The sequence below is a fragment of the Bradyrhizobium sp. STM 3843 genome, from assembly GCF_000239815.1.
In the GTDB taxonomy this organism is placed as follows: Bacteria; Pseudomonadota; Alphaproteobacteria; order Rhizobiales; family Xanthobacteraceae; genus Bradyrhizobium.
Genome location: NZ_CAFK01000283.1, coordinates 1 through 52,782, shown reverse-complemented (window position 1 = coordinate 52,782; position 52,782 = coordinate 1). Strand labels below are relative to the sequence as shown.

The window sequence follows — 52,782 nt, the reverse complement described above, 5'->3', positions numbered from 1 at the left end:
CCGACCCCGGGCGGCGCGAAATCATTCGGCGCGCTGCCACATGTCGCCAACAAGCTCGCCTCCGGCCTGCCGGTCGTGATCGTCGCGTTCGGATCGTCCTCGACGCAGGGTTACGGATCGAGCGGGCCGGAATACACCTATCCGAACCGCCTGGCGGCGCAGCTGCGCCGGCAATATCCGATGGCGGATATCACCGTCGTCAATGCGGGCATTGGCGGGGAGGATGCGCCTGAGATGATGAAGCGGCTGCAGACCGCTGTCATCGACCGGCATCCGGACCTCGTGATCTGGCAGGTCGGCACCAATGCCGTGCTGCGCAATCTCGACCCGACCGAGACCGCCAAGATGGTCGATGACGGCGTCGCGAAAATCCAGACCGCAGGCTCCGACGTCGTGCTGGTCGATCTGCAATATTCGCCACGCGTGATCGAGCGGCCCGAACGGGCGAACACGATGATCAAGCTGCTCAGCCACATCGCCGAGCTGCATCATGTCGGCATCTTCCCGCGCTTCGAGGTGATGCGCGACTGGCACGAGCGGCAGTCGATTCCGATCAACGACTTCGTCATCTCCGACGGGCTGCACATGAACGATTGGGGCTATGCCTGCTTTGCGCAGCTGCTCGGGGACGACATCATCCTCTCGGTGGGCCAGGTCAAGCTCGGCGTCAACCTGCCGACGAACGTGCTGACCTATCGGCCGATGTGACGCAGAAGGCGGCATCCCGGGGCGCGCCCCCGGGATCACGAGAGGCGAATAGGAAATAGCCAGCAGCGAATAGCGAATGAGAGACTCCATTCGCTACTGACTACGCGCGGCGAAAGCTCACGCTTTCGCCAGGGCCGCATCCAGGTCCGCGATCAGGTCGTCGGCATGTTCGAGGCCGGCGGAGAAGCGGATGAAGCCCTCGCTGATGCCGAGCTCGGCGCGCGCCTCCGGCGTCAGCCGCTGATGGGTGGTGGTGGCGGGATGGGTGACCAGCGTCTTGGCGTCGCCGAGATTGTTGGAGATCCTGGCGAGCTTGAGCGCGTTGAGCGCCCGGAACGCCGCCGCCTTGCCGCCCTTGACCTCGAAGCCGACCAGGGTCGAGCCTGCCCGCATCTGCTTCTTCACGGTCGCAGCCTGCGGATGGTCCTCGCGGCCCGGATAGATCAGCCGCGAGATCTTCGGATGGCCGGCCAGCCAGTCGGCGATCTTGCCTGCCGTCTCGGTCTGCGCGCGCACGCGCACCGCAAGCGTCTCGAGGCCCTTCAGCAGCACCCAGGCGTTGAAGGGCGACATCGACGGACCGGTCTGGCGCATGAAATTGTGGATGTGCTCGGCGATGAAGGCTTCCGACGACAGGATGACGCCGCCGAGACAGCGGCCCTGGCCGTCGATGTGCTTGGTCGCGGAGTAGACCACGACGTCGGCGCCGAGCGCGAGCGGGCTTTGCCAGAGCGGCGTGGCGAAGACGTTGTCGACGATCAGCCGCGCGCCATGGGCATGCGCGATCTCGGCGATGGCCGCGATGTCGAGCACGTCGAGCGTCGGGTTGGTCGGGCTCTCCAGGAAGAAGCTCTTGGTGTTCGGCCTGACCGCGCGCTGCCACTGGTCGAGATCGAGCCCGTCGACCAGGGTGGATTCGATGCCGTAGCGCGGCAGCAGGTCTTCCACCACATAACGGCAGGAGCCGAACATCGCCTTGGGGGCGACCATGTGGTCGCCGGCCCGCAAGGGCGCCAGGATCGCGGTGGTTACCGCGGCCATGCCGGTCGCGGCGGAGCGGGCGGCCTCGGCGCCCTCGAGCTCGATCATGCGGCGCTCGAACATCGCCATTGTCGGGTTGGAATAGCGCGAATAGATGAAGCCGGGTTCCTCGCCCTTGAACCGCGCCTCGCATTCCTCGGCGGTGGCGTAGACGAAACCCTGGGTGAGGAAGAGCGCTTCGGCGGTCTCGCCGAATTCGGAGCGCAGGGTGCCGGAATGCACCAGCCGGGTCTCGGGGCGATACTGGGTCAGCGAGGGGGTGGTAGTGGACTTCGGAGCGGACTTGGACATATGACCTCCATCGTGACCATCTCGGCGATGGCCACAATAAAAAACCGGCCTGGGAGAACTCTCCTCATGGCCGGGATCACATCTGTCCCCGGCCTGTTTAGCGACTTATTTAACGTGGCTGCAAGCCGGCCGGCTCAAATCACCACGGGATAAATGATGCTCTTAATCGTCGGCGGCCTTTCCGTCAAGGCGTCCATCGGATAACGGGGAAGAGGCACAGTATATGGACCTGAGGTCCGGCAGCGGACCGCAAGGAACAGTGAAGTGATCAGGTCAAGGGATCAGGTCTTGTCGTTCTCGCTCGCCCCCGACGCCCATGGCATCCTGCCCGATCGCATGATCGCGCAGATGGCGGACGCCGGCCTGATCCTCCCCGCATACGACTTCGTCGAGAGCCAGATCCAGCCGGCCAGCCTCGACCTGCGGCTCGGCGACATCGCCTATCGGGTCCGCGCCAGCTTTCTGCCGGGGCCTGACGCCACGGTCGCCGAGCGGATCGACGAGCTGAAGCTGCATGAGATCGCGCTTGCCGACGGCGCCGTGCTGGAGACCAACTGCGTCTACATCGTGCCTCTGCTGGAGAGCCTGGCGCTGCCGAAGGACATCGTCGCCGCTGCGAATCCGAAGAGCTCGACCGGGCGGCTCGACGTGTTCACGCGCGTGATCGCCGACGGCACAAGGCGGTTCGACATGATCGGCGCCGGCTATCACGGCCCGCTCTATGCCGAGATCAGTCCGAAGACGTTTCCGGTTCTGTTGCGCGAGGGCTCGCGGCTGTCCCAGGTCCGCTTCCGCCATGGCGAGGCGGCGCTCTCCTCCGATGAGCTCGACGCGCTGCACCGGGCCGAGCGGCTGGTCGATCGCGACGACGCCGATCTGGTCGGCGGCGTGGCCGTGTCGGTAGACCTGTCCGGCGAGAGCGCGGGTGGCTTTGTCGGCTACCGCGCCAAGCGCCACACCGGCGTCGTCGATATCGATCGCCGCGCCGGCTATCCGGTCGAAGAGTTCTGGGAGCCGATCAAGGCGCGGCCGGACCGCAGCCTCATTCTCGATCCCGGCGAGTTCTACATCCTGGCGTCCAAAGAAGCCGTCCAGGTCCCGCCGGACTACGCGGCGGAGATGGTGCCGTTCGATCCTCTGGTCGGCGAATTCCGCGTGCACTATGCCGGCTTCTTCGATCCCGGCTTTGGCTATGCCGGCGCCGGCGGGCTCGGCGCCCGCGCCGTGCTGGAGGTGCGCTCGCGCGAGGTGCCGTTCATCCTCGAGCATAGCCAGATCGTCGGCCGCCTGGTCTATGAGAAGATGCTGGCGCGGCCCGATGCGCTGTATGGGCAGCGCATCGGCTCCAACTATCAGGCGCAGGGCTTGAAGCTATCGAAGCACTTCCGGCTGTGAGCTGCGCCTGCGGCGGCGCACTCACAGCCGATGACGACGCGCCGTGAACTCCGTCACCAGCCGCCAATGTGCGCCCTGGTCGGCCGAGCTCTCACCGCGCCAGAGAAACGAGGCCTCCGTGATCTCGCGAAAGCTCCAGCGGATCAGCCGCCCATTCTCGTCCGTGCCAAGCTGCACGATGTCGGGCCCTTCGGCACGGCCGATCATCTGCAGGAAGATCTGGCTGACGGGATCGGACCATTGGATGCGCCAGGCATCGAGACTGGTGTCGTAAATGCGCAGCGTCGTGCCGTAAGGGCCCGGCAGAGCCGGATCTCGCTGCCCGCGGGACGGCACGATCCAGACGTCCTGGATCGCGCGCCCCTCGAGCACCCAGCCGAAATGCCACTCGCCATTGCGCCGCCGCGCGGGCGCGTTCTCCGGGAAATGCGTGACGTCGAGCTCCCAGGAACCAATAAAGCGGCCATAGAGGTCCATCTTGCCGGCACGATCGGCCGAGGGGCCGGCCGCGCCCAGCGCGTCGAGAAACGCGGATGACGTCATGAGCGTCGGCCTCCCAAAGCCTTCTGCATGGCCGCCGCGCCGAGCTCCATCTGCCCGTCGATATAGGGCGCGATCTCGTGCGGCAGCACGTCGGTGATCCAGACCATGCGACACCGCGTCTCGCCGTCAGGAAAGATCTGGACCGACGCGCTGTGCTGCGCGATGCGCTCATGTCCAACGGAATAAACGAGACGCCGTCGCGTCTCGTCGCAATCGACCAGCCTCTCGCGCGCCACGCTCCCATTGGCGAAGGTCAGGATGCGCACGTCGCCATCGAGCTTCGCGTCAAGCACGAAACCTGGCGCCAGCCGCGTATGCACAGCGGCGAAATCGCGCACCGCGTCCCAGGCGACGGCGGCCGGCGCATCGATCGGAATGTCCTTGTGAATGGATGCCATGATACGCTCTCCGATTCAGGCACAGACTGCTTCGACATTGTTGCCGTCGGGATCGATCAGAAACGCAGCGTAGTAGGTCGGGCTGTAGTCGAGGCGTGGCCCGGGCCCGCCGTTGTCGCTGCCGCCAGCCTTGAGGCCTTCAGTGTGGAATTTGCTCACGGCAGCATGATCCGGCGCGCGGAACGCAATATGCGCACCGGCCTGCCGCTCGCCCTTCTCCAGGTACAGCCACAGCGCCGGCGCACCTTTCGGGCCCAAGCCGGCAGAGGTCTCGTCCTTTGAACACAGGATATGGCCGAGCGGCGCCAGCGCGGCCGAATAAAACCGCACACTGGCATCGAGGTTGCTCACTCTCAGGCCGATATGATCGTACATTGGTGATCTCCATTCCTCGCCCGCGACAATCGCGCGGCGCTGGCGATCACCTAGTCAATGCCGGCTCAAGCCTTCTTGGAGAATCTTGCGCATGCCGCGCGAGGCCTTGCGGAACCGCAAGGGCGAGACACCCGCTGCACGCGTGAAGGTGCGGGTAAAGTTGGAGAGATCGGCGAAGCCGACGTCGTAAGCGATGTCGGTGACGGGTGCGTCGTCTTCGCTGAGCCGCCGTGCGGCATGGCGTAGCCGAGAACGAACCAGATATTGGTGCGGTGTGACACCGAGCGTGGCAGCAAATAATCTCAGGAAATGAAACGGGCTGAGGCCGGCCTGATGCGCGGCATCCTCGAGGTCGATGGCGCGATGCGAATTGGCATCAATCCATAGCGCGGTCTCGACCGCGCGGCGGCGGTCACGCCCGGCGGCGATCGAAGGATTAGGCGACTTGCCGGCGACGGCCGCCACGAACCGGCTGGCGAACAGATGGCCGACCTCGTCGAGGCCGAGATCGCTGCTACCGGCAGCCGCCGCCTGGGCCAGCTCGCCGATCACCATCAGTTCGGGCAGCGGCGGTACGGCGCCGGCTTGCCAAACGTCCCTGGTGCCGCCGATCTCCTCGACCAGCTCCGGCGCAAGAAAGAACGACAAGCACTCATCGCCGCAGACATGATCATGCGTACACGTGAACTCGTCGCCGGGATGCCCGATCAGGATAGAGCCGGTGACGAGCTCGAAAAAGCGACCGCGGTGATGGCAGCCGAAACTGCCCTTGCGCACATAGGAGACCGAATGGCTGCCAAACTGCTCCGCATAGGGCGGTTCACCCGACACTGCAGTGCAGCGGAACTCGGAGACGGTCACGGAGCGGCTGGTCAGCAGGATGGTTGTGGCCATCCGCTCGATCTAGTGCGTGGCGCGCGGCCGATCAACCGCCAGCAGCGCGTCGAACAAAGTCATCCCTGTCTGCGCCCCGGCACCTTCGAGCGACAGCAGCCGGCGCTGCGAGATCGCGCCTCGGTTCGGCGAGGCTTTTTCGATCCCGTTTGCGGCCAGCACACGATGGCAAGGTACGATCAGCGGAAGCGGATTTTTCGCCAGCGCCTGGGCCACCGAGTAGAACGCTCCCGTGGCATGCAGGCTGGCTGCAATCTCGCCCGGCTCGCGGGTTTCGCTACGCGGAATGCGGCGGATATAGTCATACACGCGCTGATTGAACGGGGTGATGCCGGCCATGTCGAGGCTGACATCGGTGAAATCCGCAGGCCGTCCGCGCAGCATCATCACGATCGTGTCGATGGCGGACTCGGCATTTGGAGGCGGGGCCAATTCGCGGGTTTCGGGAAATTGCCTGAACATCCGCCGACGCGTCTCGATCTCCCGCGCCTCCGGCAATTGAACGCCGATGATGCCAGCGTCGCTCCAGACAATGCCGCAGCGACCGACCGACGTATCGAAGATCGTGTACCCACGCCCCATGACGCCACCCCCAACCCGCGGGGATCATATCATCGTCACAATCGGGCGCACCAGGTTTGTGACAAGTTGTAAACACGATGCGCGCAAGAAGCGTTCGACCGACCAGTCGGCAACTCCCGGATCGGTCCGGGGTCGTTTCGAGGGGCGCGATCGCGCAGCCTATCAGTCGTCCGGCACGTAAGCCCGCCGATCGTTCGCCGACTCGCTCGAACAGATGCAACCCGCGGTCGCAAGAAAAAGGCGGAGCCAAAACGACTCCGCCTGATCTTTCTGATTCTGATGGCTGCGGTGGCGGACTGAGCGCTACGACTCCGCTTTGGCAAATCGATCGTCGAGCGCGTAGCCGGCACCGCGCACCGTGCGGATCGGATCCTGCTCGCGACCCGGATTGAGCAGCTTGCGCAAGCGGCCAATGTGAACATCCACCGTGCGCTCGTCGATATAGATGTCGCGTCCCCAGACGCTGTCGAGCAGCTGCTCGCGGCTGAACACACGACCCGGATGCTCGAGGAAGAATTCGAGCAGCCGATATTCGGTCGGGCCGAGATCGATCGGCCGCCCTGAACGCGCCACGCGGCGCTTCTCGCGGTCGAGTTCGATGTCGCCATAGGCGAGCACGGTGGCGAGCCGCTCGGGGCTCGCGCGACGCAGCAGGCCTTTGACGCGCGCCAGAAGCTCGGGCACCGAGAACGGCTTGACGATGTAGTCGTCCGCTCCGGTGGCGAGCCCGCGGACGCGCTCGCTCTCCTCGCCACGCGCCGTCAGCATGATGATCGGTAGCTGCTTGGTCTCCGGCCGCGCGCGGAGGCGGCGGCACAGTTCGATCCCGGACAGCCCCGGCAGCATCCAGTCGAGCACCACCAGATCGGGCACCCGCTCCTTGAGCCGGGTGTCGGCATCGTCGCCACGCGCGACCGTCTCGACCTCGTAGCCCTCGGTTTCCAGATTATAGCGCAGCAACGTGGTCAGCGCTTCCTCGTCTTCCACAACCAGAATGCGCGCACTCATCGGTCAGCTTCTCTCTCAGTTGCCGGGGGCGGTAACGGCGAAGGACGTCATGTCACCCTTCGGTCGCTTGTCGACCATCTGCTGGCCCTCGATCATGTAGAACACGGTTTCCGCAATGTTGGTGGCGTGATCGCCGATCCGTTCGATGTTCTTGGCGCAGAACATCAGGTGGATGCAGAACGAGATGTTGCGGGGATCTTCCATCATGTAGGTGAGCAGCTCGCGGAACAGCGAGGTGCAGATGGCATCGACCTCCTCATCGCTCTTCCAGACCGTCATCGCCGCCGGCAGGTCATGGGCGGCATAGGCATCCAGCACCGACTTGACCTGCGACTGCACGAGGTCGGTCATATGCTCCAGCCCACGGATCAGCTTCAGGGGATGGAAATCACTCTCCAGCGCCGCGACCCGCTTGCCGATATTCTTGGCGAGATCGCCGATCCGCTCAAGATCGGTGGCAACCCGCATCGCACCGACGATCTCGCGCAGGTCCACCGCCATCGGCTGCCGGCGCGCGATCGTCAGCACCGCGCGCTCCTCGATCAGCCGCTGCAGATTGTCGATCTCGCCATCGGCCGCGATCACGCGCTCACCGAGCGCGATGTCCCGCCGCACCAGCGCGTCGACGGAGTCGACGATCAGCCGCTCGGCCAGGCCGCCCATCTCTGCGACCAACCGGGTCAGTTCCTGAAGATCACTATCGAACGCCTTGACGGTATGTTCACTGGCCATGTCTCTCTCCTCGGCAATGCGTCGTGTTCCGGTGCGTCAATTCAGCCCTCATTGCCCTAGCCCACCGCTCAAGACAGTGGGGACGCATACCGTGCCGGACCGCATTGACTGCTTTTAAGCGGACTGCCCCCTGCCGATCCGATGCAAGGGTGCTACGCGAACGGACGAACGTTCCAATCCGGCCTCAGCCGAAGCGGCCCGTGATGTAATCCTGGGTTCGCCGATCGCTCGGCGAGGTGAAGATCTTGCTGGTGTCGTCGAACTCGATCAACTCGCCGAGATACATGAAGGCGGTCTTGTCGGAGACGCGCGCCGCCTGCTGCATGTTATGGGTGACGATCGCGATCGTGTAGTTCTCGCTCAATTCCTGGATCAGCTCCTCGACTTTGGCGGTCGAGATCGGGTCCAATGCCGAGCACGGCTCGTCGAACAGGATCACCTCGGGCCGAACCGCGACAGTACGGGCGATGCAAAGACGTTGCTGCTGGCCGCCAGACAGGCTGAGGCCCGACGCGTTCAGCTTGTCCTTCACCTCGTTCCAGAGCGCGCCGCCGCGCAGCGCCTTCTCGACCCGGTCATCCATCTCCGATTTCGAGATCTTCTCATAGAGGCGAATGCCGAAGGCAATATTCTCGTAGATGGTCATCGGGAACGGCGTCGGCTTCTGGAACACCATGCCGACACGAGCGCGCAACAGATTGAGATCCAGCTTGGGGTCGAGAATATCGGTCTTGTCCAGCATCAGCTGGCCTTCAGCACGCTGACCCGGATAGAGGTCGTACATCCGATTGAAGATGCGCAGCAGCGTGGATTTGCCGCAGCCGGACGGGCCGATGAAGGCCGTGACCCGGTTGGTTCCGAGCGACAGGTTGATGTTCTTCAGCGCATGGTGATCGCCGTAGTAGAAGTTCAAGTTCCGGACAGTCACCTTCGCCGGTGCGTCCGGCAGGGATTTGTTCGGAATGGCGCCCGCCGGGCTGGACACGGAAACGGACATGTCGGTCATTTTGCGCTCCTCTCGGCGCCCAGAATGCGCGCGCTGATATTCAGGGCAAGCACGGTCAAGGTGATCAGAAGGGCTCCGCTCCAGGCCAGCTGTTTCCAATAGGCATAGGGGCTCTGGACGAAGTTGTTGATGGTCACGGGCAGATTGGCCATCGTGTGGGTGAGATCGAGGCTCCAGAACTGGTTCGACAGCGCGGTGAACAGAAGCGGCGCGGTCTCGCCAGCGACGCGCGCCGTGGCCAGCAGCACGCCCGTGATCAGGCCCGAGCGCGCGGCGCGATAGGCGATGCGCCGGATCACCAGCGAACGCGGCAAGCCAAGCGCGGAAGCCGCCTCGCGGAGCGGATTGGGCACCAGCAGCAGCATGTCCTCGGTGGTCCGCAGCACCACCGGGATCACGATCACGGCGAGCGCCAGACAGCCCGCGATCGCCGAGAAGCCGCGCATTGGAACCACGACCGCGCCGTAGACGAACAGGCCGATGATGATCGAGGGCGCCGAGAGCAGGATGTCGTTGATGAAGCGGATCACCGAGGTGAGCCGGTCGTGGCGGCCATATTCGGCAAGATAGGTACCGGCGAACAGGCCAAGCGGCGCCCCGATGCCGACGCCGATAATGGTCATGATGACCGAGCCGACGATGGCATTGCGCAGACCGCCGTCGCTCGATCCCGGCGGCGGCGTATCGGTGGTGAAGACCTGCAGGGTCAGGCCCGCGAGGCCCTGATACAGGAGATCGATCAGGATCAGCGCGAGCCAGGTGACGCCGAACAGCGCGGCCAGCACGCACAGGCCGCGAACGAAGATATCCTTGCGGCGGCGCCGGCCATAGATCGGGTTGACCGGATTGATGGGCGTATCGACGGATGTCATCACTATTTCCTCAGCCCTACTTTCCGGCCTTGGCTTCGAGACGCAGCAGCATTAGCCGCGCGGCGGCCAGCACGAAGAAGGTGAGAACGAACAGCAACAGACCAAGCAGGATCAGGGCCGATTGGTGCAAGCCGTCGCTCTCCTGGAATTCGGATGCGATCGCCGCGGAGATCGTGGTGCCCGGAGCGAAGATCGACGAGGAGATGCGGAACGAGTTACCGATGATGAAAGTGACGGCCATGGTTTCGCCAAGCGCCCGGCCGAGCGCCAGCATGACGCCGCCGATGACGCCGACGCGGGTGTAAGGAATCACCACGCTACGGACCACCTCCCAGGTGGTGCAGCCGACGCCGTAGGCAGCCTCCTTCAACACCGGAGGCACGGTCTTGAACACGTCGACCGAGATCGAAGTGATGAAGGGCAGCACCATGATCGCAAGGATCAGCGACGCATTGAACAGGCTGAGATAGGACGGCGGTCCCGCGAAGATATCCCGCAGGATCGGAATATTGGCGCAGAGGCTGATCATGAACGGCTGGAACGTATAGGCCAGGAACGGCCCCAGCACGAAGAAGCCCCACATGCCGTAGATGATCGAGGGGATGCCGGCGAGCAACTCGACGGCGATGCCGATCGGGCGGCGCAGCCATTGCGGGCAAAGCTCGGTGAGGAAGATCGCAATGCCGAGGCCAACCGGAATGGCGATCAGCATGGCGATGAAGGAGGACACCAGCGTGCCGTAGATCGGGCCCAGCGCGCCCAGCACGGGCGGGTCGGCCGACGGCGCCCAGCGGCGCGTCCACAGGAACTCGAAGCCATATTCCTTCATCGCCGGCCAGGCACCGACGATCAGCGACAGGATGATGCCGCCGAGGATGAGCAGCACCGAAATCGCCGACAGGCGGGTGATCCAGTAGAAGGTGACGTCGCCAACCTTGAAGGCGCTCAGCGCCCGGGCGCGGTCATAGGGGCCGGCGGCATCGCTGACAGTGCTCGCGTCGCTTTGAACGGCCATCTCTGCCAAGTCAGCCCCCTGTTTTGATAGACTTATCGTTCGGTATTCAGACTTGCGGACTTAAGGTCCCCTCTCCCGAGGCAGGGAGAGGGGCTGCGCTTGAGACGACTTAGCTCTTGATGTCCGCCGACCAGGTCTTCTCGATCATCTTCACGACGCCGTCGGGCATCGGGATGTAGTCGAGCTCCTCGGCCATCTTGCCGCCCTTCTCGAACGACCACTTGAAGAACTTGAGGGCTTCGTCGGAGGCCGCCTTGTCGGCCGGCTGCTTGTGCATCAGGATGAAGGTCGCAGCCGTCATCGGCCAGGACTTGTCGCCCGGCTGGTTTGCCAGGATCACGTAATAGCCCGGAGCATGGGCCCAATCAGCGTTCGCGGCGGCGGCCTGGAAGGCGTCCACGGTGGGCTCGACGGTCTTGCCGGCCTTGTTGACCATCTTGGTGTAGGTCAGCTTGTTCTGCTTGGCATAGGCGTACTCGACATAGCCGATCGAGTTCTTGGTCTGGCTGATGTTGCCGGACACGCCCTCGTTGCCCTTGGCGCCGACGCCGGTCGGCCACTCGACGGCGGTGTTGAAGCCGACCTTGCTCTTCCAGTCGGGGCTGACCTCGGAGAGGTAGTAGGTGAAGTTAAAGGTCGTGCCCGAGCCGTCGGAGCGGCGCACCACTGCGATGGCGTCGGACGGCAGCTTGACGCTCGGATTGAGCTTCTTGATCGCGGCGTCATCCCACTTGGTGATCTTGCCAAGATAGATGTCAGCCACCGTCTGACCGTCGAGCACCATCTCACCGGGCTTCACGCCCTCGAGGTTGACGACCGGCACGATGCCGCCCATCACCATCGGCCACTGTACCAGGCCGTCCTTCTCAAGCTGGTCGGCCTTCAGCGGCGCATCGCTGGCACCGAAGGTCACGGTCTTGGCCTGGATCTGCTTGATGCCGCCGCCGGAGCCGATCGACTGATAGTTCAGACCGTTGCCCGTCTCCTTCTTGTAGGCGTCGGCCCACTTGGAATAGATCGGGAACGGGAACGTCGCACCCGCTCCGGTGATGTCGGCGGCGAAGGCCGACGTCGATGCGGCGACCAGGCCGGCAGCGACGAGAGCTTTAACGAAATTCATTGCTGGTCTCCCATTTGGGGAGCGAAGCGCCACGTGCGCCCGATCGCGCTCCCGCCGGCCCCTTTAAAAGGCCTCGTTGCCGCTTTTATAAAGGTTTGATGACAGTCGGATGACACCACCAACCTATTGGAAAAGCTTGATTTTATGCTCCGAAGGGCGGCTTCGGCTGGGGAAAACAGGCGGTGAAGGTTGCTCCGTTTTTGGGCACGCTTTCGATCAAAAGACGGCCACGGTGGCGGTTAAGGATATGTTTCACCAGGGACAATCCGAGGCCCGTCCCGCCCTGCGCGCGACTGTCGCCGACATCAACCCGGTAGAAGCGTTCGGTGAGCCGCGGCAGGTGCTCGGGCGCAATGCCGGGACCGAAATCACGCACCTTGACCCGGATCTCCGGGATGCCCTCTCCTGACACCGCCGAGGTCAGCGACACGATCACCCGCCCGCCCGATGCGCCGTATTTGAGGGCGTTCTCGATCAGGTTCTCGAACAGCCGCAACAGCTCTTCCCGGTCGCCGGCAATGGTCACCGGCGTCTCCGGCAGATCGATCTCGACCTCGACCTGGCGCTCCCGTGCCAGCGGCTCGAGGCCATCAGCGACCTGGTGAATGATCGGAACCAGATCGACGGTCGCGTCGGGGCGTACATGCGCGGAGAGCTCGACGCGCGACAGCGACAGGAGATCGTCGATCAGGCGCGCCATGCGGCCGGCCTGGGTGTGCATGATCCCAAGGAAACGCTCGCGCGCTCGGGGATCATCCTTGGCCGGCCCCTGCAGGGTATCGATGAAGCCGGACAGCGCCGCCAGCGGCGTGCGTAGCTCGTGACTTGCATTGGCAACGAAGTCGGCCCGCATCTCCTCGACCCGGCGCAGCGGAGTGAGGTCGTGGAAGGTCATCAGCATGCACTTGTCGGTGCCGCCGAAGGCGGTCGGGACCGGGACCGGGGTGATGATCAGCTCCATCCAGCGGTCAACCGGCACATGATCATGATAGGTGGCGCGGCGGGGCTCGGTGGTGGCGATGGCCTCGCGCAGAGCAGTGATGATCTCCGGCGAGCGCAATGCGAATTGCGCAAGCTCGTTCTTGCGCAACGCCGGGGCAAGCTGGGCGGCGGCGGCATTCAGGTGGATGACGCGGCCGGCGCGATCGAGCAGCACCGCCGGATCGGACATCCCAGCCACCACCGCGCTGACCGCAGGGGTCTCCACCGGATTGGTGCCGCGGACATCCTCCCGCGTGGCTACAGCGCTGTGCAGGCGCCAGGGCACCAGCGCCGCTGCGGCAATGCAGACGAAGACCGCGGCGGCCCGGAACGGCAACAGCTCGTCGCGCATCACGAGCACGCCCAGCGCGAGCGCCGCCGCCAGCAGGATGATCGCGGAATGCCGGAGCCGGTCCGGCCAAGGCGAGAAGATGGGCGAGGAAGACCGGGAAGGAGCATCCAGGGCCATCGAACCTGCCTCTTCGTGTATCCGCCCGCCGCTGTCAGGTCTCTGCGCCACGTCCATTACTTCTCAATGTCAACTTCGGATCGAGACGTGATGTCGGGGATTTGGCTTCGCGACCTCTGTCCGAAATCCCCGAGCACCGTTTCCCCCGGGCATTGCGGCATCGACAGGTCGTCCCTCGCCTTCTCAAACGCCGGGGTCTCTTCGGTCTGTCACATAAGCGGCTTCAGGCGCACGCCCTGGCTCGAAATGCAGAGCCGCCTGACGCAGCCGTTTGGATCGAGCGCTGATGATAATCTCGCGAAACGTCAGCAAGATTACAGATATGACGAAGGGTGCGAGATAATACAGCATCCGGAACAGCAGCATGCCGGCAAGCAGCTCCTCCCGGTCCATCTGCCAGAGGCCGACCAGCATGGCGGCATCGAACACGCCCAGGCCGCCGGGCGAATGGCTCGCAAATCCCAGGAGCGTCGCGGCGACAAAGATCACGGCGACCACAACGAAGCCGAGGTTGGGTTCGTCCGGGACCAGCACATACATTGCGAGCGCGCAGAAGCCGAGATCGATGATCCCGATCGCGATCTGAAGCAAAGTGAGCGGGCCGCCCGGCAGCATCACCGTCCAGGGCCCGCGGCCGACCATGCGCGGCTTGGTCCAGACCCAGGCGACGTAGCCAAACAGCGTGAGCAGGATCGCGATCGCCACCACGCGGTTCAGCCACGGCGGCAGCTGGTCGATCGAAGCGGCGGCTTCCGGATGATAGGTGATGCCGAGGCCGAGCACCGCGGCATTGCCGAGCCAAAACGTCAGGCCGGCAAGGAAGCAGATCTTGGCGACGTCGATCGCATTCAGACCATAAGCCGAATAGATCCGGTAGCGCACCGCGCCGCCGGTGAAGACGCTCGCCCCGACATTGTGGCCGATCGAATAGCTGGTGAAGGCGGCGAGCGCGTTGACCCGGTACGGCACCTGGCTCTGCCCGATCGCACGTACCGCGAAAAGGTCATAGAAGGTCAGCGTGAAATAGCCCGCCGCGACGAACAGCGCCGCAAGCGCGATCTGGTACGGCTCCGTGCTCTTGATCGCTTCGAGCACCTCGCTGATGTCGATGCCACGCAGCATGTGATAGAGCACGCGGCATGCGATCACGATCACCGCGATGCTGATAATCACTCCAAGCTTATGCAGCACCTGTTTCTGGCGCAGGACAGAGGTCGCTCCGCGTATGGCTTCAAGCATCTACACCTCTAACCGTGACCCGGCGAACCGCGTGAGAAAGTCCGCTCGGGAACGCGACCGCTCGCACAGAGAACAAACGCGAATCCAGGCAGTTCGCGCCATGTCTCATGCAAGGCCCTCGTACCGCGTTTCGGGCCCTTGGGGAACTCGGCAGGTGTGAACAAAACACGGGCACATACAGTATACTTAGCAGGCTTCTGACCGATCCGATGCATCGTTTTGCCGCACGGGCGACGACACCGTATTAGCCCAGGATGAGCCCAGGGAGGGCCGCCTAGCCTGCCGGCTCCAGGTTAAACTTCTGTGAGGATGAGGGGAAGCGGAAGGTTTCCGGAGGGCGCACCGCGGAAGCACGCGGCGCGGACCCCGGCCGGCCTGATCGCTTGGAATTGCATCTCGCATCGCCGCGTTCACGTCCCCTTGCATTGCGCCCTTCTGGGGGGGAACGTCCTCACGCTCAGTCCTGCTCCAACAGACCACGCGCGCTCGCAGACGCCTGATCGGCGAAGACTGCCATCGCCGTGGTCATGCGGCGAAAACCGAAACGTCGGTAGACGGCCTCCTTCCCCGGCACGGCATAGAGGATAATCTTCCGATGGCCTTTTGACAGCTGCAGCAGCCGCTCAATGATTTGTGTTCCAGTCCCGCGGCCCTGCTGGTCCGGCATGACGGCGACATCGCAGAGATAGGCACAATCGTAGCCATCGGCCAACACACGCCCGGCCCCGACCAGGCGGTTCGCCTCCAGCGCAAATACGCGGAACATGCTGTTGCCGAATACCCGCGCGAGATCGTCGGGCGACTTGTCGCCCATTGACGCGGCGCGATAGAGCGCCGCGAGCGCGTCCCAATCGACGACATCAAGCCGTTCGGTCAATACAGGCACGTCCGCTCTCCCTGGCCGCGCCGGTTCGCGACCGCTTTGGGCGTCAGCGGTGGCGCGAACTAGGCCGCATTGCCGAGCGCGGTGGCCGTCTCGATGCCGGCGATCCAACCGGCAACAGAGCGACCGATCGCCTCGGGATGATCTTCCTGCAGAAAATGCCGGCCCGCGCCAAGTGGGATCACCGCAATGTTATGCAGCGATGCCGCAAATTCCTTCGCCCGGGATGGCGATACCAATGCGCCGGGGTCGCCCACGAACAGGAGCTTCGGATAACGCGATGCAGCAAGGGCCGCGTGCGCTATCCGGAGCGCTTGATCGACATCGGCCGGTTCGCCGCCGATCGGCAGTTCGCGCGGCAGCACCAGCGTCGGACGGCGGCTCTCAGGCGTCGCAAATGGCGCGCGGTAAGCCGCCATCTCGTCCTCGCTCAAGGCGCGCACCACGCCACCCGGCAGCACCCGCTCGACAAAGGCGTTGCCTTCCAGGATCATCGCCTCGCCCTCGCCGGCCGTCCTGAACCTGCGGAAGGTCTGCTCGCGAACGCCGTGCGTGGGATCGAAATCCGACCAGTCCGCCATCGGCCGGATGAACTCCATGAACGCTAGCCCGCGCACCAAGGAGGGGCGCCGCGCGGCGAGATGGAAAGCGAGCGCCGTGCCCCAATCCTGCGCCACCAGATAGGCCGAGCGCAGACCGAGGCCGTCGACGAATGCATCGAGATAACGGGCCTGGTCGAAGAAGCGATAGCCGATATCCGGTTTGCCGGACTGGCCGAAGCCGACGAGATCGGGTGCGACGCAGCGCGCCACCGGCGCCACCAGCGGCATGATGTTGCGCCAGATGTAGGACGAGGTCGGGTTGCCGTGCAGAAACAGCGCGACGGGCGCGTCAGTGCGGCCCATCTCCCGATAGGCCATGGTGGTGTCGAGCACGTCCAGATGATGGAGGCCGGATTGAGCAGTCTCGGTCATGATGGCTCCTTGAAGACGGTGTTGAAGGCGATGGTCTTGAAACGCTCGAGCGCCGCCGGGCTGCGCTCCACCTTCATGCGCAGCATCGCGCCCTGCCAGGAGGCGAGCAGGAACTCGGCAAGCTCATCGGGCGCAAAGTCCGCGGCGATCTCGCCCGCTTGCTGAGCCTCGGCGATGCAGGCGGCGAAGGGGGTGCGCCAGGCCCTGAAGATCGTGTCGAGTTGGGCGCGCAGGAGCTCGCTGTTCCCGGACGCCTCCAGGCTGAGGTCGCCGATCAGGCAGCCGCGCATCCAATCATCAGCCGCGAGCCGACCCGTGATGATGTCGAGATAGCGCCGCAGCCGCGCCCGCGGCGTCAGTGACGTATCGTCCAGCGCCAGTGCGACCAGCCCTTGCACGTGCGAAAAATACCGCTCCAGCACTTCGCTGGCGAACGCCTCCTTGGAGCGGAAGTGATTGGTGAACGACCCCTGCGGGGCCCCCGCCTCCTGCACGACGTCGCGCACGCTGGAGCCATGATAGCCGGCCCGGAACATGACCCTGAGCCCGGCGTCGAGAATGGCGTCTTTGAGCGATGGCTTTGGCATGAGCTTTATAATACGTACGTACGTATTAGCGTCAAGCGCAAACAAGAACGGCGAGCGCCAGAGCGCCGCCGCCACGCGATGAGCGCAAGATAATTAGCCGGCAGCCCCCAGCCGCATGCTGCGGGCGACCACAAGCGCCCGCAGCCAGGAGCCGATCGTGCAACCGACCAGATAGGGCACGAACATCACGAGCAGGAGCTCGAGCCAATATCCGGGGCGTCCGGGCACCACATGCGTGATGGCGATTGCGACCAGAGCCATTGCGAGCGCTGACAACCCCAGCATCACCGGGCGCGACACGCGGGGCCCGCGATGGACCACCGCCACCCAGCCCATCGCGAGGCCGATCAACAGCGCCCCCAGCAACCAGCCCCAATGAAATGCGATCAGAAAGGCCATGGCCGTCACCTCACCAGGAAATCGATGCGCCGGTTCTGGGCACGCCCCTCGCCGGTGTCATTGGATGCGACCGGCTGCGTGCTGCCATAGCCGACCGCGGTAAACCGGTCGGCCGGCAGCCCCGCCTTGACGAGATAATCGACAACCGCCTGCGCGCGCTTCTGCGAGAGCGCCTGATTGGTGGCCTCCTCGCCCTCGGCATCGGTGTGACCGGCAACCTCGATGTTCGCCGACGGGCATCGGAGCGCAATTTCGACCAGGCGATCGAGCAAGCCGGCCGAGTCGCGATCGATGTCGGCGCGACCGGTCTCGAAGCGGATCCTGGCCTTGCCGAGCAGATCGGAGAACAACTGCTGACAGACCGTCGCATCGACGGGCGCAGCCGCGGGCTTGACGGAAATCTCCGCCTTGACCTGCCAGCCTTGTGGCACGTCCTTGGCGAGGCCGGATTGGATTTGCCGCGCCGCCTCGTCATACAGCGCATCGCCGGACAGTTTGATTTCTCGGTCCGAGACCGCCAGCGTGCCGGTCGACAGCCGCGACAGCGCTCCAAGTGCCGGTACCACCGCATTGACGAAGCCGGACGGCGCACCGAGGCTGGTCTTGAGATTGTCGACGACCTTTTCGTTGAAGAAGCGGCGCGACGCCGCACCGACCACCACGGCGTGGATGTTTTCGTCGGGAACGTTGCCGGACAGGGTCACGGTGACGGCGACCGGATCCTTGTAGGCCTGGAAGATGTAAGGCGGGGCCCTCACCTCGTTGCTGGCGATCTTGAAACCCTCAGGCAGATCCTTCAGTGCCAATGCGAGCGATTCGCGGCCGCCGAGCTCGCGCGCCATGCCCGTCAGCGCGATATCTCCGTCGGAGATCGTGAATTTGCCGTCCTTCAGCTTGCCGATCTGGCCGATCAGCAGCAGCGCGGCATCCTCGAAGCGCGGCGGCGCGCCGCGCGCAAGCGCCATCTGATCGGCGACCTCGACGCCCTTGAGCGCCGAACGCGCCGCCTCCGAAAGCTTGGCCTTGACCGCCGGCAGAGGTGCATTGCCGCCGAGCGTCACCCTGACCACATCGCGTTCGGCTGACCAGACGAACGGCTTCGCTTCCGCCACCAGACGGGTCCCGTCGTCGACCAGCCGCACACCGGGCACGGCAGCGACCAATGCCAGCGCGTCACGGCGCCCTTCTTCCGAGAAGGCGTAGGCGCCGAGGCTGACGTCGCGGCCATCGACCGCGATCTTTGTTCGGTCCAGCACGGCGCTTTTCAGGGCGGCAGCGCTCCGCGCGCTCAGATCATTTTCAAGTGGCGCCGTGCTGACCCAGGCGGCGAAGCCCCAAAGTATGAGCAACGGGATGATTCCAGGCCACCATTTGCCGCTCCACCGGAAAAGTCCACGCATTCGTCATCCCGTCTGGTCAGGAAACGGAGACAAAACAAACCCTTGCAGGCCTGTCAAACCGGAAATGCGCAGTCCTTTTGAGGGGTGCGGCAAATGATCCGGCTAACCGTTTCTTCAACGATTTGTCGCTAACGTTCCCGTTACATCCTCGTCGTCCATCCGAATTCCCTGTCATCTGCCGCAACTGCCTCGGGGAGTCTGGAGTCAATGACGGCGCCAGTGGAGCTCTGGGTTTGACGTTCGCATCCGCTACCACGGCAGGCAGGCCGCGAACGTCAAATCCGCTCCGCTGGAACGATATCATTTGCGAGTGTCCGTGGGGCTTCCGAAGTTCGCGCAGAGGTGGTGAGGCGAGCTGTGATCCCAACATTCGCACCAGTTGAGCGCGCGCTTTCCGATGAAGCGATTTCGTAAGACCTTTATCCGCGCCGGCCTTGAAGCGCTGTACCTCAGCGGCGCCCATATCTGGCTGCGGCCGATCTTCGCCGGCGTCGGTGCCATTTTCACGCTGCATCACGTGCGACCGCCTCGCAACGTTGATTTTCAGCCGAACTGTCACCTGGAAGTCACGCCGGAGTTCTTGCGCGAGATGCTCGCCCATCTGCGGGCTCATGAGATCGACATCATCACGATCGACGAGCTGCATCATCGGCTGGTCGAACGGAATTTTGCCAGACGCTTTGCCTGCTTCACCTTCGATGACGGCTACCGCGACAACCGCGATTTCGCGCTGCCCGTGATGCGCGAGTTCGAGGCGCCGTTCACGATCTTCGTCACCAGCGAATTTGCCGAAGGCTTGGGCCGACTATGGTGGCTCGCGCTCGAGATGGTCGTAGCACAGGCCGACGTGATCGAGGCGACCATCGGAGGCGCGCCGACCCGTCTGGATGCAAGAGACGCAACGGCCAAGTGCGCGGCTTTCCAGCAGTTGCACGATTGGCTGCGCGGGCTGCCGAGCGAGCATGACCTCGGACGCGAGGTCAGTGCGCTGTGCGCACGACATGGCGTGGACGAAGCCGCCATCTGTCGTGAGCTCTGCCTGTCGTGGGACGAGCTCAAGGCCCTTGCGGACCAGCCGCTGGTCACGATCGGCGCGCATTCAGCAAGTCACTGCAATCTCGCCAAACTCAACGAAGAGACGGCGTTGCAGGAAATGGCCGGAAGCCGTGCGCGCATCGAGGCCGCGCTGCAGCGGCCGGTGCTTCACATGGCCTATCCCTATGGCGATCGCGCGGCAGCCGGCCCACGCGAGTTCGCGCTGGCTGCCGGCGCCGGCTTCAAAACCGCGGTTACCACCCGTCCCGGCATGATCTTCCCGGCGAATGCGGATCGCCTCACCGCATTGCCGCGAGTCTCGCTCAACGGTCATTACCAGGATGCGCGCGTTCTACCGGTTCTGACCTCCGGCGCGGCGACCGCGATGTGGAACGGTTTCCGGCGGGTGGATGCGGCTTAGGAAGCCAAGCTTAGCGAGACGTCAGGCCCAGCCGTCGCAACATCATCAGCTGTCATTCCCCGCGCAGGCGGGGAATCCAGCACGCCGCGCCGATGCCATTTGGCACGTCGTCTCGACAACCAACGCCTGCGCTTACTGGATCGCCCGCTTTCGCGGGTGATGACAGCGTCTGTTGCGGTGACCTCAATGCAGACGGCTTAAAGCCTTACGACTCGATCTTCACATATTCGAAGTCGCCTGGCTTGTTGTCGATGCCGACCCTGGGCGGCGCGATCCAGGGCGCGAAGCCGCCGATCTCGGTCACCGGCCGCATCAGCGAGGCGATGTAGGCGCCGTCGTCGCTCGAGGGCAGCCATTCGCTCTTGCGCTTCGCCCACGTCCCCTCGTCGATGAGGATGCCGTCCGGCGTCGCACGGACGTCCTTGAACTCGCCGATGGCGCGGTGGAAGGCGACATGCGGCAGCTTGAGCTGGAAGTCGTAGCCGGCGGTGGTGATGATCTTGTTCCAGCGCAGCATGCCCTTGATGCAGTCCTGCGAGTAGTCGTCGCGCAGCCGCATGTTGAGCGCGGTCAGCGCCGGCTCGTCGACCCGCTTGATCTCGCCGTCAACCAGCTTGAGCACCGGATAGGTCGAATTCTTCAGCTGATGGTCGTCCTGGATCTGGGTCTCGTGATAACGGCCCTTGATCCCTGCGTTGAAGGCGTTGGCTGCGTTGGTTGAGACCTCCGAGCCGAACAGATCGAGCGACAGCGTGTAGTGCAGGTTCAGCTTCTTCTGAATGGTCGGAAGATCAATGACGCCGAGCGCGCGCACCTTGGCGACATCGGTCGGGTCGTCGATCCCGGCCGCGCGCATCGCATCGCACGTGCGCTGGATCACGCGCCCGACGCCGGTCTCGCCGACGAACATATGGTGCGCCTCCTCCGTCAGCATGAAACGGCAGGTGCGCGACAGCGGATCGAAGCCGGACTGCGCGAGCGAGTGCAGCTGCATCTTGCCGTCGCGGTCGGTGAAGTAGGTGAACATGAAGAAGGACAGCCAGTCCGGCGTCTTCTCGTTGAAGGCGCCCAGCATGCGTGGGCTGTCAGCGTCGCCGGAGCGGCGGCGCAACAGCTCGTCGGCCTCCTCGCGGCCGTCGCGGCCGAAATATTTCTGCAACAGATAGACCATCGCCCAGAGGTGACGGCCCTCCTCGACATTGACCTGGAACAGGTTGCGCATGTCGTAGAGCGAGGGCGCGGTCTTGCCGAGGTGGCGCTGCTGCTCGACCGACGCAGGCTCGGTGTCACCCTGGATCACGATCAGGCGGCGCATCAGCGCGCGATATTCGCCGGGCACCTCCTGCCAGGCCGGCTCGCCATAATGCTCGCCGAACGGAATGACGCGGTTTTCCTCCTGCGGGGCAAGGAGAATGCCCCAGCGATAGTCGGGCATCTTGACGTAGTCGAACTTGGCCCAGCCGCGCGGATCGACCGAATAGGCCGTGCGCAGATACACCAGCGACTGCTGGAATCCGTCCGGGCCCATGTCGTTCCACCAGTCGACATAGCCCGGATGCCAGCCCTCCAGTGCCTTGAGGACCTGCCGATCCTCAGCGAGATTCACATTGTTCGGAATCTTGGTGCTGTAGTCGACGTTCATGATGTTCATATTCATGGCGACCTCCCGTGTGGGACCTGATTTGTTGGAGGTGAATAGCGAATGACGAGTGGCGAATGGGGCATTGGCCCGGTTCGCAAGCTCCCTACTCACTACTCCCCATTCGCTAAACTCGTGTCATGTCGTAGCGGGGCTTTTGTCCCGTGCCGTAGCGCCTGAGCGCGCCTTCCTCGCCGACCGCATTGGGCCGCTGGAAGATCCAGTTCTGCCAAGCGGTGAGGCGAGCGAATATCTTCGATTCCATCGTCTCGGGACCGGCAAAGCGCAGGTTGGCTTCGAGGCCGGTGAGACTGTCCGGCGAGAAGCTTGCGCGCTCCTCGAGGAACACGCGCACCTCGTCGTCCCAATCGATGTCGTCGAGCGCGAAGGTGACGAGACCGAGCTCCTCGGCATCTTCTGCCTCCAGCGGCTGGCCGAGATGATCGCGCACGCGCTCCAGATCCGAAGGCTCGGCGAGGAAGCGCGACTCCAGCCGCGTCAGGCCATGGCTCATTGGATAAGGCCCGAAATTCATCGCCGACAATTCGATCGCAGGCGGCGGTCGGTTGTCGCCCTGGATGGTGCCGATCAGCATGTAGGAGCGGTCGGCCGCGAACACGAGCTCGGCGAGCGTTCCGGCAAAGCAAGAGCCGGGCTCGACCAGCGTCACCAACGTCCGCGACGTGACGTCAATCCGCTTCAACACCCGTTTCCAGTAGTGCCTGATCTCATTGACAAGCCAATGCGCCTTGTTGGTTTCCAGGAAGGCGTCGTAGGCCAGCACCTGCGCGCGCTCGCCATGCGACTTGAACACGAGCATCGCGATCTCGAGCTCGTTGATGCGCAGATGCAGGATCGCATCGTCGAGCTCGCGCGCGACCTGCAGCGGCCAAAACGAGGCGCCCTGTGCGAGCATGCCATCGATGTCGGCCGGAGGCGCAGCGTCAGGGGCACTGATCGTGATCGTGGCGATGCGCGCGGTGCGGTCGATATCGACGTTGACGAAACCGTAGCGCACGCTGTTGGCGTCGATGACGCGCTTGAGCGGCGTGAGCTGAACACCCTTGCCGCTGCCGTTGCGTTTCGAGGCGGCGGCGAACTCCTTGGCGCGCTCGGTGACCTTGGCATCGACTTTCGAATTCGGCGCGATCTCATCGACCAGCCGCCATGCGACGGCCCGCTTGCCCTTGATGCCTTCCTCAATGGTGCAGAACACGTCGGCATGGTCACGGCGCACCTTGCGCTTGTCGACGACGCGCGTCAGACCGCCGGTGCCCGGCAGCACCGCGAGCAGTGGCACTTCCGGCAGCGCGACCGAGGAGGAGCCGTCGTCGGCAAGGATGATATGGTCGGTTGCGAGCGCGAGCTCATAGCCGCCGCCGGCCGCCGTACCATTCACGACCGTGATGAAGCGTTGGCCACTATTCTCGCTGGAATCTTCGAAGCCGTTGCGGGTCTCGTTGGTGAACTTGCAGAAGTTCACCTTGTGCGCATGGGTGGCGCCCGCCAGCATGCGGATGTTGGCGCCGGCGCAGAACACCCGCGGCTTGCCCGAGCGCAGCACGACCACCTTGACGTCGGGATGCTCGAAGCGGAGCCGCTGCACGGCGTCCGCGAGCTCGATGTCGACGCCGAGATCATAGGAATTGAGCTTGAGCTGGTAGCCCTCGAACAGACCACCATTCTCATCGACGTCCATGTTCAAGGTCGCGACCTCGCCGTCGACAGAGAGCTTCCAGTGCCGATAACGCGAGGGATCGGTCTGGAAATCGATGAAGGTCTTGCCTCCCGCAAGCACGCGGTCTTCCCCGGCCATGAAACACCTTTGAGCGGTGAATGATTATCATTTACATGCACAATAATGCATGTTTTAGAAGACGTCTATCCTGAAAAACAAAAATATGCACTTTGTTTCATGATTGTGATGCCACGGCGGGCAATGTTGCAGCCGCGAAATCGGTAATGGTCTTGAGCGTGGCCTCCGGCGCTTCGCGATGCGGCGAGTGGCCAATGCCTGGCAGCATGGTCACCTCGACCGGGCAGTAGCATTCCTCCTGGATGATCTCGACCTGGCGGATGGTGCCGTACTGGTCATCGGCGCCCTGGATCACCGCGACGGGGACGCGGATGTAGGCCAAATAGTCAGTGATGTCCCAGGCGCGGAAGGCCGGATCGAGCCAGGCGCCGTTCCAGCCATAAAAGGCGTTGTCGACGTGCTTGTGCCAGCGTCCGAGCTTCGCGCGCAGCTCGGTGGTCTCGTAGGCCGTCTTGATCGCGGCGATCGACGCCACCGAAACGTCCTCGACGATCACATGCGGCGCGATCAGCACGATGCCGTCGAGGCGATGGTCCTGTCGGCCTCCGGCATAGATCGCGGCAATCGAGGCGCCATCGGAATGGCCGACCAGGAGGCCGCGATGAAAGCCGATCGCCTCCAGCAGTTTCGGCAGCACGTCGAGCGCTTCACGCTGCATGTAGTCCAGCGGACGCGGCAGCGCGGCCGGACTCGAATTGCCGTAGCCCGCGCGGGAATAGACGAACACCGAGGCGCCAGTGGCCGCTTGCAGCTTGTCGGGAAACTCGCCCCACAGACCGACCGAGCCGAGGCCTTCATGCAGCATCACGATGCACGGCGCCTGCGATGGTTGCGGGCCGATCAGGCGATATTCGAGCTGTGCGCCGGCGACCGTAAGGAAGCCGGACATTGAAAGGGTCATGATCGATCTTGCTCCGTCATTCCGGACGGCGCACCGCGCCGATCCGGAATCTCGATATTGTCTGGCGCTTAAGTCCACCTACTGCGAGATTCCGGGTTCGGTCGCCGCTGGCGACCGCTCCGGAATGACAGCCACTAATACCCCGCCCCCTCGCGCAGCTTGAAGCGCTGGATCTTGCCGGTCGCGGTCTTCGGGAGTGCGTCCACCACCTCGATCCAGCGCGGGTATTTCCACGGCCCGATCTTCTGCTTCACGTGCTCTTTCAGGGCCTCGTGCAGCGTGGTCCGATCCGCGTCGGCACGCAGCACGACGAAAGCCTTCGGCTTCAGCAGGCCTTCCGGATCAGCTTCCGGCACCACGGCGGCCTCCAGCACGGACGGATGCGTGATCAGCGCGCTCTCGACTTCAAACGGCGAGACCCAGATGCCGGAGACCTTGAACATGTCGTCGGAGCGGCCGCAGTAGGTGTAGCGGCCCTCGGCGTCGCGGACATATTTGTCACCGGTGCGGGTCCAATAGCCCTCGAAGGTCGAGCGGCTCTTGTGGCGCTGATTCCAATAGCCTTCACCCGCCGACGGCGCATGCACCAGCAGTTCGCCAACCTCGCCGTCCGGCACGTCCTGCCCGGCTTCATTGACGAGCCGCACCTGATAGCCCGGCACCGGCCGGCCCGAGGTGCCGTATTTGATGTCGTCAGGCGCGTTCGACAGGAAGATGTGCAACAGCTCGGTCGAGCCGACACCGTCGAGAATGTCGACACCGAACCGCGCCTTCCAGGCGTTGCCGACCGACTCCGGCAGCGCCTCGCCGGCCGAGGTGCAGATGCGCAGCCGCGTCCCGGCGCGCTCGGCCTTCAAGGATTCATCATTCAGCATTGCCGCAAACAAGGTCGGCACGCCGTAGAAGATCGTTGGGTTGTAGCGGTTCAACAGCTTGAACATCAGGGCCGGCGTCGGCCGCTCTGAATTGAGGATCGTGGTGGCACCGACTGAGAGCGGGAACGTCAGCGCGTTGCCGAGCCCATAGGCGAAGAACAATTTCGCCGCGGAGAGACAGACATCGTCCTCGCGAATGCCGAGCACCTGCTTGGCGTAGGTCTCAGCGGTCGCGGCGAGATTGCCGTGCAAATGGCGCACGCCTTTTGGCATGCCGGTCGAGCCGGACGAATAGAGCCAGAATGCCGGCTCGTCCTCATGCGTGGCGACGGTATCGAAGCTGTCGTTTTCGCGCGCGAGCTCTTCCGACAACAGCTTGTGGCCGAAGGCATTGACGCCCGAGACGACAACGCAGTCGAGATCGGGCATCCGCCCGACGATGTCCTTCACCGCCGGAAAAAGTGTTTCCGAGACGAACAGCACGCGCGCACGACAATCGGCGAGCACATAGGCGTATTGTTCGGTCGTGAGCAGCGTATTGAGCGGCACCGGCACGACGCCCGCTCTCATCGCACCCAGGAACACTGCGGGAAAATCCACCGTGTCGAGCATGATCATCGCCACACGCTCTTCGCGGCGAACGCCGAGGCGGCGCAAGAGATTGGCGACGCGGCAGGTCTTAAGCTGCAGGCCGCGATACGTCAGCTCGGAGATCGTGTCGGTGTAAGCGAGCTTGTCGGCACGCCCCGCCTCGACATTGCGGTCGAGCAACCACGATACTGCGTTGTAGGACCCTGAAATCCTGGACTCCAAGGCGTTCCCTCCCCGATTTTTTGAATTATAGTGCATAGAAGGCCATTAACGCCGCTTGCTGTCAATGCTTCGCAGCATTATGTTTCCGCTTCGTGATCGCGCCGCCTAGGAACATGACGCAAGACATCAGTGCCGAGCAGGACCAGGCGGCTCAATCCGACGCCGAGACTGCATTTCTCGAACAGCTGGGCCAGCGTGTGCGTACCATGCGCGCACTGCGCGGCATGTCGCGCAAGGTGCTCGCCAAGGTGTCGGGCATTTCCGAGCGCTACATCGCGCAGCTCGAGAGCGGCAAGGGCAATGTCTCGATCGTGCTGTTGCGGCGCGTCGCGCAAGCGATGGCCGCGCCGCTGGAAGATCTCATTCCCGGCGGCGAGCCATCGCCGGAGTGGCCGGTGATCCGCGACCTCCTGAAGAAGGCGAGCCCGAGCCAGATCGCGCAAGCCAAGGAGCTGCTGACGGGTGGCGCCTCGGCGCCACTGCGCCGCGCCTTCTCCGGCATTGCGCTAGTCGGCTTGCGCGGCGCCGGCAAGTCTACACTCGGCAAGCGGCTCGCCGATATGATCGGCTGGAGCTTCGTCGAGCTGAACAAGGAGATCGAGCGGCAGAACGGGCTCTCGGTGGCCGAGATCATCAACCTCTACGGCCAGGAAGGCTTTCGCCGCATGGAGCAGGCCGCGCTGGTGCAGCTCCTTGCGCGCAAGGAGCTGATGGTGCTGGCGACCGGCGGCGGCATCGTCTCCGAACCTGTCACCTTCGATCTGATCTTGAAATCCTTCTACACGATCTGGCTCAAAGCCGAGCCGGAAGAACATATGGCGCGCGTGCGCAAACAGGGCGACCTGCGCCCGATGGCCGACGATCGCTCCGCGATGGCGGAGCTGCGCAACATCCTGGTAAGCCGCGAACCGCTCTACGCGCGCGCCAACGCGGTGGTCGACACCGCCGGTCTTTCGGTCGACGCCGCTGCGACGCGGCTCGCCCAGGCGGTCAAGCCGATGCTGACCGACGACGCGAAGATGTTCGCACGGGGATAGCCTCCGGTTGTGAGCCGCCTTTGACCTGCTGTCGGACAGCGCGCGGCGTTAACCACCACCGTCATTTTGATACCGCCGCGGCTTGGCGACACACGCCCCGATTGCTTAATAGATCGTTAAGTGATCGGAGGACGTTTCATGGAAGACCGTCGTCGCGAGGCTCGCCACCGCGTCTATTACGGTGGGGTTCTGACATTCAATGCGCGCTGCTCGACGCTGGCCTGCGTCGTACGCAATTTCAACAATCGGGGCGCCAAAGTCGAGTTCGACGGGACCGCGCTCCTTCCCGATCGCATCGATGTCACGATCGAGCGGCGCGGCTTGTCGCGGCTCGCACGCTTGGTGTGGCGCGATCACGCGGCCGCGGGCCTCGCCTTCGTCGATGAGCAGGACAGCGACGTGATCCCGCTGGAATGGGCGCGGGTCCTGCGCGAACGCGAGCGCGCCAATCGCAAGCTGAAGTCGCGCGTCGAGCAGCTGCTCTCGGAACGTTGAGCGGAATGTCAGACCGTACGCAAGATCCCGCGGACGAACCGCTGCTCGCCTTGCCCGACACAACGGCAGCCGAACCGACGCGTGTCGCAACGCGCCGTTCGTGGTGGCGCTGGCTGCGAGGCGCAGCGCTCCTGTTCGCGGTTCAATACATCATGGTGCTGCTGGTGGGTGTCGCAGCGGCCTGCACTGTGCGCGCGCTCGTGCTGCCCGAGGTGCTTGGACGCTTCGAGGCGCTCGCAGCGGCGCTCAAGCGCACGCCGCTGCATTGACGTTTCACGCCTGTCGCTCGATCTCCCTCAGCTCCGCATAGGTCAGCGGGGTCAAGCCGGTGCCGTCGAAATAGACGAACCGCAACCGTCGCCGCCGTGAGATGAAATTCGACGGCAACGGATCGTAGCGGAAGGTGCCGCCACCGAGATGCGGCGTCAGGCTGCCGACATCGGTCAGCGCATCGATCTCCACGCGCAGGAGTTTCATGACGGCCCCGTCCCTGACGATCTCGAACGGGATGCGCGCGAGCCTCAGGAAGCTGGTTGGATCGGGTGCGGCAATGAAGCCGTCGACGAACGCCGCCTCGACCTTGTCGAGATCCGGCTCGGGCGCGGCCGCGGCCGGCGCGCCGTCCGGCTGATGCGGCGTCTGCCATTGCACGGGGGAGCGCCGGCCGTGCGGATGATTGTGGCCGGGTCCATGCGGCGGATGGTCGTGATGGTGATCATGGTCATGGTGATGATCATGATCGTGAGAGTGTCCGTGATGGTGGTGGCCGTGGTGATGATGACGCATCGCAGCCCTCAATAGCTGACCGGCTTGTTGATGATGCTCTTATGGCTGCCGAGCTTGCCGTGCGCGACCATCGAGCCGAGCGCTTCGACCACGACGCGGACGCCGATCAGCGCGGTGATATCAGAGGTGTCATAAGGCGGCGAGACCTCGACGACCTCCAATCCGCAGAGACCTTCGGCGGCGACAAGGCCGAGAATCTTCAGTGCCTCCCGCGGCAGGAAACCGCCCGGCTCGGGCCAGCCGGTGCCCGGCACGAAGCCGCAATCGATGGAGTCGACATCGAAGGAGATGTAGACCGCATCGGCATCCTTCCACGCCAGCTCCAGCGCGATCTCTGCGGTCTTCTCCAGACCAATCTTTTCGATGTCGGCGATGGTCAGCACATTGGTGTTGCGCTTGCGCGCGACCTCGACGCCTTCACGCGGCACCTGCCAGCCACCGATGCCGAGCTGCACCAAATTGGTCGGCGAGACGTTCGGCAGATTGGTCGCCCAGTACCAGGGCGTGGTGTGCATGCGCTCGTCGAGATCCTTCTCCTGGATGTCGATATGGCGATCGAAATGAATGATGCCGATCCGCTTGTCCGTGCATTCGGCGATGCCGCGCACGCAGGGAAAGCCGATCGAATGGTCGCCACCGAGCATGATCGGCAGCGCGCCGGAGGAGAACACATGCGCGACGCCGCGGCTGATCTGGTCAAAGCTCTTTTCCAGATTGGCAGGGATGGTGAAGACGTCGCCGGCATCGCACAACGTCATCTGCTCGCGCAGATCGACGCCGAGTTCATAGTTGTACGGCGTGTAGAGCGCGGAGATGCGGCGGATACCTTGCGGCCCAAAGCGGGTGCCGGGGCGATAGGTGGTGCCGGAATCGAAGGGAATGCCGATCACGGCCGCGTCGTATTTGCCGACGTCGCGCACGTTCTCGACGTAAGGCGCCTTCATGAAGGTGTTGATCCCGGCGAAATGCGGCAGCTCACCGCGCGCAAAAGTCGGGATGTCGCGATCGGTGAGGCTGTCGGCGCCGGGCAGGCCCATGTCGAGCGCCCATTGCCGCTCCTTGCGCCAACCGCCATGCGGCAGCTTGCCCTCCGCCTCCAGCGCCTGCCAACCTTGCGTGGCCATCTTGTCGAAGTCCGGATGATGACGGTGCACGGCCTTGCGCTGGGACATGAGTCCGGCATGGCGCGACCGGCGCATGGATGGGAACGACATCAGAGGTCTCCTTCGTTTCTTCGTTGTTGACGTTGTTACTGGGCCGCCTGCGCGGCCGCGCGGATGAAGCCGAGCACGGGCACCGCGCTGTCGCGGGTCAGATCGAGGTCGTAAGTGATGCGGGCGCCGAAGCGCTCGGGCGCCTGCGGATCGCGCCTGACGCGGTCGAGCGCGATCAGCCGGGTCGCAAGCCCAAAGGCTTCCTTGATGTCGTGCGTGACCATCACGATCGTCATCTTCAGATCGCGCCACAGCGGCTTGATCAGCGCATGCATCTGCGCGCGGGTGCCGGGATCGAGCGCACCAAACGGCTCGTCGAGCAGCAGCACCTGCGGCTGCTTGGCGAGCGCCTGCGCGATCGCCAGCCGCTGCTGCATGCCGCCGGACAGCGCACTCGGATATTTGTCGCGATGTGGGCCGAGGCCGACCGCCTCAATCAGCGCGAGACTTTTCTCGATGGCTGCGCGGCGCGAGGCACCGAACAGCCGTGCCGTGAACGGGCTCTGTGCGAATTCATAACCGAGCAGCACATTGCCGAGCACGGTGAGATGCGGAAACACCGAATAGCGCTGGAACACGATGCCGCGGTCGGGGCCAGGCTCGGCCGGAAACGGCTTGCCGTCGAGCAGCACCGCACCTTGCGTCGGCTTCTCCTGGCCGAGGATCAGGCGCAGGAAAGTGCTCTTGCCCGCGCCCGACGGACCGACGATGGAGAGAAACGTACCCGAGGCGATCTCGAGATTGATGCGCTCAAGCACGACCTGATCGCCATACTCGACCCAGACGTTGCGGAACGACAGCGTGCTCATCAGCGCGCCCCCTGGTCATAGGCCCAGGGGAAGGCGCGCTGCCCGATCCAGACCAGCGCGATGTCGAACAGATAGGCGAGCAAGGTGATCCAGGCGACATAGGGCAGGATCACGTCCATCGACAGATAGCGGCGCACCAGGAAGATGCGGTAGCCGAGCCCGACATCGGATGCGATCGCCTCCGCCGAGATCAGGAACAGGAACGCAGGCCCGATCATCAACCGCAGGCACTTGATCAGCCGCGGCATGATCTGCGGCAGCACCAGGCGGATTGCGATCTGCCAGGTCGAGCCGCCCAGGGTCTGCGCCTTGATCAGCTGCTCGCGCGGCATCCCCTGCACTTCCAGCGAGAGATCGCGCACCAAAGCCGGGGTGACGCCGATGACGATCAGCACCACCTTGGACAATTCACCGAGCCCGAACACGATGAACAGGATCGGCAGCACCGCCATCGGCGGAATCATCGAGAGCACTGCGACCAGCGTCCCGAAGCCCGCGCCCGCAACCGGCAGGAGGCCGATTGCGAGTCCCAGCACGAGGCCGATGGTCGCGGAGATGCCGAGACCGAGCGCCAAACGCTGCAGGCTTGCAGCGGTGTCGGCCCACAGCACGTAGTCCCCGGATCGTCGGTCCGGCTCAGCGGCGAGACGCTTCGACGTCGCGACCATCTCGGCGACCGGCGGCAGCAGCTTGTCGTCGGGGTTGGCCGCGCGGCGCTCGGCCGACCCGATCACATAGATCAGCGCGATCAGCAGGAACGGCAGGATCGCGAGCAGCAGCCGGCTGCCGCGTCCGGGGACGACGTTCATTGCGCGTGGAATGGCAGCCTCCCTCGGTCTCGCCGGCGCGACGCGCCGGCGCTTGATGATCGATGATGATGGAGCTGGTCCAGGAAGGCTAGAGCTTGCCCTCGGCGGCGAGCTTCATGAAGGTCGGATCGAAGCGCAGCTTGACATTGCTCGCCGAGCCCAGCGCCTTGGAAGGCGTCGAGATACCGACCGCATCCTTCGATTTCACGTTCTCGCCCAGCAAATTGTGGTCGAAGCAGAAGGTGCGCACCAGGTCCATGGTCTTGGGCAGCTCGGAACCGGTCATGAAGGCGAGCGCGTCCTTCGGCGTGTAATACATGAAGGTGGTCTTCAGCTGGGTCTCGAAGCCGGCCAGATCGGTGCCGGAGAGCTTGGCCATCGCCTCACGAGCGGCCTTGCCCTTCTCGCTCTGATCCTTCATCAGGCCGATGGTCTCATACCAGATGCCGACCAGCGCCTTGCCGAGCTCGGGATTGTCCTTGAGCGTTTCGGTCTTGATGACCAGAAGATCCTCGATCTCGCCGGGGATCTTGCTGGAGTCGAACACCAGCGTCGCGCCGGGCTCGTTCTTCACTTCGAGCAGCTGCGGATTCCAGGTCACGACCGCCGTGGTATCGGGCGACTTCGCAGCGGCAACGATATCGGCATCCGAGGTGTTGACGGTCTTGATGTCCTTTTCGTTCAGCTTGACGGTACCGAGGCCGCGCGCCAGCAGATAATGCGAGACGGACAGCTCGACGAGATTGATCTTCTGACCCTTGATGTCGGCCAGCGTCTTGCCTTTCTTCAGCACCACGCCGTCATTGCCGTTGGAATAGTCGCCCATGATGATGGCTGAGGTGTCGACGCCGCCCGCGGCGGGAATGGTCAGCGCGTCCATGTTGGTGACGGTGACGCCGTCAAACTTGCCGGCGGTGTACTGATTGATCGATTCGACGTAGTCGTTGATCTGCGTGACCTTGATCGAGATACCGTATTTGTCGGCCCATTTCTTGACGATGCCGGCCTCGGCGGCATAGGGCCACGGCATCCAGCCGACATAGATCGTCCAGGCGATATTGAACTCTTTCTTCTTTTCGGCGAACGCGGGCGACAAGGATGCACTCGCCAGCGTGGAGGCAGCGATCAAGGCAACAAACAGATTTCGCGCTTTTCCCATATCCAGTCCTCTCACGGTTTTTTGGTGGACCCGCGGACTGGCATGAAGAACCTCGAGCCTGCCAAGCGCGGCCACTGAGGTCTCCCGGGTTTTTATCCCGCCGTGCACCAGGGCTCTCCCCTGGCGGCTGCTCTCGGACCAGACATTCTCTCGTCGAAGAGAACCGGAACCCTAGCTGCCAACTCTGAACACCAAGAGAGCAATCATCATGCCAAGGAAAAAGGCTGCTGATTCAGTGCCACGCTCGCGCAGAGCCTGCTCAAAAATCGAGCAAACGAATTGATTTTGAGCGCCACTCGCAACACTGGGATGGGCGGGACCAAAGCCTGTCCTCAAATCCCCAGGTACCGATGCTGCAGATCCGGCTCGGCCATCAATTGCTCCGACGTGCCGCTCCACACGGTGCGGCCGCGTTCGATGATGATGTGGCGGTCGCAGATACGAGTGAGGTGCTCGACATTCTTGTCGATGACCAGAATCGACTGCCCCTTCGCCTTCAGCATCGAGAGGCAATTCCAGATCTCCTGGCGGATCAAGGGCGCCAGGCCTTCGGTGGCCTCGTCCAGGATCAGGAGCTTTGGATTGGTCATCAGCGCGCGGCCGATCGCCAGCATCTGCTGCTCGCCGCCGGACAGCTGATTGCCCATGTTGCTGCCCCGCTCGGCCAAGCGCGGGAACAGCGCGTGAATCTTGTCCAGCGTCCACGGATCGGGATTGCCGAGCCGGTTGGATGACGCCGCCACCAAATTTTCGGTCACGGTGAGATTGGGGAAGATCTGCCGCCCCTCCGGGACCAGGCCGATACCGAGCTGCGCGATCCTGTAGGACGGCAGCCTGCGCGTCTCATGCCCTGCGAAGCGGATCATGCCGGCGCGCGCCGGCGTCAGCCCCATGATCGAGCGGATTGTGGTGGTCTTGCCCATGCCGTTGCGGCCCATCAGCGAGACCATCTCACCAGGCCGGATTGACAGCGACAGTCCGAACAGCACCTGGCTGAGCCCGTAGCAGGTCTCGATGCCCTCGACCTCGAGCAGCGGGTCAGCCATGTTTCACCACCACATGCTGATCGCCGAGATAGGCGCGCTTGACCTCGTCGTTCTTTCGGATCTCCTCCGGCGTGCCGGAGGCGATGATGCGGCCATAGACCAGCACCGAGATGCGGTCCGCGAGCGCGAACACCGCCTCCATATCGTGCTCGACCAGCACGATTCCGACTTCGCGGCGAAGCTCGGACAACAGCTTCACCATGCTTGCGGACTCGGTGACGCCGAGGCCAGCCATCGGCTCGTCGAGCAAGAGCAGCTGCGGCCTGGTTGCCAGCGCAACCGCGAGCTCGAGCTGGCGCTGCTCACCATGGCTGAGCCGGACGACCGGCACATCGGCGCGATGGCCGAGACCGACCCTCTCCAACGCCGCGTGCGCGGCGGCACGGAGCTGCGGCTCCTTTCGCGCATTGGCGAAGAAGCGGAACGAGTGGCCGTCATGTGCCTGTGCCGCCAGCGCGACATTGTCGGCGGCGGTGAAGTCCGGCAGCAGCGAGGTGATCTGGAACGAGCGGGCCAATCCCAGCGCGCTGCGGCGGTAGGCAGGAAGACGGGAGATATCGCGGCCGGCGAGATAGATGTAGCCGGCGTGCGGGGCGAGATGCCCGGTGAGCTGGCTGATCAGCGTGGTCTTGCCGGCCCCGTTCGGGCCGATGATGGCGTGCAGCTCGCCGCGGCCGACCTCGAGGCAGACATGATCGGTGGCGACGATGCCGCCGAAGCGGCGCACCAGATTGTCGACGCGCAGCAGCGGTTCAGCCACGGTTCAACCTCCCGAGCAGGCCCATGATGCCGCCGCGGCCGAACAGCACCACCAGGAGCAGCAGCGGGCCCATGATCAGCGCCCAATATTCGGTGAGCTGCGACAACAGCTCCTCCAGGACCAGATAGAGCACCGCACCGACCACCGGACCGAACAGGGTGCCCATGCCGCCCAGGATCACCATCACCATGAGATCGCCGGAGCGGGTCCAGTACATCACCGCGGGGCTGATGAAATCGGTGTTGTTGGCGAGCAGCGCACCGGCAAGCCCGCACAATGTGCCGGCGATGACGAAGCACACGAGCTTGTAGCGCTTCGAAGCAAAGCCGATCGCCTGCATGCGCTGCTCGTTGGAGCGCAAGCCCTGCACCACCAGGCCGAAGCGCGAATTGACGATCCGCCAGATCAGAAACACGACAGCGAGCAGGCAGGCGAGGCAGAGATAATAGAACTGAACGCGATCGCTCAGATTGACCAGGCCGCCGAAATCACTGCGCTTGTAGATGGTAAGCCCGTCGTCGCCACCGTAACGCGCGAGCCCCGAGGCGACGTAATAGGCCATTTGCGCAAAGGCCAGCGTGATCATGATGAAATAGACGCCGCGGGTGCGAAGCGACAACGCGCCGATGACCAGGGCAAACAGTGCGGATGCAGCGAGCGCCACCGCGAACTGTGCGTAGCCGGAGCCAATGCCCTCCTGCGCCAGGATGCCGACCGCATAGCCGCCGATGCCGAGATAGGCGGCGTGACCGAAGCTCATCATGCCGCCATAGCCCATGATCAGGTTCAGGCTCACGGCGGCGAGCGCCAGGATGACGATGCGGGTGAACAGGGTCAGAATGAAGATGTTGCCGGTGAGGCTCGAATAGGCCGGCAGCAGCAGCAGGGCGGCGACGAGTGCCGCGGCCGCAATGGTCTGGGCGTTGAGCGAGGACTTCATCTGCGGCTGGCCGGAAACAGACCTTCGGGCCGCACCACCAGCACGATCGCCATCAGCAGATAGATCAGCATCGACGACATCGCCGGGGCCGCGGTCGACGCCGCGGCCGAGCTCAGGATCTGGCGCAGCAGGTTGGGCAGGAAGGCACGCCCCAACGTATCGATCAGGCCGATCAGGATCGCTGCGATAAAGGCGCCGCGGATCGAGCCGATGCCGCCGATCACGATCACGACGAAGGCCAGGATCAGGATGTTCTCGCCCATGCCGATCTGCACCGTGAGGATCGGCGCCTGCATCAGCCCGGCCAGGCCGGCGAGAGCCGCGCCCAAGCCGAACACCAGCGTGTAGAGCAGCTTAATGTTGATGCCGAGCGCGCCAATCATCTCGCGATTGGAGGCGCCGGCGCGGATCAGCATGCCGATCCGCGTCCGCATCACGCCGAGATAGAGCAGCAGCGCCACCAACAGCGCCACCACGATGATCGCGAGCCGGTACGCCGGATATTGGATGCCGGGCATAATGGTCACCGGGAAGGCGAGCCAGGACGGTAGCGGCAAGGCCAGCCCGGCCGGTCCCCAGACCAGCCGGACGGCCTCGTTGAAGAACAGGATCAGCCCGAAGGTCGCAAGCACATGGTCGAGATGGTCGCGGCCATAGAGATGGCGCAGGGCCGCCAATTCGAGCACGATACCGAGCAACAAGGTGGCGCCGAGCGCCAGCAGCGCGCCGAGGACGAAGCTGCCGGTCCAGGCCACGAATGTCGCCGCGAAATAGGCGCCCATCATGTAGAGCGAGCCATGCGCGAGATTGACCAGGTCCATGATGCCGAACACCAGCGTCAATCCGGCCGCGAGCAGAAACAGCAGCAGTCCGAACTGCAGCCCATTCAGGAATTGTTCGACGACGAGAAGCATGCGCCCCTTACATCAAGCCCGACCATCATGCCCGAGCGAAGGGCGGCAGAACCTAAGTGGCTCTGCCGCTGCTCAGCCTCACTGATCTTAGGCCGAAGATATTTTAGGCTTCAAGCAAATTCCAGGCCGGTTTCTTGGCCTATTTCATCGGGCACTTGTCTTGGAAGCGGTCCTGGTCGTCCTTGACGATGGTGGCGACCGTCTTCAGCGACAGCTGGCCGTCGGCCTCCTTGACCACGTCCTGCAGGTAGAAATTCTGGATCGGAATGTGGTTGTTGCCGTATTTGAAGGAGCCGCGCAGCGACTTGAAGTTGGCCTTCTCCATCTCGGCCTTCATGGCGTCCTTCTGCGAGGTGTCACCCTTGACCGCGACCACCGCGCTGTTGATCAGCTGCGCGGCGTCATAGGCCTGGGCGCCGTAATAGGTCGGCCGCAGACCCGGATACTTCTTGCGGTAGTCCTCTACGAACTTCTTGTTCTGCTCGTTCGGCAGATCGTTGACCCATTCCTGCGCGCCCGGCACGCCGATTGCGTTGTCCTTCTGCAGGGGCAGCGACAATTCGTCGATCGTGAATGCGGTGTAGAGCGGCATCTTCTCCTTCAATCCAGCCTGCGCGTACTGATTGAGGAATTGCACACCTGCCGCGCCCGGATAGAACACGAAGATCGCTTCCGCGCCGGAATTGCGCGCCTTGGAGAGCTCGGCCGAGAAATCAAGCTGGCTCGGCCAGACCGTATATTCCTCGCCGACCACCTGGCCTTTGAAGGTGCTCTTGACGCCCGCCAGCATGTCCTTGCCGGCGGCATAATTCGGGCCGATCAGGAAGACGGATTTGACGCCCTTCTGGTTCATAGTGAGGCCCATCGCCGCGGGCGTCTGGTCGTTCTGCCAGGAGGTCGAGAACACGTAAGGCGAGCACAATTCGCCAGCGAGCTGTGACGGCCCGGCATTGGCCGAGATCAGAAAGGTCTTGGAATCCACCGCCGTCTTCAGCGACGCCAACAGCACGTTCGACCAGATATAGCCGACGATGAAATCGACCTTGTCGGCCTGCACCAGCTTCTCGGTCTTCTGCTTGCCGATGTCAGGCTTCTGCTGGTCGTCCTCGTAGATCACCTCGACCGGCTTGCCGTCGATCTTGCGGCCGAGATGATCGAGCGCAAGCTCGAACGAATTCCGCATGTCGTTGCCGATGACGGCGGTCGGACCGCTGAATGTGGATACGAAGCCGATCTTGATGCTGTCCGCCGCGAGCGCGGATTGCGACAGGCAAAGCGCCGCTGCGCCGGCGAGCCAGAATGTTGCTTTCATGTTTCTCCCCTCCTGCTCTTTTCTTTATGGACCATCGACCGAATGGAGCATCGGCCAATGACGCGCCGGCGGCGTTTCGCCGCAGCGCGCCCGGGCTTCTGAGGCCTCATGCACCATAATTCGTGAAAACAGCTGAAAGCAAGAACTATACTGCCGGTCGGCGAGGATGGTGAATGACGCAACGGCCGGCCGCGCTGCAGCCGGTCCGTGGATCCATCACAGCGTGCCGCCCGATCGCGGTGCTCACTTCACGAGCGGACAGCCTCCGGCGGCAAGCGGCCGGAATGCCTGGTCGGCGGGGATGGTCGCAACCAGACGATAGTAGTCATACGGGTATTTCGACTCCTCGGGCTTCTTCACCTCGAACAGATACATCGGATGGATCACGCGGCCGTCCTGGCGGATCGTGACCTCGCCGAACAATCTGTCCTTGCCTTTGACCGTCTTCATCTGCGGCACGACATCCTTGGCGTCGTCGCTGCCGGACGCTGCGACCGCATTCAGATAGGCGAGCGTCGACGCATAGACCCCGGCCTGGTTGCCGCTCGGCATCTTGCCGTTCATAGCCGGGCGCGCGGCGAAGCGCTTCGCAAACGCGCGCGTGTCGTCATCCATGTCCCAGTAGAAGGCTTCCAGGAGCTGCAAGCCCTGTGCGGCCTTCAATCCCATGCCGTGGACATCGTTGATGAACAGCAGGAAGGCGACCAGCGATTGCCCACCCTGCTGAATCCCGAACTCGCCTGCCTGCTTCACCGCATTGATGGTGTCGCCGCCGGCATTGGCGAGCCCGATCACTTTGGCCTTGGAGCTTTGCGCCTGCAGCAGGAACGAGGCAAAGTCGGAGGTGCCGAGCGGATGCTTGGCCGAGCCCAGCACCTTGCCGCCGTGCTTCTCGATATAGCTGGTGGCCTCGGCTTCGATGCCCTGCCCGAGCGCATAGTTCACGGTGATGAAATACCAATCCTTGCCGCCGCGTCCCATCATGGCGGCGGCCGTGGTGTTGCCGGTGGCCCAGGCGTCGTTGACCCATTGGATCGTGTTCGGCGAGCAGGCCTTGCCGGTCAGATCCGAACTCGCAGTCGATGACGCCAGGAAGGTCATGCGGCTGTTTCGCAGCAGCTCATTGACCGTCAGCCCCACCGCCGAATTGGGCACGTCGACGACGGCGTCGACCTTGTCGAGCTCGAGCCATTTGCGCACGATCGCCGAGCCGACGTCGGCCTTGTTCTGATGGTCGGCATAGACGATCTCGACCTTGATGCCCTTGCCACCGCCGTTGAAATCCTCGGCCGCCATGCGGGCCGCCTCGACCGAGCCCATGCCGTTGGTGTCCTGGAAGATGCCCGAGATATCGTTGAGCACGCCGATGCGGACGACATTGTCGGAAATCTCCGCCCGAGCCGGCGCGCAGGCCAAGCTCAGCGCGACCAGCGCAAGCCCATAGTTCAGCTGCTTCATCAATTCCCTCCCCTTTTTTGGTTTGCTTGTTTCTTGTTATTGCGGCCGGCCTGCATGCCGACCGGACGAGACGTCAGCTCTGACGCTCGGGCACGCGCACCACGAGACCATCGAGCGCAGGTGACACTTTGATCTGACAAGACAGACGGCTGTTTGGCAGGCGCTCCGACGCCGTGCCGTCGAGCAGCGCGTCCTCGTCGTCGCTCATGGGATCAAGCTTCGCGACCCAGGCATCGTCGACATAGACATGACAAGTGGCGCAGACGGCATTGCCGCCGCATTCAGCAACGATACCGTCCACGCCATGGGTGAGTGCCGCCAGCATGACGCTGGCGCCCTCCTCCGCCTTGACGTCTTCGCTGCGATTGTCTGGATGAATGAAGGTGATCGTCGTCATGCTCTTGCTCAGGCTGGAGTGATGCTGATTGGCAGGCTTTCCAGCCCGCGCAGGGTGTTGTTGTAACGACGCTTGACCGCACCATTGACTTCGATGGTGGCGACCTTGCGCGCCAGCGCGGTCAGCACTGCCTCGCCCTCGAGACGGGCGACGAGCTGGCCGACGCACATGTGGATGCCCGAGCCGAAGCCGACATGGCCGGACACTTTGCGCGAGATATCGTAAACGTCAGGCCGCTCCCAGCGCCGCACGTCTCGATTGGCCGAGCCCAGGAACATCAGCACCTTTTCGCCCTCAGGAATCGTGACGCCGCCGATCTCGACCTCGCGCGTGGTGGTGCGGAAGAAGGTCTGCACCGGGCTTTCGAAGCGCACGGCTTCCTCGAAGGCATTGCGGGCCAATGACGGATCCTGGCGCAGCCGCTGCCACTCTTCCGGAAACCGCGCGAGACAATAGACCGCCGCGCCGATACCATAGACCGTGGTGTCGAGGCCCGCCGAGAGTAGCGAACGCACCAGAAGCGGCGCTTCAGCCGGGGTGATGTCACCAGTCTCGGCGAAGGCATGGATGCAGGCACCGAAGCCGCCGGGCGTGAGGTTGTCGCGCTGGCATTGCTCGGTGACATAGGCCTGATGCGGCGCCGAGCGCGCGATCGCCTGCTGCCGGAGCTCATTGGGCGGGCCGAACGCGTTGAACACCAGGCTCGCGTAGGGAATGAGATGCTCGCGCCCCTCCGGCTTCAGCCCCAGGGCGTCCGGAAACACCGACAGCGGATAGGCTTCGGCAAGCTCGGTGATCGCATCGAATTGGCCACGCGCAAGCAGCTCATCGACCTTCGCCTCCGCGGCGGCCATGAAGCCATCGCGCAGGCGCTTCATCACCGCCGGCGACAGCACTTTGCTCAACACCGCGCGCGTGCGTGTATGCGCCGGCGGATCGGCTTCCAGAATCAGGCTCGGCGGCCGCCACGGCGTCTCCTTGGCGAAGTCACTGAGGCCCACGCCACGGCTGGAGCAGAATGTCCTGTTATCGTTGAGTACCGCGTAGACCTCGGCATAGCGGGCGACGCCATAAACATTCCACCGATCGAGATAGATCACCGGCCCCGCCTCGCGCATCGCCTCATGCGCCGGATAGGGATCATCGAAAAAGGCGATCGAGAACGGATCGATGTCGAGGTGCGCAATTCCATCCGCAGGCGCGGTGGGGTGAGCGGCCGGCGCGGAGACATCTGTCAGGTTCATGCGGTCCTCCCGAAGTTTGGCCTTGTCATGCGGCTTTGGCTGTCTCTATGTCTTCGCGCGAGAGATGATGGACATCATGAGCGAACAGACCGGCAAATCGCGCGGCGCCAAGGCGCAGGCGCAAGCGACGAAAGGCCAGGATCCCGACCACGGCCTCACGCTCGATCTCGATCGCTACGTGCCCGCCTTCATCACCTTCATCGCCAACAAATTGTCGAACAGCGCGACCGCATTCTACCAGCGCAATTTCGGCGTCAATGTCACGGAATGGCGGATCATGTCGCTGCTCGCGATCGAGCCGGGGATTCCAGCCTCGCGCATCTGCAGCGTGATCGGCTTCGACAAGGGACCTGTGAGCCGCACCTTGGCGGCGATGAAAAAGCGCGGACTGATCGCCATCCGCTCCGATCCCGCCGATGGCCGCAGCCATTCGATCGCGCTGACAACCAAGGGACGCGCGACCCATGACAGGGTCATCATCGCCGCGCTGGAGCGGGAGCGGCGCCTGCTGTCGTGCCTCGACAAGCAGGAACAGGAGCTCCTGATTGTCCTGCTGCGCCGCATTCACGATAATCTCGGCGCGGTGACCGGGCCAATGGAACCCTGATCCTGCGGCACGCACGGATCTTGCCGCGCGCTGCATCGCTCCAACACGCCTATATGCCGCCGCGCTGGCTTGCCGCAGGCTCATCCCGGTTCCATCCCTTGGCCGACGGTGCGCATCTTGCTGCCCGCCCCTTGCCGATCAGCGTTCCACAAAATGGTTGCCTTGGCAACATTAAACTTGAGGTGCCCCATTGTGTCGCCCCCAATGCGCGACGATCACTCCGTCACGAGATTCCCGACAAGGCAGCAGGCGCGGGTTCTGAACGGAAAGATGGCGTCCCCGCCGAGCCGATACAATCCTGCTATCATACGATAGACGCGACGGGCTTGAAGCGGCCACGCTTGCGTGTACCTAAAGTGGGGGTGCAGCAGCGAGAACCAGCCTATGACGATTGAGCCGCGCAATCTTCATCACGTCGTGATCGTCGGTGCCGGTTTCGGCGGCCTGGAAACGACCCATCGCCTGGCCGGCGCGCCCGTGCGCATCACGCTGATCGACCGCCGCAACCATCATCTGTTTCAACCGCTGCTCTATCAGGTCGCGACCGCCTCGCTCTCGACGTCCGAGATCGCCTGGCCGATCCGCTATCTGGTGCGCGATCGTCCCGAAGTGACGACGCTGTTTGGAACCGTCACGGGCATCGATGCCGCGAACCGACGCGTGCAGCTCGAGGACGGCACTGAAGTTGCCTACGACACGCTGGTGCTCGCCACCGGCGCACGCCACGCCTATTTCGGTCATGACGAGTGGGAGCCGTTCGCGCCGGGGCTCAAGACGCTCGAGGACGCCACGACCTTGCGGCGGCGCATCCTGGTCGCCTTCGAGCGCGCCGAACGCGAGACGGATCCGGCCAAGCGCGCAGCGTTGATGACCTTCGTCATCATCGGCGCGGGCCCGACCGGCGTGGAGCTCGCCGGCACCATTGCGGAGCTTGCCCGCTCCACCCTGCCGCCTGACTTCCGCAACATCGACACGCACGGAACGCGCGTGCTGCTGATCGAAGCCGGTCCGCGCGTGCTGGCAGGCTTTCCCGATGACCTGTCGGCCTACGCGCTCAAATCGCTCGAGCGCATCGGCGTGGAGGTGGTGCTCGGGCAACCAGTGACCGACTGCAATGCGGATGGCGTCGTCTATGGCGGCAAGCAATTGGACGCCAAGACCATCATCTGGGCCGCCGGCGTGCGCGCGTCACGGGCGGCCGAGTGGCTCAACGCCCCGGCGGATCGCGCTGGCCGGCTGCAGGTCGCCCCAGACCTGACTGTGCCCGGCCATCCCGAGATCTTCGCCATCGGCGACACCATCACGATTCCAGCCTGGAATGGGCAACCGGTGCCCGGCATCGCACCGGCCGCCAAGCAGGAGGGCCGCTACGTCGCTGAGGCCATCAAGGCCCGGCTCGGCGGGCGCAGCCTGTCGCCATTCCGCTACAGCCATGCCGGCAGCCTGGCGCAGATCGGCAAGCGGCTCGCGGTGATCGATTTCGGCTGGCTCAAGCTGCGCGGCGCGATCGCCTGGTGGATCTGGGGCCTGGCTCACATCTATTTCCTGATTGGCTTGCGCAACCGGCTCGCGGTGGCGCTGAGCTGGCTTTGGATTCATGCGCGCGATCAGCGCGCAGCGCGCCTGATCACGCAGGGGTCGAGCAAGGTGATGGACTGACGTTTGCCTAAAGAATAAGCAGTTTGGGAGGCAAACGTCCGCCGCCAGCATGCCGACGCTCGTTCACCTCCGAACAACCGATTGAAATTCAAGCGATAAGCATCGGTGCCGCCCATCGTGCCGATGTACACAATGGCATGTGCCTTGCTACGATCAACGGACCTCTGGACCGCGGGGAGCGTCAGCAATGCAACGGATAATAGTCACATCTGAGCACCGGAGCCGTTCGTGACCGAGACCGTTGCCGAGATCGTCGCGGCGCATCGGCAGGGCCAGGCATCGCCGGCCGAAACCGTGGCGCGCAGCTTCGAACGGATCCGCGCCCATGGCGATGCCGCGGTCTTCATCAGCCTGCGTGACGAGAAGGACGCCATCTCCGAAGCCGGGCGGCTTGCGAGCATGGATGCCGCGAGCCTGCCGCTCTATGGCGTGCCGGTCGCGGTGAAGGACAATATCGACGTTGCGGGACTGCCGACCACGGCGGCCTGTCCCGCCTTCGCCTCTACGCCAGCACGCGACGCGACCGCGGTGGCGCGCTTGCGCGCCGCCGGCGCGATCATTATCGGCAAGACCAATCTCGACCAGTTCGCGACCGGGCTGGTCGGTGTGCGCTCGCCCTATGGCATCCCGAAAAATCCGGTGCGCGGCGACCTGGTGCCGGGTGGATCGAGCTCAGGCTCGGCGGTCGCGGTGTCTGCCGGCCTGGTGCCGCTCTCGCTCGGCACCGACACGGCCGGCTCCGGCCGCGTGCCGGCGATGCTCAACAACATCGTGGGCTTGAAGCCCAGTCTCGGTATGATCTCGACGGCAGGACTGGTGCCGGCCTGCCGGACGCTCGACTGCATCTCGGTGTTCTCGCTGACGGTGGACGATGCGATCACGGCGCTCACCGCCATGGCCGCGCCCGATCCGCTCGATCCATTCTCGCGCGACCGGCCACTGAAAGCGCTCTCATCTTTTCCGAGTGGGGTGCGGCTTGGCGTGCCGCGCTCGGGCCAGCTGATCTTCTTCGGCGACAGGGCCGCGGAGGCCGCCTATGGCGAGGCGATCGCGCGCTTCTCCAGGCTTGGCGTCAATCTGGTCGAATTCGATCTCGAGCCATTCTATGAGACTGCAAGGCTGCTCTATGAAGGGCCGTGGGTCGCCGAGCGTTATCTCGTGATCCGCGATCTCCTGGCCTCCGACCCGGATGCGATCCATCCGGTCACGCGCGAGATCACCATTGCCGGCGCGCGCCCGAGCGCGGCCGACACCTTCGCTGCGCTCTACCGCCTGCAAGGCTTGCGCAAGATCGCGGCGCGCACCTTTGCTGATATCGACGCGCTGGTGCTGCCGACGGCGCCGACCACCTACACGACGGCCGAGGTGCTGGCCAACCCGATCGAGCTCAACAGCCGGCTCGGCACCTACACCAATTTCGTCAATTTGCTCGATCTCTGCGGAGTGGCGCTGCCGGCCGCCATGCGCGACGACGGCATTCCGTTCGGCATCACGCTTCTGGCTCCGGCGGGTGACGATGCCAAGCTCGCCAGCATCGGACGCGCTTTCCATGCCGACACCAGGCTTGCGGTCGGCGCGAAGGCGGTCCCTCTGCCCGCGCTGGCGCCATTGCCCTCGTCGCTGCGCGACGGCGAGTTTGCGATCGCGGTGGTCGGTGCGCATCTGTCGGGAATGGCGCTGAACCACGAGCTGACGTCGCTCGGCGGGCGCCTATTGGAAGCGACGAAAACGGCGCCGAACTATCGGCTGTATGCGCTTCCGACCACGCCGCCGAAGCCCGGCATGCTCGGCATCGCACCCGGCGAGGGCGTATGCGTCGAGCTCGAACTGTGGGCGCTGTCGGCCGCGGGCTTCGGCCGATTCGTCGCGTCGGTGCCCGCGCCGCTGTCGATCGGCACCATCACGCTCGCCGATGGCCGCGACGTCAAAGGCTTCATCGTGGAGTCGGCTGCCACCAATGGCGCGCGAGATATCTCATCATTCGGCGGCTGGCGGGCCTATCTGGCGAAAGGGGCGGCTTAGAGGATCAGCGCGGTGTGAACTGATTGAGATCGGCGATGCCGATCTGCTGCTCGAGCGAAGCGACGCGGTGCACCATCATCTCAAAACCGTCGCCGCCGAACATCTGATGTTCCTTCTTCTCGAAATCCTCCGCCATCGCATCATATTCATGCGGCGAGACGATCTTGCGCAGCAGCGGAAACAGGTCGGTGTCCTCGCGCGCCGCGTGCGGCCGATACATGGCAATGAAGGCGTTGATGCCGTCGACGACCTGCCGACGTTCATCACCATCCTTGCGGCTGCCGGGCGCGGCTTGGAGAATTTTCGCAGTCACGCGCCGACCGGCGTCGTGTTGCGTCATCAGCGTATCGACGAGCGACACCAGCTTGCCGGCCTGCTTGAAGCGGGGAAAGACCGCCTGCTCCTCGGATTTTTCGTGGTAGTTCTCGATGAAGTCGCGGACAATTTCCGCGGCGCCCGTGATTACGGCTGGATCGAAATCCTCATTGGCGGAGAACTTGCGCACCGCCGCCTCGTAGACCAGCAGCACGCGATTGAGCACGCCATGCTCGCGCATGAGGTCTTCGGGCGGGCTGACCTCGGGCTCCTTCTCGCTCTTGTCGGCTTTCTCGCCCTTGTCGGCTTTGGCCGCCAAGGCGATGGCCGGCGACAACACAAGGCCGCCGGCCACCGCCACCACAGATGCGGCTTTCAGGAAGCGGCGCTTGTCGATTTCGGCAACGAGATCCGCGGGCCTGATGAGGGGCATGCCACGCTCCGTCAGGCCGATTTGCGCCAGGCCGCTTCGTTCTTCTTGTCGTAGTCGTTGAAGGCCTTGATCAGCCCGTTCAGCACTTCCGCCGAGGTCTCGAACATCGCCTTGAGCTGCGGCTCCTCGACCTTGCCGATGTCCTCGCGCAGATGCGCCACGGTCTCTTGCAGGCGCTGCGCCATCCGCCGGGTGTGATGACGGGGATCCTTTTCTGAAGCTGAAGCCATGAGCCAGTCTCCTCTGGTCAGGGACGAACAGAGAAAACGACAGCCTCCTGCGGGAGTTCCTATTGCGAGGTGCGCACTACACGGAGACGGCGTAGATCTCATATTCGCCGCGCACCAGCTCGATATGGGCGCGCATCGCATTGGCCGCACCGGCCTTGTCACCGCGCAGGATCGCGACCACGACGCGGTCGTGCTCGGCATGCGATTTGGCCAGCCGGCCTAGATTGCGGAACTGGGCGCGCCGGAACGGCTGCACCCGCACCCGCGTCGCCAATGTGATCTCGGCAATATAGGCGTTGTGCGCGCCGGCATAGATCGTGCTGTGGAACCGCTCATTCACCTCGTGGAACCGCTCAGGATTCCCGGCATGGCTGAGGGTGCGCAATTCATCGTGAATGGCTTCGAGCCGCTGCCGTTCGATCGGCGTCATCCGCTGCGCGGCAAGCCCCGCGCAGAGCGCTTCGAGCTCCGCCATCGCCTCGAACATCCCGGTCAGGCGCTCGACGCCTGGACGCGCCACCACCGCGCCACGATGCGCACGCGCCTCCACCAGGCCCGACGCGGCAAGCTGGCGCAACGCTTCGCGCACCGGCGTGCGGGAGACGTTGAAGCGCTTGGCGATCTCGGTTTCGTCGAGCGGCGCGCCGGGCGCCAGCGCGCCGCGCACGATTTCATCCGCAAGTTGCAACCGCAGCTCTTCGGCGCGCGTGATCTTGGCGACGCTGGGCACCGGGCGATCAACACGCTGCAGCTCCGGCTCGCTGACGAGGAGGGGCCGCGGCCGGATCGGAAGGTCGTCGAGACTCATGCCTTAAGCATCCTTCGCTTCATCGATGATGCTGACATGCGCCGCGACGATTCTCCACCCTTCCGGAAAGCGGACCCAGGTCTGCATCTGGCGCCCAACGCGGCCGGGTGCACTGTCGCGATAGAACAAGGTCGAGGCGACCGCGGTGTCGCGGCCGTAAGCGGTGATGACCGTGCGCGCGGTCCGCCGCATCAGGCCGGCCGGCGAGCGCGCCGCGCGGAAAGCGGAGATCTGGCCATAACCATACAGATTCTCGGTGATGCCATAGCGCAGAGTGCGCGAATCCTTTCGAAACAGCTCGTCAAGTACCGCGACATCATTGCTCACGAGCGCTTGTTCATAACGCTGGAACTGTGCCGTGACCTCCGCGACGACATCGGGCAGATCGACTTCCATGCTCTAATATCCCTTCGGTGCCGGCGCGGCGACGACGCCCATCTCTTGCAAGGCATGGGCCACGCGAAGTGCGATGTCTTCGCGCCAGGGCGCGGCAATCAGCTGCACCCCGATCGGCATCGGCGACAGCGGCACTGGAACGGCGACCACCGGCAGGCCGATGAAGGAGATCGGCTGAGTATGAATGCCGATATTGGCGCGCACCGGCAGCTCGACGCCGTCGAGCACGAAAGTCGCTTGCCCGAGTTTCGGCGCAATGCATGGCGTGGCCGGCGCAATCAGCAGATCGACCTGCTTGAACAGCTCCAGCACCTGCGCGCGATACCAGCGCCGGAATTTCTGAGCGCGATCGACCAAGGGTGCCGGAATCATCGCGCCTGCGATCAGCCGGTCGCGCACGGCGGGGTCGAAATCATGAGCACGCGTGCGCAGCCGGTCGAGATGCAGCGACGCGCCCTCCGTGGTGCTGATGACGTAGGCGGCGGCGCGGGCGCGAGCGGCCTCGGGCACCTCGATCACTTCGGTCGCATTCAACGCCTTGGCGACGCGGCCGACAGCTTCGATCGCCTCCGGGAACAGATGCTTTTGGAAATGGCCGCCGGCCAGAGCGACGCGCAGACCGGAGATGCCCTGCCAGAGCAACGGCGTCACCGGCTCTGGCACTCGGCTCGTGCAGGCCGCATCGTCAGGATCTGGCCCTTGCATCGCGTCGTAGGCGAGCGCGAGGTCCTCGACCGAACGGGCAAAGGGCCCGAGATGATCCAGGCTGGCGACGAAGGGAAATGAGCGTGCGCGCGACAGCCGGCCGTAGGTCGGCTTGAGCCCGAAAATGCCGCAGAACGACGACGGCACCCGGATCGAGCCATTTGTATCTGAGCCGAGCGCGAGCGGCACCAGCCGACCGCCGACGGCGCTGCCGGAGCCGCCCGAGGAGCCGCCACTCATGCGCGTGGCATCGTGCGGATTGCGTGACGGCCCGTCATGCACATTCTCGCCGGTGAAGTCATAGGCGTATTCGCCCATGTTGAGCGCGCCGACCAGAACGGCACCTGCCGCTTCCATCCGCTCGATCAAGGTCGCATCGCGCGCTGCCGGCGGCAGGTCGCGGTTGATCTTGGAACCGGCGCGTGTCGCAAGCCCCTTCACATCGAACAGGTTCTTCACCGCGAACGGCACGCCGGCCAGCGGACCGACGCTCTTGCCCGCAGCGATCGCGGCATCGACGGCACGCGCTTTGTCCCGCGCACGCGCGGCGGTGACGTCGGTGAATGAATTTAGCACGCCATCATGCTGCGCGATCCGCGCCAAGACCGCGTCGGTCGCCTCCAGCGCAGACAGCTTGCGCGCGCTCACCGCAGCGGCGATCGCGCTTGCAGACATCTCGGCAGATTCAGGCACGGAAGACACTCGCAGGCTCTGTTTCGTCCGGCAGCTTATGATCGTCGACCAGCCGCGCCATCTTCAGCGACACTTCGAGATTGGCGCGGATCGCGGGCCGCCAGTCCTCCTCGATAGGCAATCCGAGCGCGCGCCCGACGGCATCGATGTAATCATCCAAGGGTTCGGCCATCCTCTCACCTCTCAATGCACCGGCAACGGCGGATGCGGAATCGCCGCAAGCAGCTCGCGCGTGTAGGGATCTTGTGGATCGTCCAGCACACGCTCGGCCGAGCCTTCCTCGACGATTCGCCCCGACCGCATCACGATGACACGATCGCACAGGAGACGCACCACATTCAAATCATGGGAGACGAACAGATAGCTCATACCCATCTGCTGTTTCAGGTCCTGCAGCAGGTTCAACACCACCGCCTGCACCGAGACGTCGAGCGCCGCCGTCGGCTCGTCCAGGATCACGAGCTTTGGATGCAGTGCAATCGCACGGGCGATGCCGACACGCGCCTTCTGGCCACCGGATAATTGATGCGGGAAGCGATCGAGCAGGTTGAGCGGCAGACCGACCAGGGTCGCGAGCTCCTCACATCGCGCCCGCAGCGCGTCGCGGCCCTTGATGTCGCCGAGCTGCAGGATCGGGTCAACGATGGCGCGCGCCGCGGTGAAGCGCGGGTTGAGGCTGTCGGTCGGATCCTGGAACACCATCTGGATGCGGCTGCGTTGCGGCAGCCGCGCAAAGGCCTGCGGCGCGATCCCGCCGATCTCCTCGCCGTCGAAGACGATGCGGCCGGAGCTCTGGTCCAAGAGCCGCATCACCATCATCGATGTCGTCGACTTGCCGCAACCGGATTCGCCGACCAGGCCGACGCTTTCGCCACGGCCGATCATGAAGCTGATTCCGTCGACGGCGCGAAAGGCTTCGGGCTCGACCGGCGGCTTGCGCCCGAACAGTTTTGAAAGCGTCGCACTCGCGCCCTGCCGGGGATATTCCTTGACCAGCCTGTCGACGAGAAGGAGTGGCTTTGCAGTGCCATCTCTCTGCTCGTCACCCCCGGGCTTGACCCGGGGGTCCATCGCGGCTGATGAGTCTTCCCCGGCAAGATGGATGGCCGGGTCAAGCCCGGCCATGACGGGGAGTGAGCGTGGAGAGCTTGAAGAAACAACTTCCTCCTCCGGCAGCAGCTCCCGCAGCGACACGCCGAGCCGCGGAGTCGCCCGCATCAGTTTGCGCGTATAGGGATGTTGCGGATGCGCGAAGATGTCGGCCGCGTTGGCGGTCTCGACCACGTGGCCCTTCTCCATTACCACCACGCGGTCGCAATAGGCGGCAGCAAGACCAAGATCATGCGTGATCAGGATGGTCGACATGCCGCGCTGCTTCGTCAGCTCGACCACGAGATCCATCACCGCCTTTTGCGTGGTGACATCGAGCCCTGTCGTGGGCTCGTCGGCGATCAGAAGCTGCGGATTGCAGGCCAGCGCCAGCGCGATCACAACCCGCTGGCACATGCCGCCGGACAGCTCGAACGGATAGGCATGATAACGCTCGCGCGGGCGCGCGATCTTCACCTGCTCGAGCGCCGCGATCGCCTTCTCGGGGCGTTCGTTCGCGGCGGCCTGGGCGTGCTGCTTCAGCACATCCTCGATCTGCTGGCCGACTTTGCGGATCGGATTGAGCGCCGCGCGCGGATTCTGGAAGATCATCGAGATCTCGCGGCCGCGGAGATCGCGCATCTCAGCCTCGCTGGCCGCCTTGACGTCGATGCCGGAAAACATCACAGCGCCTTGCGCGATGCGCCCCGCGCGATCGAGGATGCGCATGACGGCATAGGACGTGACCGATTTGCCCGAGCCGGATTCGCCGACGATCGCGACCGTCTCGCCTTTCGCGACGGAGATATCGATATGCTGCACCGCCTTGACGATGCCGCGCCGGGTGGAAAATTCGACGGTGAGATCCCGGACTTCGAGCAGCGGCTGTGCGGTCATGAATGGCTCCGCTTGTTCAAGTCGTCATGCGCGGGCTTGACCCGCCTGCGGGGCCGGAGCCCGTTCGGCGCGGCGAAGGCCCGCGCATCCATCCCAAAATTCAGCATACGCATTGACTGATGGATTGCCGGGTCAAGTCCGGCAATGACGAAGCTGTGTTCATGGACGCCCATCGCCTCACGTCCGCCGCTGCGGATCGACAATGTCGCGCAAGCCGTCGCCGAGCAGGTTGAAGCAGAACACCGCGGTCATCAACGCCAGTCCCGGGAATAGCGCGATCCACCATTCGCCGGACACCATGAACGATGCGCCCTCGGCAACCATAATGCCCCACTCGGCTGTGGGCGGCCGGACACCGAGCCCGATGAAGGACAGGCCGGCCGCATTGAGGATGGCGTAGCCCATGGTCAGCGACATCTGCACGATCATGATCGGCATGATGTTTGGCAGGATATGGCCGAGCAGAATCCGCGCCTCGCTGTTGCCCGACAGCCGTGCCGCCTGGACGAAGCCGGCATTGCGGCGGACATTGGCTTCGGCGCGCGCGACCCGCGCATAGAGCGGGAAGTTCACGATCGCGGTGGCGATGATGATGTTCTGCACGGTGTTGCCGAGCGCCGCCACGATGCCCATCGCCAGCACGAACAGCGGGAAAGCCATGATGGTGTCGGCGATGCGGCCGACGATGCGGTCGGTCCAGCCGCCGAAGAAGCCGGCGGCCACGCCCGCAAGCCCGCCCATGGCGAAGACCAGCACCACCGAGGCAATCGCAATGAACGTATCCAGGCGCGTGGCGACCACGACCCGGCTGAAGATGTCGCGACCCAGCTGGTCGGTGCCGAACCAGTGCGCCGCCGACGGGGGCTTCAGGGCCGATGCGGTGTCGCTGGCGAGCGGATCGTAGGGCACGATCCATGGCCCCAACAGCGCCGCAAACAGGATCACGATCAGAAGCGCGAAGGCAAAGGCCGTAACCTTGTTCTCACCGAGCACATAGCGCGTGTGTTCGATAACAGCGACGAGGCCCGATCGGCGTGATGGAATGACGGGGTCAGCGGTGGGCGCGACAGTGCTCATCCTTCCAGCCTCACACGGGGATCGATGACGCCATAGAGAATGTCGATGACGAGATTGAGCGCGACATACATGACCGCCATGGTCAGCACGAAGCCTTGCACGGGCGCGAAATCGGAGGCGATCAGCGCCTCGACCGCGTAGGAGCCGATGCCCGGCCAGGCGAACACCTTCTCCACGAGCACATTGGCACCGAGCAGGAACGAGAACACCATCGACAGCGTCGTGATGACGGGCAGCATCGCATTGCGGAACGCGTAGGTGACGGTCACGGTCGATGGTGACAGACCGGAGGCGCGCGCGGTGCGAACGAATTCCGATGCCAGCACCGACAGCATCGAAGCCCGTGTCATGCGCGCGATCGGCGCCAGCGAGAAGATCGCAAGCGTCGCCGCCGGCAGAATCAGCTGGCTGAGCGCCGAGCGGAACGCCTCGAAATCCCGCGCGATCAGAGTGTCGATCAAGTAAAAACCGGTCACCGTCTCCGGCGCGCTATAGAACACGTCGAGCCGTCCGAGCGGCGCCGGCGACCAGCCGAGCCGGAAATAGAACACATAGACCAGCACCAGTCCGGTGAAGAACACCGGCAGAGACACGCCGGCCGTGGTGATGATCCGGCAGGCATGATCAATCAATGATCCCGGCCGCGTCGCTGCCAGCACGCCGAGCGGCAGCGCGATCACGATCGAGATCAAGAGACCGAGCAGCGTCAGCTCGGCGGACGCCGGCAGGCGGTTGCGGATCTCGGCCGCGACCGGCTGGCCGGTGGTAAGCGAGTTGCCGAGATCGCCATGGGCAAGGTCGGCGGTGTAGCGGAAGAACTGTTCGACCAGCGGCTTGTCGAGACCGAGCTTCTTGCGGATCTGCTCGACCGCCTCCTTGGTCGCCGCGGGCCCGGCGAAATAGGCGGCAGGATCGCCGGGCAATGCACGGGTCAGCAGGAAGGTGACGATGACCACCCCGATCAGCGAGGGGATCGCGAAGGCGAGGCGCTTGGCGATGAGGGCTAGCATGGGGCACCCCGTGACAGAGATGACCTCGGTCGCGCAACGCTGTGCGCTC

At 64.1% G+C, this 52,782-nt stretch carries 55 protein-coding genes and 2 riboswitches; of the genes, 10 read left to right on the top strand and 45 right to left on the bottom strand.

Annotated elements, in window-relative coordinates; genetic code table 11:
* A partial coding sequence (locus BRAS3843_RS28570) for an SGNH/GDSL hydrolase family protein (RefSeq protein ID WP_035983087.1) occupies positions 1 to 708 on the top strand: 708 nt, incomplete at its 5' end.
* 117 nt (positions 709 to 825) lie between these two features.
* On the opposite strand, the gene BRAS3843_RS28565 is transcribed toward BRAS3843_RS28570, so the two are convergent.
* Positions 826 to 2,040, bottom strand: coding sequence for an O-succinylhomoserine sulfhydrylase (locus BRAS3843_RS28565; protein WP_008972615.1), 1,215 nt, complete (start codon positions 2,038 to 2,040; stop codon positions 826 to 828).
* A 76-nt stretch (positions 2,041 to 2,116) separates the two neighbouring features.
* A riboswitch (SAM riboswitch) is annotated at positions 2,117 to 2,196 on the bottom strand.
* 132 nt (positions 2,197 to 2,328) lie between these two features.
* Here BRAS3843_RS28565 and BRAS3843_RS28560 point away from each other — a divergent pair.
* Complete coding sequence (locus tag BRAS3843_RS28560; protein ID WP_008972614.1) at positions 2,329 to 3,435, top strand: 2'-deoxycytidine 5'-triphosphate deaminase; 1,107 nt, start codon at positions 2,329 to 2,331, stop codon at positions 3,433 to 3,435.
* Positions 3,436 to 3,456: 21 nt separating this feature from the next.
* Here the strand turns inward: BRAS3843_RS28560 and BRAS3843_RS28555 are convergent, their stop codons facing one another.
* The 18 genes from BRAS3843_RS28555 to BRAS3843_RS28470 form a co-directional block, all read right to left on the bottom strand.
* On the bottom strand, positions 3,457 to 3,978 hold the full coding sequence (locus BRAS3843_RS28555; protein ID WP_008972613.1) for a hypothetical protein: 522 nt from the start codon (positions 3,976 to 3,978) through the stop codon (positions 3,457 to 3,459).
* Positions 3,975 to 4,376, bottom strand: a complete 402-nt coding sequence (locus BRAS3843_RS28550) for an SRPBCC family protein (RefSeq protein ID WP_008972612.1) — start codon at positions 4,374 to 4,376, stop codon at positions 3,975 to 3,977. Before BRAS3843_RS28550 ends, BRAS3843_RS28555 begins: the two co-directional genes overlap by 4 nt.
* A gap of 15 nt (positions 4,377 to 4,391) precedes the next feature.
* The gene (locus tag BRAS3843_RS28545; RefSeq protein ID WP_008972611.1) at positions 4,392 to 4,751 is read right to left on the bottom strand and encodes a VOC family protein; all 360 of its coding nucleotides are present in this window, start codon (positions 4,749 to 4,751) and stop codon (positions 4,392 to 4,394) included.
* A 54-nt stretch (positions 4,752 to 4,805) separates the two neighbouring features.
* Positions 4,806 to 5,645, bottom strand: a complete 840-nt coding sequence (locus BRAS3843_RS28540; RefSeq protein WP_008972610.1) for an AraC family transcriptional regulator — start codon at positions 5,643 to 5,645, stop codon at positions 4,806 to 4,808.
* Between the two features lie 9 nt (positions 5,646 to 5,654).
* On the bottom strand, positions 5,655 to 6,227 hold the full coding sequence (locus BRAS3843_RS28535) for a methylated-DNA--[protein]-cysteine S-methyltransferase (RefSeq protein ID WP_008972609.1): 573 nt from the start codon (positions 6,225 to 6,227) through the stop codon (positions 5,655 to 5,657).
* A 303-nt stretch (positions 6,228 to 6,530) separates the two neighbouring features.
* Positions 6,531 to 7,235, bottom strand: coding sequence for a phosphate regulon transcriptional regulator PhoB (gene phoB, locus BRAS3843_RS28530; protein ID WP_008972608.1), 705 nt, complete (start codon positions 7,233 to 7,235; stop codon positions 6,531 to 6,533).
* 15 nt (positions 7,236 to 7,250) lie between these two features.
* Positions 7,251 to 7,967, bottom strand: coding sequence for a phosphate signaling complex protein PhoU (gene phoU, locus BRAS3843_RS28525; protein ID WP_008972607.1), 717 nt, complete (start codon positions 7,965 to 7,967; stop codon positions 7,251 to 7,253).
* A gap of 184 nt (positions 7,968 to 8,151) precedes the next feature.
* Complete coding sequence (gene pstB, locus BRAS3843_RS28520; protein ID WP_035983084.1) at positions 8,152 to 8,973, bottom strand: phosphate ABC transporter ATP-binding protein PstB; 822 nt, start codon at positions 8,971 to 8,973, stop codon at positions 8,152 to 8,154.
* Positions 8,970 to 9,845: a phosphate ABC transporter permease PstA gene (gene pstA / locus BRAS3843_RS28515; RefSeq protein ID WP_008972605.1), complete on the bottom strand. Its 876-nt coding sequence runs from the start codon at positions 9,843 to 9,845 to the stop codon at positions 8,970 to 8,972. Before pstA ends, pstB begins: the two co-directional genes overlap by 4 nt.
* Positions 9,846 to 9,861: 16 nt before the next feature.
* Positions 9,862 to 10,860: a phosphate ABC transporter permease subunit PstC gene (gene pstC, locus BRAS3843_RS28510; RefSeq protein ID WP_035983082.1), complete on the bottom strand. Its 999-nt coding sequence runs from the start codon at positions 10,858 to 10,860 to the stop codon at positions 9,862 to 9,864.
* A 109-nt stretch (positions 10,861 to 10,969) separates the two neighbouring features.
* Positions 10,970 to 11,980, bottom strand: coding sequence for a phosphate ABC transporter substrate-binding protein PstS (gene pstS / locus BRAS3843_RS28505; protein ID WP_008972603.1), 1,011 nt, complete (start codon positions 11,978 to 11,980; stop codon positions 10,970 to 10,972).
* A gap of 142 nt (positions 11,981 to 12,122) precedes the next feature.
* Positions 12,123 to 13,430 carry an ATP-binding protein gene (locus tag BRAS3843_RS28500; RefSeq protein WP_008972602.1) on the bottom strand — a complete coding sequence of 436 codons (1,308 nt, stop codon included), beginning with the start codon at positions 13,428 to 13,430 and terminating at the stop codon, positions 12,123 to 12,125.
* A 183-nt stretch (positions 13,431 to 13,613) separates the two neighbouring features.
* Positions 13,614 to 14,669: a lysylphosphatidylglycerol synthase domain-containing protein gene (locus BRAS3843_RS28495; RefSeq protein WP_008972601.1), complete on the bottom strand. Its 1,056-nt coding sequence runs from the start codon at positions 14,667 to 14,669 to the stop codon at positions 13,614 to 13,616.
* A 457-nt stretch (positions 14,670 to 15,126) separates the two neighbouring features.
* Positions 15,127 to 15,555 carry a GNAT family N-acetyltransferase gene (locus BRAS3843_RS28490; protein WP_008972599.1) on the bottom strand — a complete coding sequence of 143 codons (429 nt, stop codon included), beginning with the start codon at positions 15,553 to 15,555 and terminating at the stop codon, positions 15,127 to 15,129.
* A gap of 59 nt (positions 15,556 to 15,614) precedes the next feature.
* Positions 15,615 to 16,526: a haloalkane dehalogenase gene (locus tag BRAS3843_RS28485; protein ID WP_008972598.1), complete on the bottom strand. Its 912-nt coding sequence runs from the start codon at positions 16,524 to 16,526 to the stop codon at positions 15,615 to 15,617.
* Positions 16,523 to 17,113, bottom strand: coding sequence for a TetR/AcrR family transcriptional regulator (locus BRAS3843_RS28480; RefSeq protein WP_008972597.1), 591 nt, complete (start codon positions 17,111 to 17,113; stop codon positions 16,523 to 16,525). Before BRAS3843_RS28480 ends, BRAS3843_RS28485 begins: the two co-directional genes overlap by 4 nt.
* A gap of 93 nt (positions 17,114 to 17,206) precedes the next feature.
* A complete protein-coding gene (locus tag BRAS3843_RS28475; RefSeq protein WP_035983079.1) occupies positions 17,207 to 17,512 on the bottom strand; it encodes a hypothetical protein in 306 nt (101 codons plus the stop codon).
* Between the two features lie 5 nt (positions 17,513 to 17,517).
* On the bottom strand, positions 17,518 to 18,912 hold the full coding sequence (locus tag BRAS3843_RS28470) for an OmpA family protein (RefSeq protein WP_008972595.1): 1,395 nt from the start codon (positions 18,910 to 18,912) through the stop codon (positions 17,518 to 17,520).
* Between the two features lie 397 nt (positions 18,913 to 19,309).
* Between BRAS3843_RS28470 and BRAS3843_RS28465 the strand changes: the two genes are divergently transcribed.
* Entirely contained in the window at positions 19,310 to 20,368 is a 1,059-nt protein-coding gene (locus tag BRAS3843_RS28465) for a polysaccharide deacetylase family protein (protein WP_008972594.1), read from the top strand.
* Between the two features lie 205 nt (positions 20,369 to 20,573).
* Here BRAS3843_RS28465 and boxB read toward each other — a convergent pair whose 3' ends face one another.
* The 4 genes from boxB to BRAS3843_RS28445 form a co-directional block, all read right to left on the bottom strand.
* Complete coding sequence (boxB, locus tag BRAS3843_RS28460) at positions 20,574 to 22,025, bottom strand: benzoyl-CoA 2,3-epoxidase subunit BoxB (protein ID WP_035983077.1); 1,452 nt, start codon at positions 22,023 to 22,025, stop codon at positions 20,574 to 20,576.
* Positions 22,026 to 22,134: 109 nt separating this feature from the next.
* Positions 22,135 to 23,823 (bottom strand): 2,3-epoxybenzoyl-CoA dihydrolase, encoded by a 1,689-nt coding sequence (boxC, locus tag BRAS3843_RS28455; protein WP_035983075.1) that lies wholly within the window; start codon positions 23,821 to 23,823, stop codon positions 22,135 to 22,137.
* 97 nt (positions 23,824 to 23,920) lie between these two features.
* Complete coding sequence (locus BRAS3843_RS28450) at positions 23,921 to 24,724, bottom strand: alpha/beta hydrolase (RefSeq protein WP_008972591.1); 804 nt, start codon at positions 24,722 to 24,724, stop codon at positions 23,921 to 23,923.
* Positions 24,725 to 24,858: 134 nt separating this feature from the next.
* Positions 24,859 to 26,412 carry a benzoate-CoA ligase family protein gene (locus BRAS3843_RS28445; RefSeq protein ID WP_008972590.1) on the bottom strand — a complete coding sequence of 518 codons (1,554 nt, stop codon included), beginning with the start codon at positions 26,410 to 26,412 and terminating at the stop codon, positions 24,859 to 24,861.
* A gap of 113 nt (positions 26,413 to 26,525) precedes the next feature.
* Between BRAS3843_RS28445 and BRAS3843_RS28440 the strand changes: the two genes are divergently transcribed.
* The 3 genes from BRAS3843_RS28440 to BRAS3843_RS28430 all read left to right on the top strand — a co-directional run bounded on the left by BRAS3843_RS28440 (position 26,526) and on the right by BRAS3843_RS28430 (position 28,213).
* Positions 26,526 to 27,449, top strand: a complete 924-nt coding sequence (locus BRAS3843_RS28440; protein ID WP_008972589.1) for a helix-turn-helix transcriptional regulator — start codon at positions 26,526 to 26,528, stop codon at positions 27,447 to 27,449.
* Positions 27,450 to 27,587: 138 nt separating this feature from the next.
* The gene (locus tag BRAS3843_RS28435) at positions 27,588 to 27,944 is read left to right on the top strand and encodes a PilZ domain-containing protein (protein WP_008972588.1); all 357 of its coding nucleotides are present in this window, start codon (positions 27,588 to 27,590) and stop codon (positions 27,942 to 27,944) included.
* Positions 27,945 to 27,949: 5 nt separating this feature from the next.
* A complete protein-coding gene (locus BRAS3843_RS28430; protein WP_008972587.1) occupies positions 27,950 to 28,213 on the top strand; it encodes a hypothetical protein in 264 nt (87 codons plus the stop codon).
* Between the two features lie 4 nt (positions 28,214 to 28,217).
* Here BRAS3843_RS28430 and BRAS3843_RS28425 read toward each other — a convergent pair whose 3' ends face one another.
* Complete coding sequence (locus BRAS3843_RS28425) at positions 28,218 to 28,595, bottom strand: hypothetical protein (RefSeq protein WP_008972586.1); 378 nt, start codon at positions 28,593 to 28,595, stop codon at positions 28,218 to 28,220.
* Positions 28,596 to 28,610: 15 nt separating this feature from the next.
* Between BRAS3843_RS28425 and BRAS3843_RS42540 the strand changes: the two genes are divergently transcribed.
* Positions 28,611 to 28,745, top strand: a complete 135-nt coding sequence (locus BRAS3843_RS42540) for a hypothetical protein (RefSeq protein WP_277996495.1) — start codon at positions 28,611 to 28,613, stop codon at positions 28,743 to 28,745.
* Here BRAS3843_RS42540 and BRAS3843_RS28420 read toward each other — a convergent pair.
* The 12 genes from BRAS3843_RS28420 to BRAS3843_RS28365 all read right to left on the bottom strand — a co-directional run bounded on the left by BRAS3843_RS28420 (position 28,739) and on the right by BRAS3843_RS28365 (position 40,792).
* The gene (locus BRAS3843_RS28420; protein WP_008972585.1) at positions 28,739 to 29,944 is read right to left on the bottom strand and encodes an agmatinase family protein; all 1,206 of its coding nucleotides are present in this window, start codon (positions 29,942 to 29,944) and stop codon (positions 28,739 to 28,741) included. The two genes, BRAS3843_RS42540 and BRAS3843_RS28420, sit on opposite strands and share 7 nt — an antisense overlap.
* A 35-nt stretch (positions 29,945 to 29,979) precedes the next feature.
* On the bottom strand, positions 29,980 to 30,753 hold the full coding sequence (locus BRAS3843_RS28415; protein ID WP_008972584.1) for an ABC transporter ATP-binding protein: 774 nt from the start codon (positions 30,751 to 30,753) through the stop codon (positions 29,980 to 29,982).
* Positions 30,753 to 31,574: an ABC transporter permease subunit gene (locus BRAS3843_RS28410; protein ID WP_035983070.1), complete on the bottom strand. Its 822-nt coding sequence runs from the start codon at positions 31,572 to 31,574 to the stop codon at positions 30,753 to 30,755. Before BRAS3843_RS28410 ends, BRAS3843_RS28415 begins: the two co-directional genes overlap by 1 nt.
* A 76-nt stretch (positions 31,575 to 31,650) precedes the next feature.
* Positions 31,651 to 32,721, bottom strand: a complete 1,071-nt coding sequence (locus BRAS3843_RS28405; RefSeq protein WP_008972582.1) for a putative urea ABC transporter substrate-binding protein — start codon at positions 32,719 to 32,721, stop codon at positions 31,651 to 31,653.
* A 79-nt stretch (positions 32,722 to 32,800) separates the two neighbouring features.
* A riboswitch (guanidine-I (ykkC/yxkD leader) is annotated at positions 32,801 to 32,907 on the bottom strand.
* Positions 32,908 to 33,053: 146 nt separating this feature from the next.
* Positions 33,054 to 33,767, bottom strand: a complete 714-nt coding sequence (locus BRAS3843_RS28400) for an ABC transporter ATP-binding protein (RefSeq protein ID WP_008972581.1) — start codon at positions 33,765 to 33,767, stop codon at positions 33,054 to 33,056.
* Positions 33,760 to 34,527 carry an ABC transporter ATP-binding protein gene (locus tag BRAS3843_RS28395; protein WP_008972580.1) on the bottom strand — a complete coding sequence of 256 codons (768 nt, stop codon included), beginning with the start codon at positions 34,525 to 34,527 and terminating at the stop codon, positions 33,760 to 33,762. The genes BRAS3843_RS28400 and BRAS3843_RS28395 overlap by 8 nt, the downstream gene beginning before the upstream one ends.
* A complete protein-coding gene (locus tag BRAS3843_RS28390; protein WP_008972579.1) occupies positions 34,520 to 35,467 on the bottom strand; it encodes a branched-chain amino acid ABC transporter permease in 948 nt (315 codons plus the stop codon). The genes BRAS3843_RS28395 and BRAS3843_RS28390 overlap by 8 nt, the downstream gene beginning before the upstream one ends.
* Positions 35,464 to 36,381: a branched-chain amino acid ABC transporter permease gene (locus BRAS3843_RS28385; protein ID WP_008972578.1), complete on the bottom strand. Its 918-nt coding sequence runs from the start codon at positions 36,379 to 36,381 to the stop codon at positions 35,464 to 35,466. The genes BRAS3843_RS28390 and BRAS3843_RS28385 overlap by 4 nt, the downstream gene beginning before the upstream one ends.
* Before the next feature lie 139 nt (positions 36,382 to 36,520).
* A complete protein-coding gene (locus tag BRAS3843_RS28380; RefSeq protein ID WP_008972577.1) occupies positions 36,521 to 37,693 on the bottom strand; it encodes an ABC transporter substrate-binding protein in 1,173 nt (390 codons plus the stop codon).
* A gap of 243 nt (positions 37,694 to 37,936) precedes the next feature.
* On the bottom strand, positions 37,937 to 39,151 hold the full coding sequence (locus BRAS3843_RS28375) for an ABC transporter substrate-binding protein (RefSeq protein ID WP_008972576.1): 1,215 nt from the start codon (positions 39,149 to 39,151) through the stop codon (positions 37,937 to 37,939).
* A 73-nt stretch (positions 39,152 to 39,224) separates the two neighbouring features.
* Positions 39,225 to 39,548: a 2Fe-2S iron-sulfur cluster-binding protein gene (locus BRAS3843_RS28370; protein WP_008972575.1), complete on the bottom strand. Its 324-nt coding sequence runs from the start codon at positions 39,546 to 39,548 to the stop codon at positions 39,225 to 39,227.
* Positions 39,549 to 39,556: 8 nt separating this feature from the next.
* A complete protein-coding gene (locus BRAS3843_RS28365) occupies positions 39,557 to 40,792 on the bottom strand; it encodes a cytochrome P450 (RefSeq protein ID WP_008972574.1) in 1,236 nt (411 codons plus the stop codon).
* A gap of 76 nt (positions 40,793 to 40,868) precedes the next feature.
* On the opposite strand from BRAS3843_RS28365, the gene BRAS3843_RS28360 reads away from it, so the two are divergent.
* The 3 genes from BRAS3843_RS28360 (at position 40,869) to atzF (ending at position 45,080) form a co-directional block, all read left to right on the top strand.
* Positions 40,869 to 41,399, top strand: a complete 531-nt coding sequence (locus BRAS3843_RS28360) for a MarR family transcriptional regulator (protein WP_008972573.1) — start codon at positions 40,869 to 40,871, stop codon at positions 41,397 to 41,399.
* A gap of 384 nt (positions 41,400 to 41,783) precedes the next feature.
* A complete protein-coding gene (locus BRAS3843_RS28355) occupies positions 41,784 to 43,058 on the top strand; it encodes an NAD(P)/FAD-dependent oxidoreductase (RefSeq protein ID WP_008972572.1) in 1,275 nt (424 codons plus the stop codon).
* Positions 43,059 to 43,286: 228 nt separating this feature from the next.
* The gene (gene atzF, locus BRAS3843_RS28350; RefSeq protein ID WP_008972571.1) at positions 43,287 to 45,080 is read left to right on the top strand and encodes an allophanate hydrolase; all 1,794 of its coding nucleotides are present in this window, start codon (positions 43,287 to 43,289) and stop codon (positions 45,078 to 45,080) included.
* Positions 45,081 to 45,084: 4 nt separating this feature from the next.
* Here the strand turns inward: atzF and BRAS3843_RS28345 are convergent, their stop codons facing one another.
* From BRAS3843_RS28345 to BRAS3843_RS28305, 9 genes are all read right to left on the bottom strand, one after another.
* Entirely contained in the window at positions 45,085 to 45,828 is a 744-nt protein-coding gene (locus tag BRAS3843_RS28345; RefSeq protein ID WP_008972570.1) for a hemerythrin domain-containing protein, read from the bottom strand.
* An 11-nt stretch (positions 45,829 to 45,839) separates the two neighbouring features.
* Positions 45,840 to 46,058 carry a hypothetical protein gene (locus BRAS3843_RS28340; RefSeq protein WP_008972569.1) on the bottom strand — a complete coding sequence of 73 codons (219 nt, stop codon included), beginning with the start codon at positions 46,056 to 46,058 and terminating at the stop codon, positions 45,840 to 45,842.
* Between the two features lie 76 nt (positions 46,059 to 46,134).
* Positions 46,135 to 46,866, bottom strand: a complete 732-nt coding sequence (locus tag BRAS3843_RS28335; RefSeq protein WP_008972568.1) for a GntR family transcriptional regulator — start codon at positions 46,864 to 46,866, stop codon at positions 46,135 to 46,137.
* Between the two features lie 3 nt (positions 46,867 to 46,869).
* Positions 46,870 to 47,262: an oxalurate catabolism protein HpxZ gene (hpxZ, locus tag BRAS3843_RS28330; protein WP_008972567.1), complete on the bottom strand. Its 393-nt coding sequence runs from the start codon at positions 47,260 to 47,262 to the stop codon at positions 46,870 to 46,872.
* A gap of 3 nt (positions 47,263 to 47,265) precedes the next feature.
* On the bottom strand, positions 47,266 to 48,642 hold the full coding sequence (locus BRAS3843_RS28325) for an AtzE family amidohydrolase (RefSeq protein ID WP_008972566.1): 1,377 nt from the start codon (positions 48,640 to 48,642) through the stop codon (positions 47,266 to 47,268).
* A gap of 10 nt (positions 48,643 to 48,652) precedes the next feature.
* Positions 48,653 to 48,832 (bottom strand): DUF4089 domain-containing protein, encoded by a 180-nt coding sequence (locus BRAS3843_RS28320; RefSeq protein ID WP_008972565.1) that lies wholly within the window; start codon positions 48,830 to 48,832, stop codon positions 48,653 to 48,655.
* 11 nt (positions 48,833 to 48,843) lie between these two features.
* Positions 48,844 to 50,646: an ABC transporter ATP-binding protein gene (locus tag BRAS3843_RS28315; protein WP_008972564.1), complete on the bottom strand. Its 1,803-nt coding sequence runs from the start codon at positions 50,644 to 50,646 to the stop codon at positions 48,844 to 48,846.
* Positions 50,647 to 50,823: 177 nt separating this feature from the next.
* On the bottom strand, positions 50,824 to 51,723 hold the full coding sequence (locus BRAS3843_RS28310; protein WP_008972562.1) for an ABC transporter permease: 900 nt from the start codon (positions 51,721 to 51,723) through the stop codon (positions 50,824 to 50,826).
* Positions 51,720 to 52,733, bottom strand: coding sequence for an ABC transporter permease (locus BRAS3843_RS28305; protein WP_008972561.1), 1,014 nt, complete (start codon positions 52,731 to 52,733; stop codon positions 51,720 to 51,722). The genes BRAS3843_RS28310 and BRAS3843_RS28305 overlap by 4 nt, the downstream gene beginning before the upstream one ends.
* Positions 52,734 to 52,782 lie beyond the last annotated feature (49 nt).

Bases quoted from the DNA above. Each gene is read 5' to 3' on its own strand.
- BRAS3843_RS28565 (WP_008972615.1), bottom strand. From the start codon at position 2,040: ATGTCCAAGTCCGCTCCGAAGTCCACTACCACCCCCTCGCTGACCCAG.
- BRAS3843_RS28555 (WP_008972613.1), bottom strand. From the start codon at position 3,978: ATGACGTCATCCGCGTTTCTCGACGCGCTGGGCGCGGCCGGCCCCTCG.
- BRAS3843_RS28550 (WP_008972612.1), bottom strand. From the start codon at position 4,376: ATGGCATCCATTCACAAGGACATTCCGATCGATGCGCCGGCCGCCGTC.
- BRAS3843_RS28545 (WP_008972611.1), bottom strand. From the start codon at position 4,751: ATGTACGATCATATCGGCCTGAGAGTGAGCAACCTCGATGCCAGTGTG.
- BRAS3843_RS28540 (WP_008972610.1), bottom strand. From the start codon at position 5,645: ATGGCCACAACCATCCTGCTGACCAGCCGCTCCGTGACCGTCTCCGAG.
- BRAS3843_RS28535 (WP_008972609.1), bottom strand. From the start codon at position 6,227: ATGGGGCGTGGGTACACGATCTTCGATACGTCGGTCGGTCGCTGCGGC.
- phoB (WP_008972608.1), bottom strand. From the start codon at position 7,235: ATGAGTGCGCGCATTCTGGTTGTGGAAGACGAGGAAGCGCTGACCACG.
- phoU (WP_008972607.1), bottom strand. From the start codon at position 7,967: ATGGCCAGTGAACATACCGTCAAGGCGTTCGATAGTGATCTTCAGGAA.
- pstB (WP_035983084.1), bottom strand. From the start codon at position 8,973: ATGACCGACATGTCCGTTTCCGTGTCCAGCCCGGCGGGCGCCATTCCG.
- pstA (WP_008972605.1), bottom strand. From the start codon at position 9,845: ATGACATCCGTCGATACGCCCATCAATCCGGTCAACCCGATCTATGGC.
- pstC (WP_035983082.1), bottom strand. From the start codon at position 10,860: ATGGCCGTTCAAAGCGACGCGAGCACTGTCAGCGATGCCGCCGGCCCC.
- pstS (WP_008972603.1), bottom strand. From the start codon at position 11,980: ATGAATTTCGTTAAAGCTCTCGTCGCTGCCGGCCTGGTCGCCGCATCG.
- BRAS3843_RS28500 (WP_008972602.1), bottom strand. From the start codon at position 13,430: ATGGCCCTGGATGCTCCTTCCCGGTCTTCCTCGCCCATCTTCTCGCCT.
- BRAS3843_RS28495 (WP_008972601.1), bottom strand. From the start codon at position 14,669: ATGCTTGAAGCCATACGCGGAGCGACCTCTGTCCTGCGCCAGAAACAG.
- BRAS3843_RS28485 (WP_008972598.1), bottom strand. From the start codon at position 16,526: ATGACCGAGACTGCTCAATCCGGCCTCCATCATCTGGACGTGCTCGAC.
- BRAS3843_RS28480 (WP_008972597.1), bottom strand. From the start codon at position 17,113: ATGCCAAAGCCATCGCTCAAAGACGCCATTCTCGACGCCGGGCTCAGG.
- BRAS3843_RS28475 (WP_035983079.1), bottom strand. From the start codon at position 17,512: ATGGCCTTTCTGATCGCATTTCATTGGGGCTGGTTGCTGGGGGCGCTG.
- BRAS3843_RS28470 (WP_008972595.1), bottom strand. From the start codon at position 18,912: ATGCGTGGACTTTTCCGGTGGAGCGGCAAATGGTGGCCTGGAATCATC.
- BRAS3843_RS28465 (WP_008972594.1), top strand. From the start codon at position 19,310: ATGAAGCGATTTCGTAAGACCTTTATCCGCGCCGGCCTTGAAGCGCTG.
- boxB (WP_035983077.1), bottom strand. From the start codon at position 22,025: ATGAATATGAACATCATGAACGTCGACTACAGCACCAAGATTCCGAAC.
- boxC (WP_035983075.1), bottom strand. From the start codon at position 23,823: ATGGCCGGGGAAGACCGCGTGCTTGCGGGAGGCAAGACCTTCATCGAT.
- BRAS3843_RS28450 (WP_008972591.1), bottom strand. From the start codon at position 24,724: ATGACCCTTTCAATGTCCGGCTTCCTTACGGTCGCCGGCGCACAGCTC.
- BRAS3843_RS28440 (WP_008972589.1), top strand. From the start codon at position 26,526: ATGACGCAAGACATCAGTGCCGAGCAGGACCAGGCGGCTCAATCCGAC.
- BRAS3843_RS28435 (WP_008972588.1), top strand. From the start codon at position 27,588: ATGGAAGACCGTCGTCGCGAGGCTCGCCACCGCGTCTATTACGGTGGG.
- BRAS3843_RS28430 (WP_008972587.1), top strand. From the start codon at position 27,950: ATGTCAGACCGTACGCAAGATCCCGCGGACGAACCGCTGCTCGCCTTG.
- BRAS3843_RS28420 (WP_008972585.1), bottom strand. From the start codon at position 29,944: ATGTCGTTCCCATCCATGCGCCGGTCGCGCCATGCCGGACTCATGTCC.
- BRAS3843_RS28415 (WP_008972584.1), bottom strand. From the start codon at position 30,753: ATGAGCACGCTGTCGTTCCGCAACGTCTGGGTCGAGTATGGCGATCAG.
- BRAS3843_RS28405 (WP_008972582.1), bottom strand. From the start codon at position 32,721: ATGGGAAAAGCGCGAAATCTGTTTGTTGCCTTGATCGCTGCCTCCACG.
- BRAS3843_RS28400 (WP_008972581.1), bottom strand. From the start codon at position 33,767: ATGGCTGACCCGCTGCTCGAGGTCGAGGGCATCGAGACCTGCTACGGG.
- BRAS3843_RS28390 (WP_008972579.1), bottom strand. From the start codon at position 35,467: ATGAAGTCCTCGCTCAACGCCCAGACCATTGCGGCCGCGGCACTCGTC.
- BRAS3843_RS28385 (WP_008972578.1), bottom strand. From the start codon at position 36,381: ATGCTTCTCGTCGTCGAACAATTCCTGAATGGGCTGCAGTTCGGACTG.
- BRAS3843_RS28380 (WP_008972577.1), bottom strand. From the start codon at position 37,693: ATGAAAGCAACATTCTGGCTCGCCGGCGCAGCGGCGCTTTGCCTGTCG.
- BRAS3843_RS28375 (WP_008972576.1), bottom strand. From the start codon at position 39,151: ATGAAGCAGCTGAACTATGGGCTTGCGCTGGTCGCGCTGAGCTTGGCC.
- BRAS3843_RS28370 (WP_008972575.1), bottom strand. From the start codon at position 39,548: ATGACGACGATCACCTTCATTCATCCAGACAATCGCAGCGAAGACGTC.
- BRAS3843_RS28365 (WP_008972574.1), bottom strand. From the start codon at position 40,792: ATGAACCTGACAGATGTCTCCGCGCCGGCCGCTCACCCCACCGCGCCT.
- BRAS3843_RS28360 (WP_008972573.1), top strand. From the start codon at position 40,869: ATGAGCGAACAGACCGGCAAATCGCGCGGCGCCAAGGCGCAGGCGCAA.
- BRAS3843_RS28355 (WP_008972572.1), top strand. From the start codon at position 41,784: ATGACGATTGAGCCGCGCAATCTTCATCACGTCGTGATCGTCGGTGCC.
- BRAS3843_RS28345 (WP_008972570.1), bottom strand. From the start codon at position 45,828: ATGCCCCTCATCAGGCCCGCGGATCTCGTTGCCGAAATCGACAAGCGC.
- BRAS3843_RS28340 (WP_008972569.1), bottom strand. From the start codon at position 46,058: ATGGCTTCAGCTTCAGAAAAGGATCCCCGTCATCACACCCGGCGGATG.
- BRAS3843_RS28335 (WP_008972568.1), bottom strand. From the start codon at position 46,866: ATGAGTCTCGACGACCTTCCGATCCGGCCGCGGCCCCTCCTCGTCAGC.
- hpxZ (WP_008972567.1), bottom strand. From the start codon at position 47,262: ATGGAAGTCGATCTGCCCGATGTCGTCGCGGAGGTCACGGCACAGTTC.
- BRAS3843_RS28325 (WP_008972566.1), bottom strand. From the start codon at position 48,642: ATGTCTGCAAGCGCGATCGCCGCTGCGGTGAGCGCGCGCAAGCTGTCT.
- BRAS3843_RS28320 (WP_008972565.1), bottom strand. From the start codon at position 48,832: ATGGCCGAACCCTTGGATGATTACATCGATGCCGTCGGGCGCGCGCTC.
- BRAS3843_RS28315 (WP_008972564.1), bottom strand. From the start codon at position 50,646: ATGACCGCACAGCCGCTGCTCGAAGTCCGGGATCTCACCGTCGAATTT.
- BRAS3843_RS28310 (WP_008972562.1), bottom strand. From the start codon at position 51,723: ATGAGCACTGTCGCGCCCACCGCTGACCCCGTCATTCCATCACGCCGA.
- BRAS3843_RS28305 (WP_008972561.1), bottom strand. From the start codon at position 52,733: ATGCTAGCCCTCATCGCCAAGCGCCTCGCCTTCGCGATCCCCTCGCTG.